The organism is Paenibacillus sp. P3E, from assembly GCF_001909045.1.
GTDB lineage: Bacteria > Bacillota > Bacilli > Paenibacillales > Paenibacillaceae > Paenibacillus_AQ > Paenibacillus_AQ helianthi.
In genome coordinates this window covers 1-52,990 of record NZ_LVWH01000126.1, presented here as the reverse complement: position 1 = coordinate 52,990, position 52,990 = coordinate 1, and the positions used below count along the sequence as shown (strand labels likewise).

Sequence of the window (52,990 nt, the reverse complement as noted above, 5' to 3'; positions counted from 1 at the left end):
TCTTTTGCAAAGCGCTGAGGAGCTGGAAGACATCTAAATATTCCTATAAATGAGGTGATGGGTTCATGAGTTTCCTGCCAACCGCCAAAAGCAACCGCTGGTACATCTGGTTTCCCGTCTATGCCCTTCTTCTGTGGCTGCTGCTGATTCTGCACCGTTTTATCCTGCTGGACAAGGAATTCAGTGCTCTCCTCCTCGGCCGTTATGCCGTGCTTGCGCTCGGCGTGTCCATCATGGTGAACGGCTCCGGCTGGCTCGGCGCAAGGCTGGTGTGGCTGATTACCACGGCAGGGATTCTGATCGGGCTGGGACTCATGATCGTCTACACCTACCGGGAAATGTCCGGATGGGAGGATCTGGCGGGCTTTCTCACGTTTGCCATGTTCACCCTTGGAGGCTTTGCGGCCGGCCTGCTCACGGAGGGGATTTATTGGCTGGCCAGACGCAGGAACGGCGCATAATTCCTTTTGAACAACGAAGCTTTGTCAACCATCAGGACCACATGATAAGGGGGTAGCCCATGTCCAATTCCCTTCTGACCAAAAAAGCCCTCGCCCATTCGCTGAAAGCCCTGATGGAGCATGCCCCGCTGAACAAAATCTCCGTTAAGCATCTAGTGGATGATTGCGGGCTGAACCGTCAGACGTTCTATTATCATTTCCAGGATATTTTTGAGCTGCTGGGCTGGATTTATCAGACAGAAGCTGTGGAGAGCATCGCCCAGTACCGCAGCTACAGCACGTGGACGGACGGGTTTTACCGGATCTTTTGCTATATTGGGGCCAATAAAGCCTTTTGCTGCAATACGCTGGACTCTCTGGGCCGAACACATCTCGATGCGTATCTGTATGAAGTGACGAATGACCTGATTATGGGGGTTATTCAAGAGCTCGCGGGTGAACTGGAGGTTAGCGGTGAGGACAAGCGGTTTATTGCCAATTTCTATACGCTGGCTTTTACGGGACTTGTGATCCAGTGGATGCGCGGCGGCATGAAGGAAGAGCCGAAGGTGATCATCGATAAGCTCAGTGTGCTCATTGAGGGGAACTTTGCCAAAGCGCTGCATCAATATGCGAGTGGAAACGGTCTTACCGATCTCTAAGAGAGGCGATTTCCGTCGGAAAACCTTACACTTTGCCTCAAGTGACCAAATTTCATACACTTGCAGACTTTTGACCATACCCTCAGCGTCAGCCTTGGTTTACATTAGGGACAGCAACAGCAAACAGCAACCCTATGGAGGCGACTCACAGTGAAAAAAGAGTACGGTAACAGCCAGGTTTATTTTGTCGGCGGCGGTATTGCATCCCTTGCAGGTGCGGCCTACCTCGTCAGAGACTGCGACTTCCCCGGACAGAACATTCACATTATTGAAGAGATGAAAATCCTCGGCGGCAGCAATGACGGTTCGGGCAGCGGTGAACAAGGCTATGTCATCCGGGGCGGCCGGATGCTGAACGATGAAACCTACGAGAATCTCTGGGAGCTCCTGAGCACCATTCCTTCGATCGACCATCCGGGGCAATCGCTGCGGGAGGAAATTACAGCATTCGATGATGCCAACCCTACACACTCCAATGCCCGTCTGATTAACCGGGAAGGTGAAGTCGAGGATGTACTATCGATGGGCTTCGACATGGCGGACCGTCTGGCTATGGGCAAGCTGATTATCACTCCCGAAGACAAAATGGGCAAGGCACGGATCAACGACTGGTTCGGTCCTCATTTTTTCCAGACGAATTTCTGGTACATGTGGGCAACGACGTTCGCCTTCCAGCCCTGGCATAGTGCGGTTGAATTCAAAAGATACATGATCCGCTTCATGCATGAATTCCCGCGCATTCAAACGCTTGAAGGAGTCACCCGCACTCCTTATAACCAATATGATTCCATTATTCTGCCGCTGCACAAGTACCTTGAGCCTTTTGGCGTAGATTTCACCCTGAAATGTACAGTCACCGATCTGGATTTCAAGGACGGCGAAGGCATTACAGTTACGAAAATGCATGTGCTTCGCCAAGGTGTTCCGGATGTCATCGAGATTGGCGAAGAAGACCGCGTGATCATTACGAACGGCTCCATGACCGAAGGCTCCAGCCTCGGTTCGATGACAACCGCTCCGGGCCTGAACGGCAAGGGAAGCTCCTGGAAGCTATGGGAGAACATCGCCGCCAAGAAACCGGGTCTCGGCAATCCCTCCCCTTTCGACGATCATGTGGACGGCTCGAAATGGGAATCGTTCACCGTAACATTCCAGGACTCGGCATTCTTTGATCTGATGGAAAAGTTCACACGCAACCGGGCCGGTACAGGCGCTCTTGTCACCTTCAAGGATTCCAGCTGGTTCATGTCTGTGGTGCTGGCGTTCCAGCCACATTTCCGCAATCAACCAGAGCATGTCAAGGTATTCTGGGGCTACGGGCTGTATCCGGACAAGGTCGGCGATTTCGTAAAAAAGAGAATGTGCGACTGTACCGGGGAAGAAATTATGCAGGAGCTGATCGGCCACCTTCATTTCGAAGCGCACAAGGAAGAGATCATGGCTACCGTGAGCTGTATCCCTTGCATGATGCCATACATTACCTCCCAGTTCATGCCGCGGCTGAACAGCGACCGGCCGCAGGTCGTTCCAGCGGGGTCAACCAACCTCGCCTTTGTCGGCCAATACTGCGAGATCCCGGACGACGTGGTATTCACCGAGGAATACTCCGTCCGGGCCGCCAGAATTGCCGTGTACACGCTGATGGGTGTGAACCGCCCTGTGGAACCGATCAAGCAGCATCACTATGATGTGCGGACGTTGTTTACGAGCTTTGTGACTTCGTTCAGATAACTGCTGACCGTAACCGTTGCTTTCCCCTTCATCCAAAAGCCCCCTCACCGTTAGCCATTTCTAACGGGAGGGGGCTTTTGTGCAGCTTCATGTAAGCACTATTCATTCATCCGCTCCAAGACAGGATGCCCTGGTTTCGGTCGGGTATTCAAAATCAGATACTGCAGGAGCCGTCGTCACAGCCCTCGGCATCTGCTGCTTTGGACTGGGGCTTACCGACAACCTGAAGCTCAGGTGTGTTTTTCTCTTCAGCCCAGACTGTATCCAATACTTCGGAGAATACCGGCCCCGGCTGAGCGCCCGAAACGGCATATTTATTATTGAATACAAAGAAAGGCACGCCTGTGATATTCAGCCGTTGTCCTTCCGCAATATCAGTGTTCACCGCATCTGCATAAGCGTCTGTCTCCAGCATAGCCGCTACATCTGCAGCATCCAGTCCAACCTCGGCAGCCAGGGAAGCCAGCTCCTGACGGTCTGCCAAATTATGCCCATTGGTAAAATAAGCCGCCAGCAGCCGCTCGGACATCTCGGGACCTTTGCCTTTGGCGGCAGCATAGTGGCCTAAACGGTGGCTGTCAAACGTGTTTGTATTCTGCACGATATCAAAGTTGAAATCCAGACCAACCCCTTTGGCTTGTTCTGCGAGTTGAACGTTCGTCGCTATCGCTTTCTCACGAGTCATGCCATATTTGGCAGCCAGCATATCATAAATATCCATGGTTGCCTGAACCGGAGCATTCGGATCGAGCTGGAAGCTGCGGAAGACTACCTCTACCTTGTCTTGGCCTTCGAACTGGCTCAATGCGTTCTCCAGTCGTCTTTTGCCGATATAACAGAACGGGCAGGCATTATCGGACCATACATCTATTCTCATAGGGATTCCTCCTAAAGTTAAGTAACTAAATATTTGTCACTTACAATTGTATAGTTAAAAACCGAAAATTACAAGTATATTTCACACCTTCGGCCTTACCTTCTCCAAATATGCACCGAATCCGCAAAAAAGCGCCTCACTCCGCAAAAAGCCTGCCGGCATTCTTTGCGGAGCGCAGAGCGCTGTAGGATCAGTTTATATTAGGTTCTACACACGTTACCACGTTGTATTCGGGCTGTTCAGACGGGGGTGCTCAGCTTCGTTGCAAAGCCGTCCCCGCCAAATTGGGCCGGCAAAGGATCAAGCCCCAGACTCTCCTGCAGCAAATTATACAGCCTGGCACCGATGATCTCCTCAGAATAGTCAGAGCGGACGATCTGCAAGGCGGCTTCCCCCATTTCTGCACGCAGCTCCGGATTGGCTAGCAACGTATCGAGTGAGGCAGCGAGTGCGGACGGGCTCAGCCCTTCAGCAAGCAGGCCGTTCACCCCATGCTGCACCAGCCCGCGTACCCCCATTACATTAAAGGCAACCGTCGGCAGCCCGCAGGCACCAGCTTCCAGAATGACCAGCGGCAGCCCTTCATACCGTGAAGGCAGTACGAAAAGCTCGGAAATGCTGTAGTAGCTGGCCAGGACATCCTTGTTGCGGATCGTACCGAGAAGAATCATACGGTCCTCAAGACCTTTTTCAGCAATCAGTGCCTTCAGGCTCTGCTCATCGGGCCCGCCGCCGGCGATCAGTACCTTTAGGCCCGGAATGGAACGCAACTGTTCCATGGCCTGAACCAGCAGAGAATGTCCTTTTTGATGCTCGAACAATCGCCCTACGGTGATAATATATCTGCTGTCCGGGTCCAGGCCAAGCGCCGTCATTGCCTCTTCCTTGTCCCGCTTGTAAAAGACCGCCGAATTCACAAAGTTCGGCAGCAGCCGTATCCGGTCCGCGATGTGCGGGAAATGGCTTACCATGCTTTTCTGCTCATCCTCATTAAGTGTGGTCAGAAAGGAAGCCTTGTGCAGCGTATGTTTTTTGATTGGCAATATCCATTTATGAATGCTGCCTCCGTGGTATGCGGCTATGATGGGGATGTTCAGCTGCTTGGCCGTTGAAGCCAGCCGTTCAAAACGTCCAGAGGCATATTCCTGGGCATAGATCAGATTGATCCCATCCCCGCACAGAATCCCGGCCAGATCCTTTTGAATGGTGGAGATATATTGGGAGATAAATTTACCAATGGGCGTCCGGTGCGAGTGCGGGATCAGACAGTACGTTTTATAAAGTCTCCCTACAGGGATGAATTTAACCGTGCAATCCACCATGCCATGCTGGTAAGTTCTGACCTCATCACCGACACGGGTGAAGTTATAAATAGTGGTACGGATGCCTTTGGTGTGCAAGAGACGCGCATAATCGAATGAAAAATCGTTATGATACGAACTTACATATTCCTCTTCACTGAGACCCAGGCCCTTCACGAAGAAATCTTCAAAGTAATTAGTATGCATAAAGATCCCGACATGCATAACGTCTCCTCCTTAAAGTTTTTTAGCGATGACTTCCTGTATCAGCTTCGTAAAAAACTGACTTCGGAAGCATAGGCTTAAAGTTTTGATAGGATAAGCCTCCTTGAACGCACTTCGCAAAACTAACTTAGGAAGCATAGGCTTAAAGTTTTGTAAGCATAGTTCATATTACTTAAAATCAAATGCAACTTATTTCCTAATAATTATAATCGCAAACGCTATAAAAAAAAGTAAACGAAAGTGGTATATACGGCCTACCTGAAGGGGGGTAAACTTAGAGCAACAAGAACTTTCGGTGCATTATATTCTCGTTAAGCGGACGCCTAAGGCGTCCCGGAAGGAGTCAGCGGCATGCATGATGTGTCTATAGTCATTCCCACGCGCAACCGGATCAAAGATCTTACGCTGTGCATTGAGTCCATCGGCAGGCAGACCGAACTCGAAGATGTCTCGATAGAGCTGCTGATTGTGGACGATGGTGATATTGAAGAGTCTGTCCTGGAGTATTTCCGCAAAGTACTGAACCGGATGCCTCAGGCAGAGCTGCGTTATTACCGCAAAACCAAACCCGGCGTTTGGCTGTCCCGTTATGAGGCACTTGGACTCATTAACGGAGACATTCTGCTCAGCTTCGACGACGATGCCGAACTGGATGATCCGCTGTACATCCGCCGGATGCTGGATACCTACGCAGCGGACAAGTCGATCGTCGGTGTAGGCGGCATGGCCAAAGGCATGTCCAGCAGCAGATCCGGCAAACTGCTCGGGTTGTTGACCTTCCAAATGTCGGCTTCGCCAGGCAGATTGTCTGCCAGCACCCTTGCCGGCTCCCTCCTGCTCTGGGGAGAAACCCGGGACACCTTTGAGACGGATTTTTTCCATGGCTGCAATATGTCATTCCGCGCTTCGGCTCTTAAAGACATGAAGCCTTATCCTTGGATGACCAGCTATGCAGTGGCTGACGATATTTATATGTGTCATCTGGCCAGCAAGTACGGCAAGCTTGTAATCAACCCGGATATGAAAATCACCCACCATGAGTCTCCAAGCTCCCGCGACAAAGCAGGACGTGTGGCACGGGCGACGGCGGTCAATCATTATTACCTGCTGAATCTGCGCAAAGCTCCGGTGAAAAATTACGCCGCGCTGCTGTGGACACTGACTTATCTTACTGGTAAGTTTACGCTGAAGCGCAACTTCAATGCAGTTTCAGGCTATGTCAGCGGCATTCTCTTTGTACTGAATCCCCGTAAGGATAAGTACCGCGAATATATGCTGGACTAACAGAATAAATCTTAATTTCTAAATAATACAGCAAAAACTCCCGTTCCCCTTCTTCAGGGGCGGGAGTTTTTGCTGTATGCCTGCTTGCATGTCTGCTGTGGTTCTGTGCTCCCCGTTGCTCAAGCCGTCAGCTCTTTCGGAGCAGCTGTGGTGCGCTTGGTCTCGCGGGCAAAATACAGGAATGTAAGCACTAGGGAAATTACAGCATAGGTAAGCAAATATATGATTTGCTGTCCCATCAGCGCGTAGTCACCGGTGCCGACAATTGCCTTGTAACCGACGATGCTATGCGTCATGGGGAGCCAAGGATTGACCTTCTGCATCCAGTTGGGCAGCAGCTCCAGCGGAAAGGTGCCTGCACTTGAGGTTAATTGGAAGATCATCAGGACAATCGCCAGGAAACGCCCCGGATTATCCAGCCAGGTAACCAAGGCCTGCACAATCATGGTGAAGGTGAAGCTGACAATCAGCGAGAACAGGAAGAAGAGGGGAACGCTCTGAACTTCCAGCTTCAGACCATATAGCAAGATTATATCGGCAAGAACCGATTGGAGAATACTTACCATTACGAAGGTGAGCGTCCGGCTGACGAATCTGCCCATCGGCGAAGCCCCCGGCACATTCGAGTCCCGCAGCGAGAACACAGTGGTGAACACGAGCGCCCCCACAAACAGGGCTAGCGATAAGAAATACGGAGCGATTCCCAGTCCGTAGTGATCCAGCTTGTGACCGGTCTTCTCTGTCAGCTTCACCGGTTCAGCAAACATATTCACGGTGTTATCCCCGGATTTCACACTGGAGGTGTCTGCTGCAGCATCATTCAGCTTCTGCGCCAGCTCACCGCTGCCGCTGGCCAGCTTGCCTGCACCGTCCTTCAGTTCGCCCGCCCCATCATTCAGCTTGACGGCGCCTTCCGAGAGACCGTCCACACCTCCAGTCAGCTTGGTTAGTCCTTGCTTCAGCTGCAACGCGCCTTTGTTGAGCGCCGTTGCCCCGGTAGCCAGCTTGCTTCCGCCCCTGCTAGCCTCATCCAGCTTCTTGCCGAGGGCCTGCATTCCTGCGGCCAGCTGAGCACCGCCATCACTGAGCTGTGTGGCGCCTTGGGCCAATTGCTGCTGTCCCTTGTCCAGCTGCGTGCTGCCGGCGAGCAGTTGTGCCTGCCCGGTGTGCAGCTGCTGACTACCCGCGGCAACCTGACGGCTTGCGGCCAGCAGCTGCTGGAACTGTTCACTCTCCTGCAGGCCGGGCGTAGCCGCCATCATCTGCTCCAGTCCCTTGGCGACCTGATCTGCACCGGCAGCAAGCTGGCTGCTGGCCGCTTCGGATGCAGTCAGCCCCTCCTTGAGCTGGCTGCTGCCATTCTGCGAAGCCAGCAGTCCTTCTTTTAACTGCGCCGCGCCGTTCTGTGACTTCACAGCACCATCCTGCAGCTGCTGCTGGGCCTTGGCCAGCTGGCTTAAGCCGCTAGCAAGGTCCGTCGTCCCTTTAGTCAACGTGCCTGAGCCCTGATTCAGACTACCCGCCCCGTTATACAGCAGCTTCAGTCCGCTTTGCAGCTCAGAAGTGCCTGTGGCAAGCTTGTTCAGGTTGGTCTTAAGCGTGGTCAGCCCGTTAGTAAGCTTTCCTGCTCCGTCCTTAAGCTCGGTTGCACCGCCGCCGGCGTTCCCAAGGCCTTCAGAGATCGTGTCTACCTGCTCGAACATGCTTCGGGTATACGCCGCTGTAATCTGGGTAGACAGCTTCGACTTCAGTTTACTCATCGCGCTGATGCCGATTTGCCCGGCTACAAAGTTATAATCACTGTTCGGCTCGAACACAATCTCTGCCTGGACCGGATGATCCTCGGTTAAGGTAGTCGCATTTTCCGAGAAGTTGGCAGGAATAGTAACCGTCATATAATAGCGGTTATGGGCCATGCCATCCTCCGCTTCAGCCGCATCAACGAAATCCCACTTGAAATCACTATTATCCTTCAGCTCATCGACAAAATCCTTGCCCACGTCCATGGTCTTGCCCTCGTAGTCAGCTCCCTTATCCTGGTTGACCACGGCCACAGGCAGCTTGCCCGTATTGCCATAGGGGTCCCATGAAGCATCGACCAAAAAACCGCTGTACAGCATCGGCAATGCCGCAACACCCAGCAAAGTGAGCGCAAGCATCGGCTTCGTCACCAGGATTTTCAAATCCTTCAGAAATACAGTAATAGCTTTCATTGCCGGCACCTTCTATCTCTTTTTTGTAAGTTCATGAAAATTTTCACAATCAATCATTATTATCGGAAAAAAATAGCCTTTTCAGGCCGGGTGGCTTGGATTCTACACGAGAATGCCCTTCGAAATAAACAAAATCATGTGCTCCTTAATCCGGTTTTTGTCCAGGGGCTCATGCCCTTTGTTCCATTCAGTAGTCAAAGCCAGATATAAACGCAGGATCATAAACGCCACCACACTTGGATCACACGGCTTCACTTCTTCCCGCTGGATGGCACGCTCAATCTGTTGCCGCAGAAAATCGAGCGCATATTCCTCCATCCGTTTGACCCCTTCAAGTGCCTGGACGGTACCGATATCGCGCACCTCCTGCGCCAGCTTGACGAACAGCTCATGGTCCGAGCGGAATTCCAGGATGGAGTCAAGCAGATTGAGCAGCTTTTGAGTAAACGTGTGATCTTCCGAAGCCAAACGGTTCATAACCGAGGTCAGCTCCTGGGAGGCCTTGTCCAGAATTTCCTCAAACAGCTCTTCCTTGGTTTTGAAAAAGGTATAAATCGTACCCTTACCTACATTCGCGATCTTGGACACTTGATCCATAGTCGTGGCTTTATAGCCAAACTGCACAAAGGACTTTGTCGCCGCCTGCAGGATTAATGCTTTGCGGTCGATGGACATGGTTCAAGCTCCTTTCCTTCTAAAGAATCAGTCTAATTTTGACTAAATTTTTATTTTGGTCAGTCGGTCATAAAACAATTTAACATGTCTGCGCCCAAATGACAACAATTTTAATTAAATTCCATCTGGTGTATGAATCTCATCTATTTCTTATGCCCAAAATGTTATGAAATAAGTATCCATTGCCTCCATATCTGGGGTATGATAAAAATACCTTGTATTATTTGTAACATCTTTTGGTCTATATCTGTTGCTTAGGAATTCACGCTGTATTTATAGTGTTTTAAGGGTCTTCGTTCAGATTTAAATTGTAATATTTTTTGGTTTATATCGGTCTATATCGGTTAAGTTTGTTACTCTTCCGTTACCCGAGTAACATTATTGTCCACAATGTGGATAACTAATGCGCGTTCCGTAAATATGCTGGCATGGCATCCACGAATGTCCATGCACCCTTGTGGTGGACATATCGGTATGATGTACCACCCTGTTCAATGTATATGACTTGGTTAGCTTCTGGATCGCGTGGTAACGGTGTACCTTTATCGCCGGTAGCCACGCCCACCCACCTGTGCAACTCTTCATAGGTTGAAGCTCGATGTAGTATAGCCTCTGGCGTGCATTCGGGCCATCCTCCACGCTTCAGGACATACTCACACACTTGTTGTGCCATGTCTATGTTAACCAGATCTGGTTTGATGGGCATTTGATCACCTCAAATGCAGTATAACGCAAAAAAGCCCCTGCACTATACAGAGGCTCGTCCATCACAACGTTACTTGGTCGTACATTAATTTTAACATTAACTACTTGGAATTAGTAGTGCCTGGATTATTTTTAAATAGCTCAAAAAGACCGGTTGCCGACAGACCAGCGAATGCCCCAGCCCATAGGCGAGGCACTAATTCTAGATCCGTAAAGATAAAAGCAGCATATCCAGCGCCTAATCCAAGCAAGAGTCCGATGATTGGGATTAAATTCTTCGGAAGGGTAACCGTAGCCTTCACCAGATTGAGCAGCGCCACGACGATTACAGACAATGCAGACGCAAAGGCCATTACTTGAGCAAGCAAATCATTCATTTTAAGCCCTCCTTATAATGTGTAAATGAGTACACGTTTGGTGTTAATTGCATCCGGGTCCAGGAACACGCTGCGGACAACGCCTAGGTCCCGCAGATCCGTACTTTTAATGTAGCTGGTACCGTCATAATTCTTCGTATCAACTTTTGTGTCACCGACATAAATACTACGCAAAGCATATGACCACTTTGCACCAAGTGCATTGAGAACAAGTTTAGCCGGTACCCAACTTTTACCCTCGATCAGCAGACCATCATAGTTGACCTCGTTCATAATCACATCTACTGGATATGTTCCGGTAGGTGTTTTTCTAACTCCATACTTCACGCCCAGGTATTCGCAGATCCCTTGAGCCATTGCCACGGCGAGTTTATTTTGAAAATCTTCATTAAAGAGCAAAGCTTCTTCTTCAGGATTAGTTAAGAATCCAGGTTCAATCAGCGCGGCTGGCATGGTCGTGTTACGGCACACAGACAGGTTCTGGTACCTGCACTTGCGGTCAGTCAGTCCCGTTGCTGCCATTAGGTATTTGTGAATGATCGTTGCAAATGGTTTATCAATATCCTTTGTATATAGCGTCTCAGATCCTTTTGATTCCGCATCTCCAGCGTTTGCGTGGATAGATAGGAATACATCTGCACCAGCCTTATTAGCGATCTTGGCGCGATCCACAAGCTCTACAAACACGTCTGTTGAGCGCGTTAGTATTACATTTATCTCAGGATTATTCTTCAATAACTCTTTTACTTTAAGGACCATTGCAAGGTTAAAGTCCTTCTCAAGCTTACCGGATTCACCTATACCTCCAGAGTCTTTCTTTCCATGACCACCGTCAATTATGGCTGTCTTCATCGGGTACCGCCTTTCCGGGCCTATGCCCTCCTGTGATAATGTCGATGATGTAGTTAAGTTCATCGGATCCACTTTTGCGGATCGTTTCATACGCCCATACTGCTTCGTCGGCTGCCATTTTCGACCACCTAACAATTCGATTTGGTTTGTCGCCCATCTGCGCCAGTCCTCGTTTTCGTCTGCGAGATAAGGGAAATGTCCGGTCATAAACTTGCGGAACATCTTCATGCCACTACGTTTGCCGAATAAATAAAGGGAGTACCCTATAAGGGCCTCCCACCTGAAATCTTTGAGGTTACGAAGAATGAAATAAATCAGATCGTACAGCGTGTCTATTGTTCCCCACATCGTCTTCACCGCCGTACAGTAATCGGTCCCTGACCTCGGGCCCACAAAAAAGCAGCACCAGATAGAGAGTCTCGTCTGATACTGCTGAGTTTAAAAATTCTGTTTCATCGAATTCGATCATGGCTTAGCCTGCAGTCTAGGATACTCTTTTAGTAATTCCTTCTTAGCTTTGCTGCCTGAATCAGTGAGTTTTTTATTAATGCTTTTGATCTTTGATTTATCAGACAATGATTCTTTAACTTTACCAAGACTTTTATTAGTGAATTCACCTTGGAGTTGAGATAGCCGGGAAAATTCTTCTCCAGTTAGTGGTAAACCGTTTACCTTCTTATTAGGTACACGAGGAGCAACACTTTCGTCACCTGTTTCCGCGATTAGATCAACGATCATTCTAGCCTCATCAGATAGTTTGTATCTTGTTGCAAATCCAGGATTCAGAAATATATCTCCTACATCACTGTTTTGATAGTGTTTCTGTTCATTTCCTAAGGTGTCATATTTTTTAGGTAGTTTACCAGCAAAAAACGGAATCTTTGCCTGAGCCTTGTTAAGTGATTTTTCAAGAAGTGTAGGGTCCGTTGTCTCCCGTTTGGTGTTGTCTGATAACTGCTTTACTTGGTTGAAAATTGTTGGAATAAACGATGCAGGAATATCTGAAAGGATATCTGCAATCTTGTCCATTGCCGTTTGTCCAGGATAGCCCTCTGCCGCCCGTTGCAATCCTTGCAGTACAGATTGCTCAGTAAGTGTATTTACCGAACCAGAAACCGCGTCATACACGCCTCCAGCGATTCCTGTAGCCACGTTGTTTTTAGGACCTTCACCGCTTAGTGCTTTGTTGGTGTTTGCTCCTAGAGAAATCGCAATGGATACAGGCTGCATCCAGTCGTATGTGTAGAGCAAGTCTCCCTCCTTAATCTTCCCGGCTTTTTTATCAAATCCGCTGGTCACGAATCGTTCTAGTGCTGACAGATTTACTTGATATGCGCCTTTCCCTGCTGCTGTCTGAAGCGCTCTAACATCCGGGTCTTTGCTGGCTTGTCCAGTTATAATGTCATTGTCTATCAAGTAGTAACCCAATGCGCTAAGACCGAATGTACCCACGATGGCGCGGGATAGTCCCTGCACGACAGCTGCTGGGTCCTTCTTTATTCCGTTTTTAAATATGGGTCTAGCAATCTGCATCCCACTCCGTATAAACCCAGCAGGGCTATACTCCAGCGCTCTCATAAGCAATGCTCCGGGAGTCTTCGGGTATTTCAGTACAAGATCACCCAGACCGAAATCTTTTCCCAGATTAAGTCCGCGCTTAAACTTTGTCAAACCTTGAGAAATGATGTTGTTATCCTGGAACGTCACATATCGTCCGTAATCATCTGCAATTTGTCTAACGTTTTCATCCGTTTTTGCAACAAAGTTTTGCACGTACTCTTTAGAAGGTTTAACGCCTTTGTTGATAGCGTCCAGTGTAGCCATTTCACCCAAAGACTTATTAACCGCACGGCTGTATGCGGCATTGTCAAAGCTTCTGAGAGACGCGCCAAGGGCTTTTTCAGTGTACTTGAGTGGATTATACTTCCCACGGAATGCAGGGCTTGCAAGGTCAAATTGCGTTTCCAGTCCGTTGATGTTAACTCCACGCGCTCCAGCGCTACCGCCTTTGATCCAGTTGTCCCAATACTTACCTTGGTTGAAAGTTCGAAAGGTGACTGTGCGATCTGATCCGGTTAGTTTGGAACGCGCAATGTCAATGGGAGTGGACACGTATTTGTTGATGCGTTCCAGGCGGTAGAACAGCTCATTCCCCAGCACGTTACGAACCTGAGTTTTAGGATTCAGCAGTTGTGCTTGCGTCTGAGCGCTTGCTACTTTACGGAGGAACGAAGGCTTATCCATAGATTGCAGAATCGTCTGCAAGTCTTGGGATGCCACTCTCTTAGCTTCACCAGATAGTGCAGAAACCCGCTGGGCCATATTCAAAAGAGATTCTGCTTCTACTCCAGTAAGTTCCTTGTCCTTAATTACTTTTTGAGTTAGTTTTTCAGCTTCACTAATCGTCTGCCTTGTTATTTTCTTTGAGGTAATGTTAAAAGCTTCCTTTGATCTCTCATACAGTTGTTCTAGCTGCGGCTTAATATCGGATCCAAAGTCTTTCACCATTTGTTCTGACCAGTCCGCGAACCTTATCGTTCCTTTTGCTATCTTTGCCGCGCCAATTACAGCATAATCCGCCCATACGTCCAATGGCGTAGCGCTCAGGCGATTACCACGCGCTTTCAGGCGTTCTCTAGCTGCAGCTTCTTGCTCGTCAAAAAATGATTTTAAGTTATCTCTAACTCGCTTATCACTATTTTGACGAGGTGTTGCGGTTCTTTTCTTCACCTTTTCAGTCGATTCTTTAATAAATTGCTTGGATTCGTTCACAAAACGTTCTAATGTGTTTGCTTCATCCGCCGAAAGCTTGGCTCCTCCTTTGGCCCGTTCAAGGATATCGATGACGTTTGAGGAAAGGTCTTTCACTCCGGTCATTTTCTGTGTTACTCCAGCAAGGGAAACAATATCTTCAGCCATTTTAGGCGTTACTTCTGCCGGCTTTGATAGTTTGGAAGATGTTTCGTTAATGCGTTTAGCTATACGCTTAGCGTGAATCAATACACCTTCTGGTGTCAGACGGTTATAAATGGACAAAGATTGAATAAACTGACCTGCTTTGGTGGCTTGTGTCGCAATCTTATCAGCAATATCAACCGACGCTTTGTAATTTCCTTGTTTGTTGTAGTGGTCAATTAGACGTTGAGCAACTACGGAATCCTCCGCATCATATTTATCCGTATTCATTATCCGTCTGGTTTCGTCCTCAACATCACGCGCAATACGTTCGTTTGCTTTTGCAACAGTATCTGCGTTTGTGATTGGCTCATATTCGCTGTTCAGTTTGGCTTTCAGCGGCTCCGGTGTCTTTGGTGATTCCTTTAGTGTTTCCGTGAACCCTCTTTGGGCCTTTGGAGCTGGAACAGGTTCTTTTACTGTTGGCGCAACTTCATCAGCTTTAACAGTGAATCTTGGAGTTTCAACGATGTTTGCATTGTTGAATTCTGGACTCATGGAAAAAGCAATATCCTCAGGTGTCCAATCCTTAATATCTTTGTCGTATAGCGCTTGTTCGCGGGTAACAGGGACATTAGGATCACGTGCAGGAATCGGCGCTTCTGCTGCTTTGTTTACAGGCTGTGCGGGTACTTCTGCAAACGTAGGCTCAGCAATCTGAGAAGCAGGCTCTTTCACAGGATTAGGTGTGATTCTCGCTTGTACAGGATCAGTCATTGGAATTGACTCAGGCGCTGTGTTAACCGGAACTTCATTCGCCGGTGCTTCCGTAGGTGTTTTCTTGAATCGACTAGCAATAGCCGGGAATGCTTCGCCTAGTGCAGCGCCACCAGATCCAAGTACGAACCCTCCAGCGGCTCCAAATGTGGCGTTACGGGCAATCTCTTTCCCTGTATCCTGACCTTGCTGTACGCCGAATCCTGCGCCTTGTGCGGCTCCTGCAAGTCCTTCTGTCAGTCCTACGCGCGCAATGTTCTGGGCAGCATCTTTACCCGCAAACGGAACAGCTTTGGCTAGTGTGTTTACCGCTGATTGACCTACGCCTTTACTCAGCGCTTTACCTGCTGATTCATATGTGCTGCCGACAATCCCTTGTCCATATGGAGCGCCCGTTGGAATCATGGCTGGAGTCAAGTATGCGGCTGCGAAGTTGTCGATCTTATCAAGCGTTTTGTTTCCGGTAGAATCGCGCTGTACAGCTTGTGTGTCCGTCGGGAATAGGTTTGTGAGGAACTTACCTACTGTGGTATCTCTACCTAGTTTATTCAGCACCGTGGCGCCGGATTTGACTATCTCCGGCGCTTTAGATGCATCAATACGCTGCTGTTCGACTTCATATTCGTTGTGTGCTATTCCTGGAATCTTTGAAGCATTATCCGGCCCGCCTGTGCTTGCCATTATCATATTCGCAGCAGGAACTTTACCGGAAAAGTTAGTAATCGCATCATTCCCGAATGCATTTGGAGTGGTCACAAGTTGAGCCGCAGGGATTTTTCCTTTCAACGTGTCAGATACTTTTGTGCTTACATTGGCTTCGGCTTGAGTTTTAGGGATTTCTTTTGTTTTGTCCTCTGGTTTTGGTCGTGTATCCTTAATCAGACCCAGGTCCATGCGATCACCGTCGAACGCGCTGCCAGATGTTTGCTTGTCGGTGGATGTTGGCAATCCTAACTTTTTACGCTCTTCGTCAAATACGCTCACAATCTCACCCCTTCAACATTTTAAGCGCGTCGATTAGCTCTGACTTAAACCGATTCACTACGCCTTTTCTTACACTATCGGAAGATGAGGAGAAATACTTGGTTCCGTTATTTGCTCCCCGTTCTGCGTACACCCGCTGAATGATCTGCGCGTCTGACATGTTTGCAGTAATCCCAGCGTTTTTAAATACGGTTGCCGCGCCACCTGGGCCATGCTGTACTGATGTTGACCAAAGCACATCTTGTACCGCTTTTGATCGGTCAGCAATGTTCAGCCCCGTTGCTTTCTCCACCTTACCGACAGCCGGGGCATAGTGTGTAGCTAAGATGTAATTATGCTGTAGCCGCTCGAATTGTTCGGGTTCTTTCGCAGCATAATCTTTCCATGCTTGGTCAAATGTTGTACCGCCTATCGTTTTACCCGAAAAGTTAGCGAATGCGGTACTGTCTGTATCTTTGAGGTAATTCAAAAAGTTCGGCATATTCGACTTTATGATCTGGTACGATCCGTAGGACTTACCGCCAATGTCCCCTGGATTATTTGCTATTGTTGCGGGATTTCCACTGGACTCATATTTGCGCGACAATACTCCTATAGAGGCTCCTCCACCAGCAGCAGAGGAGCCACTCAGTTTCCCGAGTAGCCCTGTGGAAGTGGAATCCCATATCTGGAGTAAAGCTTTGCAATTTCGCTGTCAGGAAGACCGGACTGTAGTACTTGTGCCTTAATTGAGTCCAAATTAGTTATTTTTCCTTCATCATCACGATTTACACTCTTATCGATATAAGAAGTAGCATAAGACTCTGCAGTTACTGCAGTGGCTGCTTTTGTTGCTGCAATACTTGTATATTTCGTACCAGGATTAACACCATACGACTCAAGTCCTGCTGGTGCTGTACCTGTGGCTTTCCACACATCCATCAATTGTCCAAACTGTGAATTTGCTATGCTTGCACTGTTACCGGAGCTTGAAGAATTCGCATTTTGTTGGCTGATGGCAATTTGTTGCTGCTGTAGAGCATAATCCAGTCCATACCGGCGCGTATCTTCGTCAAATTTAGCTTTGTCAAACTGATTAGACCATCCTTGCTGACCTTCGTTGAAGTTTTGCTGGCGGTTGAAGTTTCCTTGTGATGCATTAAGTGGTGTATTCGGATCGGTAGCCTGTCTAACAAGACCCTGCCAGTCAGTCTGCGGCGTAATCACTTTACCGGTCATGTTGGACACTGCTGACGCTGCGTCCATATTTGCCTGTTTTCCTTGCAGATCCAGTTGTTGGCCTTGGAGTGTACGAATTCCCGGATTATTCACGCTTGCTTGAGCTGCCGTCTTATTGGCACCATAAAAGCTTGGATCAATGCCCAGCGACTTAAGCTGCGACCGGATTGCATCTGCCTCAGTGCTTAATTGTGTGCGTGCGTCCTTGGTGATTCCTTTTGTCTCAGCCTGTGTCTTGAGTCCTAACAGGTTCTGTATCGCTTGTTTGGCCTCTGTTGGAAGATAGTTTCCTGTTACCTGAGACTCTGTGATTGGGTTCTGGAAGTCTTGCTGGTTGTAGTCCTGGTAAAGGTTACGGTTATTTGCAATGCTGTCTTGGTACTGTTTATATGCCTGTTGTGCATACTGTGGCAAGATGTTGTTGGCTACGTTTTCTTCGCTCTGATGGGCCAGTTGGTTGGCTACTGTCTCCGAATATGAGGATTTACCCTGTCCCGTAGCTCTGAGCTGGGCATTGGTGTTCTTTTGATTGACGCTTAAGTTCTGTTGTGCCGCCCGGAGTGCTGCTTGATACGCTGGATCTGCATCGGCATTGTAGCTAAATGGTGTATTGACGAGATTGGCCTGATTGTTGAGTGCTTGATTGGCACGACTCATATTAGGATCTGGTGTCGTACTAGTGGTACCTACCATCCTCTGTGCTGCTACCCTCGCCGCGTCCGGTACTACCGGTGCTGCTGTCTTCGCCATACCCGCCGCTGTGATTGCCGCCTGTGGCAGTACTGTTGGCAGTGGAGATTGCTTTACGCCGTTCAGCGCACCTACGGCCCCTGTAGGCATCGTCAATGTCGGCTGTTTTGGTTGTGTTGCAGCCCCACCGCCGACTGTTCCGGTTGTTTTGGATGTCTGTACCGCCTTGCGTAAATTGTCCAGGTTGAATATGCTTTGTGTCGCCATGCTAACCCTCCTTTGGAATACAAAAAGGACCCCGATAGGAGTCCTTAGTCCGTTCTATGTGTTATTAAAAGTGTATCACCCGTACGCAATACTTTTTGATTATTTTTGTATCACGTTAATTAAAGCATGGCAATTATGTTGCCGCATAAAATTGGTTATGCTAAGATAAACTAAAGAAGGAGCCGTGCGCTAACACGACTCCCACGTACAATCCGCATTAAGAGCGGGCGGCTTGGCAGGCTGATCCAGAATAGACCGATCCTTACCGGGGGCGGTCTATTTCTTTTTGTTGAAGGAGAGAATAAGTATCACCAGCGTTGAGAATTGAATCATCAACATTAGTGTATCTTTCACTTCCACAGGCATCACCTCCCTTCCGGGAGATTAGCCGACCGCCCTTATGCCATTGTACTGGATTATTATAACAGACTATACTCTATTGGAGTGTGGTCTTTTTACTATCTTGAATTTCACGATGGTTAACTGGTCATCAATTTGATGCATTGTTGTTAAGGTCTTCTACACTAACTCCTTTTGTTGTATCCACCCAACCATGCGCTCTCATATATTGTTCTGTTTTACCAGTGATAATATTAACTCTTACAGCAGAGTACCCATCACCAGTTGAAGAAAATGGGAAGTATTTATATGGAGTTGGATAGATCAATAAAGCAAATGCCACAATAAGTATCAGCCCACTGACAACGATGATACCAGCCTTTTTCATTGTGCTTGCAGCGCTGCGAGTTGGGCCTGTAGATCCGCATACTGCGCTTTCAGATCAGATACCTTCTGTTGAAACTCGACATTGTCTGGTTTGTCTTTCAACTGAGCCTCTGCCATGGCAATACTACCGGCTAAAGTAGCTAATTTACCTTCTAACGATCTGATCTTATTTTCTTTTGCTTGTTCTGCAGAAACCGTAGGTCTATTAGTGACTGCTGTTGCAGACGGCGTTGGCGTTGGCGCAGGTGTGGTAGTGTTCTCTGCTGATTCGCTCATAATAATTTTCTTCCCTTCTACCTTCAAATCTACCCCAGCCGCTTCGGAAACTGCTCTTACTGGAGCATATGCAGTGCCGTTTATGATAACGGCATCCGCTACCTTAGTTCCTGCCTTTTCTACACTAAATAGCCCTTGGACTTTCTGACCTATCAAACTAGAAGAATCTGCAAATACCGATGCTCCAGCAAATAAGAGTACTCCGACTATTAATCCAGAAACAAACTTTTTCATTGATATAACCTCCGTAATGGTATTTTCCTAATAGTACCATTATCCGGGAGAAGTAGTAAATGTCCCACCTCCGCTAGTTACCGTAACTGCATGAGTATGACCAGAGTTAGATTTTGCACCAATTGCTGCCCATATAGCATCTAATTCCGACTGAAGAGAAGTACCTGTATCAACGTTAATTAATTTAGACCAAGAAGGAACAGAAACTGTTCCAGAAGCACCGCATACTATGGTTGTATTTCCACTTTGTGTTCCTAGTACTATAGGTGTGTTTGCTAAAAGACCAGTGAATCCAAATGCAGGACCAAGAATCAACGATACTGCACCAGCTTTTCGAATTACGATTGTGGGTTCACCAGTAATCCCCGGCTCAATTGTCAAATAGTTATTCGCATCAGTATACACCGCCAGCAGGTCACCATCATCATTAATCTCTGCTCTAGGGAATGCAGCTTCTCTCGTTGCAATGTAGGCTCCGTATATCTCCCCGGACGTCAGTTTACCCATGTTGGCGGTGATGGCTGATAGCTCTGTTACGTTCATACGATCTGCCGTGAGTGACTTGGCTTTCACGTTTTGAAACGAAATATCACCATTCAGCGTGAAATCCAAATCCTTGAACATAATCGCAATCTGATTGGACAGATAGTTTACATATTCGCGTAGCTCCGCAGCATCATCAGTCATCGGCGGGGATTTTAACTGTGACATCTTCCATATACCCATGATAACCCTCCTAAAATAGTGGCAGCTGCCGAACTTCACGGACCAATTCATGAATGGTAGCCGGGCCGGTACCGGATATTTTGACTCTGACGGTGTTTTGTAGCACCACACTGCGTACCGGGATGATAATACGGTCGGTGACGGACAATGGACCGGACACGGTATGAACCAGATTGAAGTCATTACCGTTTTTTGTGGTGGATAGATACACGTTGACGGTCGTACCCGTGGGAATCTCTGCGTACAGCCACAGTTTAAGCCATCGTTGGCGCTGTGACATCGTAGGATTGGTAAATGGCTTGGTGGTAAACGACCAACTTATAGGCGTTCCTGCATCGGCTGTGGACGCGCCTAGCTTTAGCACACGACCCAGGCTATCACCGATGTACATCACATCATCCAGCAGCAGATAAAATGTAGGATCAATTCCCGTCCACCTGCTCCAGCAGCCCACACCTGTGCGTGAGTCGTAGACCATAATCTCATTGGAGTGAGTGCGGAAGTACAATAGGTCCGGGTCTGATCCAGCTGCGGCATTGGTGTCCATACCCGAGAGATAACCGCCGACAATCTGCGAAAACTCCTGGTTTGGTAGGTTACCACCGGCATAATCGTAGATAGCGCTCTGATCAATGATGCGCATGATTCCACTTTGTGTTGAAGCCGATTTATTATTCACCACGCCGATATCATCAGTAATGAGCTTCGTCACAAAGCTTGACGGAACACCGCCGTACAGTTCATGCAAGCTATTGGGCATCCCTATGGTAAGTTTCGTCAGGCTACCGGACAGCATGTTCACATTTTCACCACGGGTGCTCTCAATCGTCTTGCCGTAAGATGATCCATCTAGATCAGCAAAATCATTCCATATCTCTGGTTGATCTACGGCACATGCTCGAATTTCATTGCCAAATGCTACCCATAAGCGATTTTCATAAGTCGTAATGTACTTGGCCCCGGCCGGCACACCGGATAAGTCAGCAACCGTAGATCCATCGTAGCGTTTTGCCACTATGCCATTCACACCGATCAGATTAATGTCTGCCCAATCAGAACCTTGAAACACGGTAAATGCCCACTCAGCAGACGTATTCATGCCCGTAAGGAGAGTTGTCCAGGAGCTACCGTTCCATTTCCGCCATGATCCATCGTTGAATACAGCATGTAGTTCGCTTTTCCAAGCACCTAGGCCCAGCACCCGAGTGCCAAACGTTCCTAAAACAGAATACCCAGCCCTCACAGAGAGAGCCGGGTAATCGGATGTGGACATATTAGACATGTCAGTTAGTTGTGATTCGGATATAGAGTAAGCGTCATACGTGTTAAGCCCGGCCCACTGCCTAATGCTGATAGGCTCCTGTACTCCAGTTAGCGGTTGATATTGTGTTTGCTTTCGCGGTACATAGTTAACCATTGGCGTTCACCCCGGAATATTGTGCAGCTGCTTGAGCCCACGCATTGAGGTATTGACTCTCGTATGTCGCAGCCTTACCAGTATCATCCATAGCATTAGCAAGGAATGCAGCCAGCCCCACATAATATGTCCAATGAAATTCCTCTGGAGCGTCTGGAACCGCCGTCAGCACACTTGATGTAAATGTTGTTGTTGCTATCCTGCTGTAACGTAAAACGCCCTGCAAACCGCTGGCATACGGTGCAGGACGCAAGGTTAAGACATGTGATGTGTCGTCAAAGGTGTATGTGTTCTGAAGTGGGTTCGTGGTGCCAGGGATTAGCTCCTTGTACTTGATGATGCCCACCATCACAAGATCAATGTTCTTCAGCCGCACCTCTGTTGATATGGTGTATGCTGCTTGATCCTTTACCGGCGTGAGTGACAACACCCGGGGTATCTTCACGGCGTTGAAAAAGTCCTGATTGATAGAGTTGAGCGCGATAATCTTGTCTGCTAGTGGGACTTCGTTCGGGACCAGTAGGTCGGACTCTGATATGATATCGGTAAGGTTCATAGTTCACCTCTTTCTATTGCGCAGCATAGACTATGCAAATGTTGTCTTACTAGGCATCGTAACAGTAGCCGATCCACTAACTGACCTTGTTGCTAGATAAAGATTATCTACGTCAATAAACACATTCCCGCTAGCAGCGAAACCAAATTGGTTTAGAGTTCCAGTGTCTGATGAATTTCTAACAATCTTACGCAGATGTACATTAGAAGAACCACTAGATATGAACAATTGTCTATTTACACTTTCATCAGACTTACCGATATACCTTGAAAGTGAAATATTCTCTAATGTTACACACCCAGTCATTGCCGCAAAGAAGATAACTCCGCTAATATCTGTTAGAGATGCACCATTAACAATTAGGTTTGAGTATGTTCCCGTGCCCAACATGTTAAATACCCCAGCTGATACATCGTTTGTTTGTCCGGAAATCTTGCAAGAATTAACATAGAAAGCATGATCCGTTCGGCCTAAAGAGCAGTTATCGTGAAGCTTAAATGTGTTTTGGGGAAAGTTTTTGATAGAACAGGAATTCATGCTCCCGAATATACTTGTACCTGGACTCATATCACAAAAGGTTGTACCTGTGACAGTAGAAAATTCAGAGTTATACCCGTCAAAGAAACTGTTTGTTATGTTTTTCTCTCCTGTTTCTCCTTTTTCCAGTACTTTGATTCCGACTTTACAAGCTTGTGCCTGTAAATTTGTGATATTTATTACGGATGATGTAGTTTGCTCATTGGGATAGTCTTCATCGAAGACACCATATCCAATGGCATACTCCCTGGCGCTATACAATTCAATATTGGTTCCTGAAACTATACTAGAACCAAACGCCACCTCGGTTGTGCAATTTTCAACAAACAAATCAGTAAAATACGTGTCTACACATGATGAAAATTGTATTCCTACGCCGTTTCTTTTTACTCCGTTAGAATCAGTGACACTTGTCTGCGCCCCTGAAACCCAAACGTTAGAAAGATGTAGAGAGTCGCCTTGTAGAAATAACAACGAACGAGAAGCAGATGAGTATTTTTCTGCATCATTGGAACCATCGGGATTATAACAAGTGTATTTAAAGCCTTTAATTATTGTTAACTCACCTGTGTATAAAGCGTACAAACCATAATCTTTAGAGCTATTATCTGTACGTATAAGATAGGTATTACCTTCACCATATCCTGAAATCGTAAATCCGTTTAATCTGTAATAAATCCCGCTAACGATTTTAGATAACGTTAACGCTTTATCTGTTCGATAGTATCCAATACCAAATTGCAAAACTCCCGATACGATTGAATTACGGTAGTTTGAACCGGAAGAAACGAAATTACCTGACGCTGCGCGGAAAGATTTGAGGATGTTATTTGTTTGGTCTGGTATTGTTTTTATTAGATCCAAATCATTTACTTTTGCACAAAACCAATCTGCTTTAACTGGAACTCCTCTGATAATAATTGAACTATTTGAGGTAAAATTGTTAATAAAATCATCTGTGGTATCAAAAATAGTGTGCCATTCAGCCTCAATCCCTTGATTGAAAACAACTTTGGCGTTATTGCGTATCTTCAATACAGCCCCAGCCGTAAATTTAACTAATTTGCTAAATGATATATCTGAGTTGATTAGGTAAGTTCCTCTTGGAAAATAGACCATATTACCTGCTATTTGAGTAATAATGATACTTGCGGTATCATCAATTGTTCCATTGCCTATAGCTCCGAAATTTTTAACACTATTCACAATATCCGCAAACTGTTCATCAACCACTTCAAATTTAGCATTAATCGCAATATCGGCATATTGAGTAAGCAATGATGGGTCTAATTGATTCGCCCCTACCGCGCCCAGTGCAATCTTAGGACGAGTAACCTTTAAATCGCCAATGTTATATGTCTGTGATACGTATGATTCTACCTTATTCTGCGCCCCACCTGGTGTCTCATACCGCGAATCATCCTGGTCTGCTGTATTTGGCGTGGTATTGGATGCCCAGGGGTAGCGATTTTGAATTGTCATTTTGTCACCATCTTTCCTTAACGGCGTATCGTTCATAACCACTTGTAGCAGATGTGTATTCCCGGTATATCTGCTGATACCGCATTTCAAAGTCGTTATCTCCCGGAATAATGTCACGCAGCACACCATAAACCAGCAGCATGTCAAAACTCGGTTCAAAACCAGTACCACTGTTCAGATCATCTAATGTGAGCTCACCAATTACCGGCGTGTAAAATATCTTTATCCCGTAAAACGTGTCAAACAGTGGTGGAGGGTACACACCAATCTGGCCAGCCACAAAGTAGTAATACGGACGCTTTTCCCGTTCATCAAATTGCCGGAGTGGTATTCTGCGCCAGTCCAAGGATTCGTCTTCGAATGTCTGATTGGTATATATGGCATTACGGATAGCTACCTCTGTAACACTGTCAGGAGGGCATATAAGGTTAAGTAGTCCATTGCCTACAGTTACATCAAAAGATTGATTCAGCACCTCTGATTGGGCCTGTGCGGGGCTGTAGTTACGCATGAGTCGATCACGAACTTGTGTTATCTTCCGTAAGATAGACACCACCGTAGTTGTATTCTCTGGTAGTTTCTCTACAATTTCCTCGACGACTTCTTGTACAAGCATTTCATCACCCCTTAGCTGTACGGATCGGCGTAAATACTGAGCCTGAACACGGTCGCCGCTATCGCTCCATTGACGTATTGCACCCGGAAGTATGCCGCGCAGCAAGGTTCATTGAACTTAACAGGCGTACTGGCGCTGATTGATACAGTGGTCAGCGTGTCCCAGGTTGTTCCATCGTCAGACTGTTGAAGGTTCAGCGTTCCGGTTTGATTGCTTACTACTTTTCCGCGCATGTTGTTCCACGCCGCTGTTTCGATTGACGGCATGTTTACTGTCTCGTTTGACCCGGGGTTTGTGGACGTTTTGTACTTGAGTGTCCGGTATTGGTTCAATTGCGCACCCTCTTTCTAGTATTTGCTGAAGCAACTCATTGGTTTTACACTGCTGATCATATATCGCATTCAATGCGTCGATTTCCATTCTGAATTTGTTCATGTCCGTATAAAGAAAAAAGGGAGCCGAGGCCCCCCTATTCTTTTTCCTCCATCCCACCATGATCACGAATCCAATTTACCATCGTGTTCCAAATCTTTACGCCAGCCTTTTCAGACGCGCTCATTTTATCGTTGATTCTCTGGAGAGATACATATTCAATTTTGTCTTCCTTCGCTGATCCGCCTGTTTCCCACCCAACTTTTTGCGGTTCGTTCACTCAGATCACTTCCTAATCACATGAATAGTCCATGTACCTGATGCCAGATCCACGGTGGACCCTGTTGGATTGAAGAATGATACCTTTACAGCGTTGGCAGCAGATACAAATCCGAACGCCATCACTCCCTGCATATCAGCCGGAGGGAATACTTCGACACGATCACCTAGGGCTGCACCTGTTACTGTGATGGCTGATGTAACGGCACCTGTGACCGTCGCCAAACTGGCAGGGTCAATAGTAGCCGTGGTGGAGATAAGGTTTGTCATGAAGCTTGCAGGAGAGCTGCCGACCTTTTTAATTCCAATCGATGAAACGTTCATGATAACCCTCCTTATGCTGGGAAGTTCCCATAACCCCATGCCCAGTCTACTGTACCGAACGAGCAACGCTTAACAACTTTATATTTTGCCATTTCAGTATCAAAGTCCGTAATCGAACCTGTTTCAGGCAACCGGCGGTTATACCACTTCATGGCATTCATCATGCGCGTGGAATCTGCGAGTACCCAAGCTTTGGAGTTAGTAAAGAACGGATTAACAACTACTTTAATGCTGCCATCCGCATACACGTTTGCGTTGTGGTCTGCACTTCCTGGTTCATACTTCACTTCGCTGTTTGGCAGTCCGGCAATTTGAAGCGCTATGCGGCGCAGGGCAGGTGGCACAAACAATGTATCCCCCATCGCTGCCATTAGGTTGCCTTTATCATCTTTCCATTGCTGCATAGCCACGAACGCAGCGTCGAACGTATCAATGGACAATTCAGCAACGCCTTTGTTCGACTGAGTATCAGTGCTGTTTGTAGGGCTGTATGGATGGTCAGTGGCAAACAGTGATTTACCATCTGGCAATGCAGCGTTATACGTACGACCTCTGTAATCCACTGCTGTAGTGGTCAGGATACCGTTATTTAGCCACTGTGTTCCTTGCATTTGCTGCGTCTTGTACACAGCGTCAGCCAATGAACGTATGCGGTCACGAATGGCAGTGAGCTTCAAGTCATCTACAAAGTCACGGTCAATCTCACGGCCTAAGGAATACTTCGAGTGAGTAAAGTATTTCTGCCAGAGTTGGTCCACATCTTCATATTTGACTTGGTTGTTGGAGAACTTCCAGTCCTCCATCAGACCTTCACCGCCGATCATTTCAACGGATTCAGTGGCTTTATCGGACTTCTGCACATCATACATGGATGGTACATAGTCCTTTTTGTTTGTCATTTCACGTGTATATAGTTCGCGGAACACCGGTTCCAGTACGTTTTTATCCCATTGCAATGCTGAAGATGCCATTTCTATTCCCCCTTATATTAGCTAAATGTCCGCAGTTTGACTTTTACGCGGCATGTTGTTTTATTAGTGTTGACTTCTAGTACGGAAAACGGACCGCCAGTTACATCAGATGACAACACGGACAGCCCATCCGTAGAAACGTCAGCCGTTGTCAAACCAGGGAGGAACGTTGCATCTGCAGTTCCAGTATATGGGGCATCAAACCAGTCACCTTCCCGGGCAATTACTACATCAAGGTATTGATCTGTGCCTGCTGCAAGCGTTTGGTTAGCAAATCCAGCCACTGACGCACCGTTGGTTGCCTTTGTCCATCGTCCAGATGCCAGCTTAACTGCCTCGCCAAGCACGAATGCCTCAGAGTTTGTTGCCAGGATAGAACTGATATGGTGCGTAGGAGCGCCATAATCGTTGAATGCAAATTTAAATGCCATGGTTGACTACCTCACTTTTTGATATATTTTTTTGCTGCTTTAGGATCAAGTCCAAACAATGCAAATGCACTGCTCAATTCATTGGGTACTGCGGTTTCATCATCAGCAGGAGCATCAGTTTCCACCTTCGCCCGTTTATTCAGGCGTTGTTGTTTAATAACATCCTGTTCCGTGCGTTTGCGCTCGTCTGCAATGATCTTGTCACTGTGTACCAAGCGATAAGCGTCAATCGGGTCGTAGTGGCGGTCATTTACCAACCGCTGCATCTCAGGTGTAAACCAGGGTGCCGCCGATCCGTCTGCGGGAAGCTCTTCCGTCAGTTGAGGGTACTTTGCGAACAGGTCTTGCCAGCCTTGAAGCTTTGCCTGTTCGGTTTGCTGCTGCTTCTGTGCTTCTTGTGTCGCCTTTTCGCGCTCCATCACCTCTTTTGCCTGCGCAAGCAATGGGTGATTATCCAAGAAGCTCTCAAGTTGGGTCGGATCCCAACCGGCTGCGGTGTATTCGTCGATCATTTCTTGACGAAGGGTATTGAAACTATCTTCCTTTTGTTTCACAGCTTGTTGCTCAATCGTGTCCAGATCCGTCAGGTAGTCATCTACTTTGTCATACCCCGCGAGTTTGGCGGCTCGTGTCAGGGCTGATTCGTATTTCTCCCTACGTGCGCGTTCCTTGTCCAGGCCAAATCCCTTTTGCACAAGCTCCGGGATTTCATCGTCTGAAACTTCACGATCTTGCTTGTCCACTTTCACAATGAGCTTTTTCGATTCCTCTATGGCAGGAGGATCTATTTCAGGCTCGTCTTCTTGTTCTACTTCCCCTGCTGGGTCCTCAACAACGGACGGTGTGTCTAGTCCGAATAAAGCTAAGGCATCAGATACAACAGACTCTTGTGGTTCTTGTTGAACGTCCTCGCTATGGCTGGCGACTTGTTCGTCTTCCATGGTATTTCCTCCTTATCAAATAGGCTGCTATGGCTGGCAGCAGGAATAAGCACATACAAAAGGCCCCACGCTGCTCTGCGAAGGGCCTAACTTATGAAGCTTGCTGTTTTTGGAGCATACCGGCTGCTTTCGCGGCCTCAATGTCCATCTTTTGTTGTTGCATATTGCGGTCAAACATCTTGTCTTCCTGTTGTTGCTGGTTTTGCTGCTCGCTTGCCTGTCCTAGTTTCTCTTGTAATGTCTGATTCTCTGCTTGTAGCTGTGCAAATTGATCTTGCATCTGCTGCTGTTGTTGCTGAACGCCTGCGGCCTCTTGGATACGCGCCTCGATGACGCTCATTGGCTCCATGCGTCCATGCTGCACGGTGTATCTGACCGCCTCAGCGTCGATCATAGGTAGTTGCGTGATGGGATCTACCATCCCGATCATGTTAAAAGCCATCTGAATCCAATATTCTCGGTCAACCGGCTTGTCAGCGGCGATGTTTACCTTAATGTCGAAGCAAGGAACATACTCCTCGGTAAGATTCAGCGTCTCTTGTTCGCCTGTTTCAAGTTTATTCGTAATCTGTGTCGGTACTCCGTTAACCAATCGTTCACGGCTCATACCTACCTTACGGCCTGTTACACGCGCCACACGTTCAGTGGTATAGAATTGTGCTATCAGTTCGATGTACTGGCTAAAAACCTCTTCTAGAGCCTCCTGTATGGCATCTGTTACGATGTTCAAACGCGTGCTGGCTGCGGATATGAGCGCCTTGGCCTGTTCACCGCTGGTTACATTGCTGCTGGCCTGACCATTGGCGCTATCAAACTGTCCGGGAATCTTTTGCAGCATTTCTTTGTAGTAATTCAGCATGTTGAAAACAGTGGTCGGTACGTCAACGCCAGTGATTTCCTTGAGTTTTGAACCGGATATAGCACCATCTGCCACTGGAAGCATACCGCCTGGGGTAGATCGTTGTTCCTTCCAGGTGCGCACCTGATTACGATTGATTGCACCTTCTTCGTACATCATGGCACTGTTACCCTGTTTTGCCATTCCCTCGACGGCCAACTCCGCGAACTTGTTAAGCATCATCTGCGGTTTTATCATGTCACGCATAAATCCCTTGCCCCAAATATTGCCCTCAATAGGGAACAATGTACGGGCGCTGAACGGGTATTTACCGTGATCATACACATATGCCTTATGTTCAAGGAACACGCCACCTGTGGAAACGTAGATGCAGTGTATTCCCTCCATTGTGCCATCAGCCTTAGCGATTGATTCGGATGGATCTTTTCCTTGCTCCACCTGACTCAGCGCCAAATCCTCAAATAGCTTTTTATCCTCTGGTGTGATGACCTTTGGCAATCCTCGATACCAGTATTCAATTAGCCCAGCAGTCTGCTGCTGTGTACTTTCATTGCCTAGGTATGCATCTGTATAGTTAAATGAGTCCTGGCTACCACTATTGAGGTTAAATATCTCGACCTCGTTCGCATCCTGGTCAGCGGTTACTTTCTTCCCTTGCTCTGGCCATCGCTCTTTAAAGTGTTCCATAGTCTGCCGGGTGTTGATGATGATAGCACCCATCTTTTGAAGGTTTATGAAGTCCTTCACACGTGGGTCCGGGAAGAAACTGCCCAAGTCCACCGGAATGATATCGTTTTGTCCATCGTATTTGTATTGTCCGCGTCCACCCTCAACTGTAGGATCAAATATGGTCTTAAGCGCCAATGGACCGTGTACGACTGCTGTACGTACCGCCCGGATGTATTTGGAACGGAATCCAATCTGCCGTAGCTCATAAGGCATGAAGTCGTTCAAGTCCTGCGCTTTGGATTCGTCACTCTCTTCCTGAGCCTCAAAGTCTGGATAAGGGTCCCAGCCGGTGATTTTACCCAGGATAGCTTCCGTTTGCGCCCATGCTATATTGTCCACGTTGGACGGCCTAAGATTCGTGATGTGGTCAGGCCTGAGTCCATACCAGTGATCACCGCGGTAAAAGCGCTGTTCCAGTCGCCATTGATCTTCAATGATCTGCCGATTCTCTTTGAATGTTTGGTAATCGTTATGCACAACCTCAAATAACTTCTGCTGCTGAGGCGTGTTGATCGGCTCTTTATCCGGCTTCTCTGTGCCTTCCATGCCAAATATACTCTTGATCTTGTCGGCTACAGTCATGGTATCACCTCCCTATTGTAGATTGTCATCATCGTAGTCAACATCATCAGCCCAACTCATGGGCTTACGCTTAGGCGTTTCAACTGTATCTACAGGCTTATCAAGCGTTTTATACTCCCGGTAGTCCTTTGCCATCACTTTATCAGTCAGACGACCATTGACACGCAGCAAATAGCCCACAGCGCAGAGCAGCAGGAATATTACAACTAGTAATGCGATTGTTTGCATGACTTACCTTCTTTCAGGTGGTTTGTGTGTCTTTCCAACAGTTAATCTGAGTAATACGAAGGTTGACACTATGCCTAAAATAAACCCTATCAATATATTGAGCATGGGTTCACCACCTTAGTAAAATCCGTTATAGTTCGTTGTTACTTCGTCATCGTCTTCATCGAAACTCTGCTGTCTATTGGGATCCGGCATAGCCGTCCATGGTTCTTCGTTGTACACGATTGTATGAACCAGTTCTCCGGCTATGGACAATGTATCCACTTGGTCATCATGCTTGCCGCGGGGGAAACTCAACATTTCATCTTCCAAGTCTGTGAGCCATGGAGCTCCTTCACGGTGGTATACCTTGCCAGCCTCATATCTCGCAGATATCGGCAAGCTGCGGGTAACTTTGTCCTTATCTACCTTGATTGGCTTAACCGTCATACCCTCCCGTGTCATTTCTTGTATCAAGTTAGTGCCATAGGTCTTATCCTCTATTGCCTGAAATGACGGCCTGTAACGGTAGTTCAACTCTTTCATGAGTGGCTTTTGGTCAGGACCAATGATATGAGTACGGAACACGTCATACACCAGGATGTCATTGTCTGGCGTGACATAGAATGTTGTAACCACAAAGTAGTCATTGATCGTCTTTTCGCTATTAGCCGTGTCTACTGTTTGAAATATCTTGCACCTTGCTTTCTCATATCGCTTCTCACCAACCAGAAAATACTGCATGGAAATAAATTTCGTCTCTTCTTGAAAGTATCTGAAGTTCTTACGTTGGAATATCGTACCTCCAGCAGCAGATGGCCTTTGCTGATAAAGCGCATTAGCTACATAAGATCCAACATCCGCAAATATCTGTAGCATTCTCTCTCGGGTGAATCCAAACTCAGGCCATAACGCTTCTCCTTCAGCTCTACCTAAATAGTCGTTGCCTTCAGCTAATGCCGGGAAGTTAATCACCGTCCAGCGCTCGCCTTTGTGTACCCCTTGTTCAATCTCTTCCTTTTCCTTCTTCAGCAGCCTGCCTACCAGATCATCTTCATGCCACCGTGTCATAACCACGATGATACGTCCATCAGGCGTTAACCGTGTGTACAAGGTAGACTGATACCAATCCCATACCTTTTCCCGCATAACTTCAGAGTTGGCTTCCTCAGCGTTCTTTACAGGGTCATCTATGATCGCTATCTTAGCGCCCTTACCTGTAATTGGTCCGCCTACCCCAGCAGCAGTTACGCCGCCTCTGTGACCTTCTACGCCCCAAGATTCAGCAGACTGGTTGTTCTTGTCTACACTCACCTCAAATACACCATTGTTGGCGGTCAGCGTGTCTCTGGCGATACGAGAAAAGCCCCGACTCAGGTCAACAGAGTACGAGGCTAGTATGATTTCATCGCCGGGATTCTTTCCCACGTGCCATGCTGGGAACTTTTTTGAAACACGCTCACTCTTACCATGGCGGGGAGGCATCGTAACAATGACGCGTTTCAATTCACCAGTAGATACTTTCATCAAGGTGTTATCCAGTACATCCAGGTGTTTTCCTTCTTTATCCCGGTACTCGCTGTCATAGTCTACAAAATAAGAAAAGTCAGCATAGGCACGGGCCTGTCTGACTTCATCCAGTGTTGGCAACTTTGCTAAGGATGTTCTCAAGGTTCTTCAACTCCTCCGGTGAGAGCTTCCGTAAATCGCTTTTAACATTCATCGTGCCATTAATATTGGTATTTGCTGTGGGATCGCCTTTCATTAGCGCCCGTTTATCATATAAAGTACCGAAGTACGTGGATATCTGTCCTAATGGAATCGCCATAACCGATGAAACTTCTCTCACCATATCCATGATATCCTTGGGATTTGCGTTGGCATCTGTGAGAGCATCTGTGAGTTTTTCAATAATTCCGTCAAAGTTCTCAGCTGCGGCCTGAGCAAGCTTGATCTTTTGTCTTCCCAATGCCAGCGCCTGCTTCATATCGTCGTAGATAACGTCGATCAGTTCTTCCCTTTTCTCTTCTCGCAAACTCTCAAGCTCGTCCGGTTCTTCCTTGCTAATCTTATCCACGGTTGCCCATGATACGCCAACTTCTTTAGCAATAAGGTTCTTTGACTTGCCCATGGTTAGCAGGGCTTTGATGCGTTCTCGCTTTTCATCGTCTAATGCTACTCCTGCTCCCATTGTGTTCACCTCCCCTAATCTTCCTCAGTTCCTTCAACCCTGTATCCACCGCATGTATTGCAACGGTTATCTATCAATACCAAGTTTGTTCCATCGTAAAATTTAATGTTTATGTTCCCGCCTACGTTCTCGACAATCTCTATGCTCTTCCCTTCATGCTGCTTGATAATCTGATGTGCGTCCATGTTTACACCTCATTCCTACGCTTTTACGATATAACACCCGTAATTTCGGAGACTCACTATTCCTGTAACAACGCAATTAAGTCATTTAACAGCGCTTGCTATTGAATCACAATAAGCTATCTGCGGTCCAGTTCCCGTTATTGTCGTGTTTGGTGCGATATAAGGAGTCTGTTGTATTCCACTTGCGCCCAAAGGCTTTACTCCCATTGGTTTGAGCTGCTGATACTTCATGATTTCCTCTGGTGTGCCTTCAACGGTTCCGTCTACGTGTAGTTTCATTCCCTTTCCTTCCTTTCTTCTGTGATAATGACGATCAAATTATCTTCAATGTACATGTCTGTTACCGTTTCTCCAGGTCCTTTATCCCTCAACAGTGATTCAGATACATCTTGGAACGTAAATTGATGTTTCATCTATCTCACCACCTCGATAAAGATTAATATCATACCTATTAATACTAGTGTTAAATATCTTTCTGAATGCCTCATTACGGCCTCCACTTCGTTAAGCCTATTCAGTCGATTGATGGCGGCTTTGCCGCAAAACGCAAAAAGAGCAACGGCGACATACCGTTACTCTCTCTGCTACTCAGACTGGGTATACCCGAGCCAGTGGGGGCGGTCCTCGCTTTGCCTGCCTCATTTCCCCGGTCCGCTGGGGCTGCTGTGTTTGATGTGGCAGTGCAGGAGTTGCACCTGCCTCTCCCTCATACGGAATGCATGGCATCAAGGTGCGACCCTGACCGCTTAGACTCATCGGGCGTTCTACTGCTAAACTACCTGCCACATCTTGATTATAACACATCATATATGCATATCCACACCACCATTAAGGAGCGAGTCGTTCACCAGAATGATGTGTGGTTGTTGCTAAAAGGTAGCGCCGATCTCTCAGCGCTGAGTAGGAAGAGTGTCCATTAAAGGAGCGATGGGAATCGGCGATAGGGGCAGTCCCCGGGTCACTGATCGCCAATTCCTCATACTACTATAATATCACGAAGCCTTTGCACTTGTTGTCACTACTTTGTCATGTTGAGCCATTTTATTTCTGATATATCCGTATGAATGTCCAGTATGTGCAGCTATTTCCTTCAGGCTGTACCCTTGAGCACGTTTAGACAATATTACATTATCCAGTCCTGTGAATTGATCCATGTATGATTCATATTGACGCTTTATACTTTCCAGACGCATCACTTCATCCACGCACTCGTTTAGCTTTTCAGCAGCCTTATCATATAGCTCTAGTCCCTTTACCAGATCTATATGGCAGTAGATGCTTGACGGTAGTTTTCCTTCCTTCATCGCTTTCTGGGCAACTTCCCATTGTTTCCGAAGTTCGAATTCCCGCAGTTTCATCATCTGCAGCTCCGCACACGTATCAGCGTATGACTCCTTCCAGTTCATGGTTAATCCCCCCTATAGATTAAATTATTCCTTAATCACTTCCCATTGGCCTGCCGGTTCCCACTTGGTGTGCATTCCTTGCGTGATCTTGATCCGTCTGCCAAATCCAAAACCCGGAACATACTTGTTCTCTACTTCATGCACGATTGCTGTCACATTGGGATTTTTACGGTTTCTTACTTTATCGCCTTTTTTCATAAGGGGAAAACGGCTTATGCCGCCTCCACCTCTGCTTTGCCGAATACTGCTAACTCAAGCGCTTGGAGTCTTTCTTCAACCGTTTTTCCTGCCATCTCCACACCAGTGTTGACTTGATCCAGTCCACTGATTGCGCTGTCTTCTTCTCGAAAAGAGGGCACCGTCGGTGTTACAAGCTGTTCCGCCACTTCCAGAACCCCAGTGCTATCTGTATCCACTTGCTCTGCGTTTTGCTTGGCAAGGTATTCGGCTCGAAACGATGGCGCTTGCTCGCTGGTCACCACCCGGTACTTCCCTTTCATGGCTGTCGGATTCTTAAGGTCACCATTCATGGCGTAGTAAGGAATTTCTATTGTTTCGTCCGTTTTAGCGAGTTCCGCCAAGTAAGTATCTCTACGTAAGTCATCCTTCCACCGAATGTTGTAGATAACTTCCTTTGCATTCTCTTCCTTTTGCCGTTCTTCTTCCCAAATCTCCCGGGCGCTGCGTACATCAACCTCTACAACCTTTGCTGCTGCCGCGGCACCGACTGCAATCTCCTTGCGAAGGTCATCCACCTGACTGGTCAACCGTTCTACTTCGGCCTTTTCTTCATCCAGCATCCGTGTTGCATTTGCTAAACGGGCGTTAAGGTCGCTAACTTCCAGATTTTGCACGCTCAAGTCATGGGATAATTCTTCTTTTTCCTGTTGCAGTTTGTCGCATTTCGCTTGCAGTGCTTCATTTTCTGCTATAAGCGCATTCGTTTTTGATAAATCTGCTTGTTTCATTTTTGAAACAGCGTTTTGGATCACGGCATTCACGTAGTTGTAAGATGATTCCGCCCCGTCAGCACTGAAATTAAGGAATAAATCTTGCGGATTCACGCCTTCAAAGTCCAGCGTATCCATAAACTTTGAAACCTCTGTGGTTACTGTCGCTTCAATGGCCGCCCGGTTATGATCCTCGATCTGCTTGTTTAAATCCGCGATCTGCAATTCCAGGTTTTCTACCTTCGCCGCATCTCTTAATCCGCCGCGCTGATTTTCCGTGTTCAATTCGTACTGCAGCTGCTCAATCTTTCCCTGAATTTCCGTTACATTCATTTGTCAAATCTCCTTTTCACCCGTATATGTTCTATTACTCTCATTATACACTATTTCCCGGCACTTTTGGAAGTTATATCATAGATTTACGCATTATTTTATGCACTTTTATTGCTATCTGGTAGTTTACCCATGCGTGCGTACGGTCTTCTGTAAGCCCCTTGGTGCCATCTTTGTATTTCTCCGGTAACTTGGTTGCGTACTGGCTTAATAATGGCTGTAATCGCACCGTGGGAGTCTGTACATACGTAATCTTGTCCAAGGTCTAATAGGCGTTCATATCTCATGCGCTGACCTCCTTGATATAAAGATCCGGGTACATATTCATAAATAGCTTCTTCTTGATTCGGTACACATCTGTCTTCATTCCCTTAACGTCCTCTATTTCCTGGTGTCCGTCTTTGTAGGTGACAAGGAAGTCTGCCTTGTACGTGATAGGCTGTACGCGCTTGCCTGTGGCCTTGTGACGGAATCCGGGCATTAATACGTATGATGGCTGTAAAATGACCTCTGTGACCTCACCAGCGCGTTGTAAGAGCATTAGCTCACGGTATCTCTTGGCTTCGGCGCGGGAATCGAAGATAATCTCGTCAACTTGCGTCTTTTTCGCTCCGTACTTGCTTCGCATTCTTCTTACCGCCTTTCTTGCCTGACATGTAGTGGCTTCTCGGTGCATCCCGCAGTTTCATTTTTGGCGGGTGATACATTCACTGTGGCATGTCTCCCGGTTCGGTGGGCTGAAACTGGATACTACCGGCATAGGGGTGATGCGTTTATGCTTTTTCTGTTGGCTGATCATTGGCGATTACCTCCAGTTCGTCAAGCGGATATATTGCCATTGATCCATTGTCGTACATTAAATCCGCCCAATGACCTTCTGCATCCCAAAATATACAACGAACTCTTCCGATACCCGCACCATGATATAAGGCCTTCTTTTTACCGCGTACCATATCACCCGGATGGATGTCTGGCTGTACTGGTGTGGGGTCAAAGGTGCCGGCATCCGTTAAATTACGAATCTGCTTAAGTATGCGATATTTGGCAATATCATCTGGTGTCTCACAAAAATACGGAAGCTCGTTCATTGCGTCTTTTATCCACCACAATAGTTTTTCTGCGTCGATTAGTTTAGGCATTGTCTGTTTCCTCCCCTACTACTTTTTGATTGACAATCCACATTGAATTAGGCGGAAAGTAAGGGTTGTAGTTGAATCCGATGAAACCGTGCTTCGTTTTAATGTGGTGACAATCTTTGATTTCGGATAACGAATGGACAATGACTGCATCTCCAAAGTTTCCTCCGTTTGAAACGAACTTATCAATATCCTCATGGTCAAACGGTACATAGGTTGGTTCTAAGCAGGTTGAAAGCTTTTCTCTGATTTCATCAACTAGGCTCATGTCTATTCTCCTTATCTGTAGGAGCCGGACCTGTCCCGGCCCCCGTTTCACTGGGTTATTCGGTCGCGTTTCGATGGCCTGCGGCCTGACCAACAACTTCTCGCGCAATAAATTCCTTCACGTTTACCAGTTCGATATTTTCAATAACAACTTGTTCAAACATATCTGCTGCGTGGAAGCTTATGATTTCACTCACGAACTCATTGACCATCTGTTCAAACTCGTCAGCGCATTCGGATGAGCATTGCCAGATTTCTTGTTCGGCCCAATCCGTCACATCTTCTGGTCTAATCGTGAATTGTTTGACTTTGCTAGTTTTAATCTGTAGCAGCCTCTATTCGCAGCATGAGCAATGCGACTGTTTTGTTACGTAATTAACTATGATCTTGCTCATATCCTCTTCTCCCCCTCTACTTCCCGGTGTGGTTAACATAAATAGTGATTCGATGCCCAGTCTTTTTGTCTCCGGCCCAATGCCAAATGTCTGTCACCTTAAAACGATGCATGCTGCCTTTTACAATAGTGCCAATGTGCTCTCCAATTCTTGGCAGTATTTTAAGATTGATCATGGCAACAAAGGTTTCGTCCTTGTCATTAAGTTTTAACTCGCATTCAAAATATTCGCCCATTCTCTTCTCCCTCTTATACCTAAATGTGTGGGGTCTATGCCCCCTTATAAGTTAAGTACCGCCAACCATGCGGCCTCCGCTGTCGCTGAGTATTGCGGTCGAATCGGAGGCCTGACGGCCGTTATAAGCCCAGTACAGCTAGCAATGCACATTTACAAATTGCTTCAGGACCAGTCTTTCCAGTCGCTCTATGAGTGCCAATGTTGCAGGTGAACCATTCGTTATCATCTTCGTCTACATACATTCCGACTGATGGTAAATCGAATTTCACGAATACTTCCCATGCTGCAACGATGTGAGTGGAGTATTTCCGCAACTCTGTATGGTACGGTCCGTAGTGCCAGCCAAATACCTCTTTGGCAATTAATGCATCCAGTTCCCGGCCCGGCTTGATGCCTTGTATCTCTTCCCTTGTGAGTGTCATTGGTTATCTCCTTCCTCTTTTTTTATGGGTTTTGTTGGGACATTTCAGACTTGTACTCACGCCAGGCGTTCAGTGAATCAATTTCTTCTAACGCATCTTCCAGAGCATCCAGTAAAAGTCCATACCATTCCATAGGGATTGTTGTATATTCTCCGGTGGTGGATTTACATTTTTGATAATCGCGTTTTATTTGCTCAAACTGATCTGGTGTCATCTCTGGCTATCTCCTTCCTCAACCTGCTTCAAAATTTCACGTTTCAACATTATCAATTGCCGCCGTAAGAGATCTTTTACATCAACCGATTTCCCACAATCCCGTTTCTCTGTATCGCAAAAGGGGATTTTCACTTCAAGTCCAGATTGCTCATAGGTTCTGTAATTTGCAGTCTGCCTGTTGCAGACGATACATGGTTTAGATTCGGTGGAACTAAGCGTCCCTTGTTTCACGTCTATACGCCCTCCTTGGGTGCTGGGGTATGCCATGTCCAGCCTGTGGGATCAATGCCGTTGCGTCTAAGCACCTCATTAGGGTCCTCCGCTGCTGCTGGTGCTGGGGTATCTGGGTAAAGGGAGGCAAGGTTGTGCGAAACATCCATAATCGCTTTCCACGCAAGCCATGTCTCATACCCTTCATAAGCAGATTTCCGGTCGTTGTAATACGTGTCGTAAAAATATGCATTTGCGGTTTGATATGACCAATCTTCATGTCCTTCAGGGAGTTCATAACCCATGATGATGCTTGCTAGTGAATTACCAGCCACCAAACATTTTCCTATTTCCGGTTTCAGCCGTTGTTCCCGGGCCTCTGCTGCGTCTGCACGGGCTCTGTGCTTCTCCAGGGCGGTGCATGCTGCTTCGTATGCTTCTGGTGTCGGGTATTTCCGCAGGGCTTCCTCTCGCCATTTTTTGGATTCTTGGATCCAGTAAGGCAATGCTGTACGAGCCTCTGCTGCAAATGAGGTGTCGTCCGTATACTCAACCATTGCTGCGATTACGTTATACTCAGCGTCCAGTACAAAAGCGCCATCAGCTACATCTATTGCTTGCCATGGTCCTGGTGTAGCAGCATCGCACATCTCCATATCATTTTGCCAGTCCCGGGGTGTTTGGGTCATTGGGGGTGTACCTCCTCGCGGTATCTTTCTTCGATTCTTCTAGCCTTAGCCGCAAGTTGAAACGCCTTATTTCTTAATTTTCCTGCCCGATCATAATCTCCCTTGAGAGATGCTCGTTTTGATCTTGTTTCCCAAAGCCCGGCCCTGTTAAGTAATTTCCCTACCTCTCGCAATGGGTCCATACGGTTATATCCTCCTTGTTATAGGGGAGAGCCGATATACGGCCCCCGCCTCCGGCTAGGTATTGCTGTCGAGCGATGGCCTATCGGCCTTAGAATAACTCTATCTGTCCGATGTGATAATTCATGAGTAAGAGTTCCTGTGCTGTATTATTACTGCCGTTCACTACCTGCCGCGCCGCCTGGAATCCTTCGCGTTACCATTTGCCCCCCCGTTTCACATCCGGGTATAGTTCATCCAGCAGAAAATCGTCGTAATATGACAGCAGCACCTTGCCTTTAACTTGGTTGAGCATATCCGCAAGATCACGATGGTCTTTCTCCGTAAATCCCCCAGCGTAGTACTTTTCCCGGCCAATATACGGCGGATCAACGTAGAACAGTGTGTCGGGTCCATCATAAACTCGGATGATTTCCCGGAAGTCTCGATTGTCTATCATGACGCTCTGCATGCGCTTGGAAAACTCTGTAATGACTTGGCAGGCTGATCGGTACGTCCGGGCTGTGTTATGCTCCCGGCTGTGTCGCCATCCGGTATCCGTTGAAAATGCGCTATCTGAGTTCCCTTTGGCAATGCCAGACCGATTGATATAAAAGAACCGGACAGCTCGAGTGAATTCATCATTTGGCTGTTCCTCGCGCTTCCACTTTTCATAGATCGCTCTGCTGTACGGAAGCTCGTCACAAGCCTGCTGTAATCGTTTCGGCTCAGTTATGGCCATCATCAGGAAGTTCACCACTTCGCCGTCAATGTCGTTGTACACTTCGCTGTATACCGGGTATTTCTGGGCGATTACGTGAGCTGCGCCGCCGAATGGTTCAACATAACATGTATGCTCTGGCATTTTGCTGATAATATGCTGTGCTACCCTACCTTTGCCGCCAAACCAGATTAATGGGCTGCGGGTGCTCATATTGCTTGACCTCCTTTGTTTTGCGCGTAGCGCCACCGTATCGACCGAACCCACTCAGGCGTAGCCGGGGGCCGTATCGGGTTTATGTTGGCTTAGTACCATATAAGCAGCCTCTGACCTCTCTCTGGGAGTGGCGCAAGCAATGTCTGCAGCTCTTGAATTACTCACTGCGCTAAAAAGAATTGGCGATTGACCCCACTTTATGAGGACTATGTTCCAGATGTATTCCTCTTTATCCATGGCACACGCTGCTGTCTGTACCTCTAGAGAGGCGGCAGGGTCTGAACACGGGTCCCACGTTCCGTACTTACCATTAGCACGGACTATATAATGATTCCCGTATAGGACGACAACGCCGGATCCCACATAATCATTACGCTGTCGTTGCTGCTCCACATCTTCACGTTCCGATATTTCTCTATGGCCGCATAACAGAGCAAGTGCTAAGTTAAGCTCGGGGTTGGTCATTTCCTTTACTTGTGTCATGTCTGCCCAATTCCTTTCTGCTGCTTGAGTTTACGCTTTATTTCCTCATTTTGAGTACGCAAGGTGAGCAAATGGACCCTCGCAGACCGGGAAACCTTGCGAATCCATTCGTGATTCAGTTCCATATCTGCATCTGACATTTCAGCTATTTCTTCCAGTTCACGAATAGTTTCACTGCGGTCAAATGTTGAATGTTCTGGTGTATGTTTCATGTCTGGTCCTCCCAACCTTCGCTGCACTTAGCGCACTGAAACCTATGATGTGTCACCTCATCAGGTACTTGATGCACAGCCGGTTGCCCACAGCCGCACCAGAGGCGGGATAAATTGTCCCGTAGTTGTCCATCCACCAGCTTAATAGGTCCGTGTCCGAGTTCGTTCATGATTCCTTAGCTCCTTCCCCAAGGGCTGCAAGCAGCACTTTAACGCTGACCTTGGCCTCTTCTGCTGTTGTGTGATCGTCATTCGCGGTATCATAAACATCCTGAAACATCCTGTACGTTAAGTCGCAGAGCAATTCATAACTTACAAGTCCCGGCCTTTTGAACACCTTGATACGATTCTTGTATTTATAAATCTCCTCTATTCCTGCCGCATCCCACATTTCCAAAAGTAGCCGTTCCAAGGAGTGCTCCCGTTGCCGGGCTATGGTCTGCTGTGCCTTAACTAACTCTTCCGATAAATTCGCGCTAAGTTTTATCGCAGAGAGTTCATTGTCAAAATGTCGATTAATAGATACTCTTGCATTGCGATCAGCAAATTCTAAATCCTCTCGCGCCTTCTTTAAATCCCGTCGCAGCCGATCTCGTTCGGGCTTCGTCTCTTGGCACACTGTGGCCATTCTACTTACTTCATCATTAGCATCATGAATTGTTTGCAGGAGTGTGGCATTCTGCTGTTCTGCCTCTTCTAGAGCAGCCAGCAGATCCATTGCTATAGATTGCAGAGTTTCGGTTGATGCTACAGTAAGCAGTTCTTTCGTTGCTTTAATCTCTTCTGGTGTCATACATTGCATCTCCTTTGTTGTTAGAGGAATTGAAAACTCTTTATCTGCCCCCGCGTTGCTGGGATTATTCTGTCGATAGATGTCCTCCGGCCAATGATTAAATCTCTTCCCATCCCCACTCTGTTGTCTGAAGCATCCACTCTTTTACTTCTTTGTTGAGGTACTCGTATTTCTCATCCTCAGTCATGTTCTCAAATACTTCATCCGGGTATTCCACTTCATCCTCAACATTTGCGTTAACATAAGGTGAATAAACTACAAATTTGAATTTTGCCATTATCCGTTCTCTCCTTTTATGCGTTTAAGGGTGGTACGGGCCAACTCGCCTGTTTCCACTTCTAAAATTTTTGATTGTAATTGATTTGTCTTAAAGTGATTCCCGCCACCGTACCATTCCAGCGCCTTTACTGCTTCTTCCCTTTGTCTCTCTGCGGTTTCTAGGTGTTTCTTTAATGCTGCTATAATGTGTACGGATTCGTCATATACTTTCTGTTTCTCGCTGTGCTCCAGGTACCTTTGTGCTGCTTGTAGTGCTTCCTTTACCTCTTGGATTAGATCAGTCATGATTAACTTCCTTTCCGGCTTGGGCCTGTTCGGTCGATTCGATGTATTCCGGTTCGTTATCACCAAATCCGTATTCGCGCATTTGTTTAATCGTTGATATATCTCCCCATTCAATCAGAGCGATTAAGCATTCAAACTGTTCATGATCGAGGAATGGTGATTCTTTATGCTCTCGGTATGCTATTTCCAATAAACGTTCTTTCATTCCATTCATCCTCTCTTTCGTCCTCTGACTCCCTGCCGTTCCTCTTCTTCCCTCAAAGCTGCTACCTCGTCAATCATCGCTGTTACCTTTTCGCGTATATAGCTCTGGATGTACCACGTCTCTACGCCAAGCGTACGGTCCTCCTGGTGCAGTTTGTAGAGTAACCAGTCCAATTGCTCCACCTTGTCCCTTATAAGCCACTCAGCGGCGTTGTATGAGCGCTGCATCTCATTCAGGTTCTTACTGCGCTGCCGTTGTTCTGTTTTTATACTTGCCATGAGAGTCATCCTCTCTATCAATCGTTTATTCCTTTTACTTTCATGCCGATGATGTTTAACACTTCTGCAATTACTTCCCCCGCCATTTGACCAGTAATATAGTCTCTTGCTGTGACTGTCTTTGTGAAAGATCCGTGAAAGTCGATTAGGCGTTCCTCTACAGTTTGTGTTACTTCATATCCGATGTAGAGTGCCTGGATCAGTACGTCTAAAGTTAACCCTTCTTTGCTACGATTTTCTGTTGTCACAAAGTCGGATATGATTCTTTCTTTGGGATGAAACTCCAGCAGCTTACTTATTTTACCCGCTTGCTCTTTCGTCAGCACCACTTTTTCACTCACTGTTCATCTTCCTCTCTATTGGTTAAGCTCCCTTACGTACACCCGGAATTTCATGGTGTGTGATATCCAGATCCAGAAATTTGCCGTACTGCTTCAGGTTAATCATTTCCGCTGTGCCTACGCCGCCATTCCGGTTCTTTGCAACAATGCATTCGATAATGTTCTGTTTCTCAGTGTTCTTGTCGTAATAATCATCCCGGTATAGGAAGGTTATGGTATCCGCATCTTGTTCAATGTTCCCAGACTCGCGGAGGTCTGATAGCATCGGCCTCTTGTCCTGTCTCTGCTCTACTCCTCGGCTAAGCTGTGCCAAGGCCACCACCGGGCAATCATTCTCCCGGGCCATCTGTTTTAAGCTGGTGCTGACATATCCCACTTCCAATGTGCGGCTATCAAACTTTTTACCGCCGCTGATCAACTGCAAGTAGTCGATATATACGATTAGTTCAGGGTTGTTTTTCTTCAGTTTTCTTACTGCTGAACGTATTTCTTGAATACTCAGCCCCGGCCTATCGTCAATGTACAGGTTCAACCCAACCATTTCCGCATAAGCGATCACGTATTTTTCCCACTCGTCGTCTCTTAACTGTCCTGTCTTGATTCGTTCGCCTTCGATATTGCACTCTGCTGCAATCATCCGGTCATACAATTGATTCTGCGGCTGCTCAAGGCTGAATATCGCTACTGTAGCTTTTTCCCCGGCGTTCCTCCTGGCATTGTTCAACATCATTGCCGTTTTACCTACGGATGGACGGGCTGCGATAATGTTCAGCGTCTGCTTCTGCCATTTACCGGTTATCTTGTCCAGCGCTTTTCCAGCCGTGCTAAGTCCAAGCGACTTTTTAGAGTATTTCTTTTCCTGAAGTTGTTCGTAATGGCTTTCCAATCCTTTGCTTATGTGTACAAACCCTTCTTTTGTTCGCGCTTGGTCGCTGATGGTTTCTGCTATAATCATGAGCTCTGCTGAAAACTCTGATGGATTTCCATATCCCGCGCCGTAAATCTCATGAATCGCACGCATCCCGGCACGCATTAGGCTTTTCTCTCGGACAATTCGTTCGTGATCTGTGAAGTTTGCTACGGTATCAACGGACCGACTCATTTCCAGCAGATACGCCGTACCACCAAACTCTTGAAGTTGTCCGCCAAGTCCTGCGGTGATTAAGACCAAATCGACTTTTCTCTCACTGTCCCGCAGCTCAACCATCTGTTCAAATATGGCCTTGTGTCCTCCGTGATAGAACTGTTCTGGTTGAAGTGTGGTTTCGTATATCAGTTCAGGAGATTTCAGCACCGAACCGATTACGGCTTGCTCGGCCTCTAAGCTGAAGTATTCCATTCTGAACCTCTTTTCTCGGCGATCTTCTTTTGAGCCCATGCTTCCCGGGTCATCCCATCGCGTACCCAAGGAAGTTCACTTGGTATGCTCTTTCGAAGTTCTTCTTGCTCCTGGAGCATTTGTCGCGTTCGCTCGATTTCTCTCTTCCCTTCGATACGCGAGTTTGGCTTGATGATGGCTGCAATTGGGGGAGGATATTCGTTACTCGATATATATTCCTTCATGTTTTGCAGAGCATTTTCGTAATCTTCACCAACAAGTGTGTCTACCCATATCTCAACTATGCTTTTATCCACTTTCCAGTTTGGGTAATAAGCTGCTAGTCTTTTCACAATTGATACCGCTTGACCTTTTTCCATTATCAAGCTCCTTCCTCATAGTGATCAAACAACGCCATCCGTGATGTATTATGATTGCTTTTACCTATTGCCCTCTCTTTTATGGCTTCAGTGTAAAATGAAAATGAGTTGATTTTTCCACCGTCCCCACTTTTCTTTGCGTTCTTTTCTTCCATAACTGCGATAATCAAATCTGGTGGTATGTTTTGGTTTAAAAGGGAATTGACTTCCGGCCAATCCTTCGGTTTTAATCCCATACATTTGTGTATCCTTGCATAAGCCTTGTCAATTTTTGATAAATTATCGTCTCCCGTAGTAGTAATATTATTGTTAAGGTACGGTACTGTACTGTTACCACCGCCGTCCCGTGTGTCATCCGCGTCTTGTCCCGTGGGACATTCCTGGGATTTCCTTCGGTATTCCCGTTTCCGTTCCGTCTCCTTTCTTCGTCTCTCTAACAACCGACCAATATAATCATGCCAGTCATGAATAAACAGTTCTCCATTCACTTCATCGACGAATCCAGTTTCATGTAGAGCCTGTAATAACTCGGCAGCATCACCACTCCACATCATTTCATCAGCAATATCTTCCGGTTCTAAAACGCTAAGGTTTCCGTCTGGTAGATTGTCCATTGCCCACCACCATAAGAGGTGCAGGTGACCTATAGTTGCTGGTATGTCTATTTTCAACTTTCTAGCAAGTCGCTTCGTCTTTATGTGCCGCCCTAATCCTTGGTGACTTTCAATCCAGGCCATTCCTTACACCGCCGTTCGTTCCGGCGTGAAAATCTTCTTATCAGCTTTTTCCTCGATAGCATCCAGAATGAACTCTTGCATGGAAATTCCTTTTTCCACACAGTAGAGTTTCAATTCCTTATGGAGTTCTTCGGAAAGTCGCAGAGGGTAAGATTTCAATTTCATTACTTCAACCTCCCTTTATTCTTTGAGTTAAATATATCACTATATCGTTAATTAATCAACGCTATCGTTAAACTTTACCTTATACCGTTTACTTATAAGTGGTTATGATTATGATAGGTATAGGTGATAAGTGATGATTAAAAGCAATCTAGCAATGCTTATGGCGGAAAAAAAGATCCGCAGTTTGAACAAATTGACGAAAGAAACAGGCGTGAGCGGTCCAACACTGGCACGTCTTTATGATGGAACAAATATACGTATTGATTACTCCACCATTGAATCGCTCTGCCGTTTCTTTGAATGTGGAATTGGTGATCTACTGGAATACGTTCCAGATCCACCTAAGCACTCTTAAGCTGCTGCAACGCTGCCTCGGCTTCATCCTTCTTACTTCGCATGAAATCGATCATGTGACCGTAAAATTCGATGTCGCCGGGGTTATTGTTCTTTGTGGCGTAATCCAGTACCTCTTCATATATACCGATGGCCTTGTCATAATCAGATATGTCACTAGTAAGGCGCTCTTTTCTGTCCATGATGTCATTCCTCCCCGCATCTTTAGTAATGAATTGGTAGAAAAAGTTCATTAGGCTTCCTCCTTATACTGAATCCGGTCTAGTTCGTCATACCAGAAGTTGTCCCCGTACTTTTCGCGTTGCAGATCAATGTACTTATTCAAAATAGAGTTTTTTTCATGAATCATATTGTGGCAGTAGTTGCAGACGCGCAGCCCGTTTTCCTTAACGCCCCGGCCGGATCTGCTCCGGGGCATGATGTGGTGCGTTTGTGTTCCACGGCTGACATGGCATACTTGGCAGAGCCCGCCAGACTCCTTGATGAGCTCAGCGACTACGGATAAAGGGAACTCGGCGCGCTGTGAACGCGTCTTGTTCTTTTTGTGGTGCTTCAGGAATCCCTTTTTCAGCTCCGATACTTCCTTTTTCTTCTTCTTTTGCATGGGTACACCTCCGATTAAATTTCGAGTGCAGCCTGATTAGGATCAGTATCAACCTCTGTTGCCTCTCCTGGAGCTTCCGTCCAATCCGTAACGTCCACGATATCGCTCATATCATCTGCATCAGATTCAAACCGTTTAGTAGTTTCGTCCTGGTCAACCGCGCGCTGGAACTCTACGCTAATCGGCATATACTTCATGAGCGACTTCAGAACGGTCTTCTTCGCCATCTCGTCAAAGTGGTCTACCCATGGTCCATACGTCTTAGCCTTACTAAATTTATCGCGGTGAATCATGATATCCTGGCGACTCATGACCATGAAGGAATATCCGCCGTCCTTGAATTTTGCATATGAGTAATATTTAACTACTGGACCCCGGTCACCATCAGCCGGAACATGCTTGAGCTTTTCATTGATCCCGTATTCGTACTCAAATTCATCCTTTTCATGGACAGCCTGGGCCATAATGCTGCTGATCTGTCCAGTGCGCCGGGCAAGCTCAATCAGGCCTTTGTAACCAATCTGGAATTGGCATTCGTCCACGCCTTTGTTCTTATACGGGATAAGGTAGGCATGACCAAGTATGGAAGGCTCAAGGCCTAATTGAGCACACTGCATCACAGCCCCTAAGAGGCTCTCAGGCGTGCATACCTTAAGTTTTGGATTCGTGCGGATACTGGTTGTAGCAATCCGTAGCAGGCGGTCAGGAGTGAGGTGTTTTGGGATGGCCTGGGCAATGGCTGGCTTCATTTGTTCAAATAGGTCGTTAATGGTTTTACCTTTGGTTGGTGCTGCTGTAGCTATGCTTGATAACGTTCCTGATAATGCGCTTTGGCTTGTAGTTGCTTTCATATTCATGATTAATATCCCCTTGGCTCGTATTTGTTTTCGGTAGGAAAGATTACTGCATAATCCGGTGTCCATTTTGGCGCTCCGTACTTGGCGAGATATCCAAGTTTGTTCATCCAACTATCTACTTTGCTTTCTTCGTGAAGTTTGTTTAGTAGATTCCAGCAGCCATAAACATCATTTATCGCTCTATGAGCACCTTCTAATTCGATATCATATCTGGCACACATATCAGTTAGTTTGTGGGGGTAAAAGTGTCTGTCTCTACTAATTGTGAGAGTGTCATAGAATTGATTTTGAAAGGACTTCCCCGCAATCCGCATCAACGAGAAATGAAGGAATGATAAGTCAAATGCAGCGTTATGAGCTACGAGAACGTTATCTCCAATGAAACGGTTTAGGATCTGGAATGCTGTTTTTTCGTCAAGTCCCTTTTCTAATTCCTCGTTTGTAATTCCGGTGATTTCAGTAATCTTAGGAGAAACAGGACCATTATTAATCAATGTGCTGTACTCGCCAACTACTTGCCCGTCACAAACGCGAATCGCCGCCATTTCAATCACTTTGTCTTTTTGAGGATCAAGACCTGTTGTTTCAAAATCAAATACCGTAAAATTTAATCCCTGCATTGTTATAGACCTCCAATTATTTTGAATACGCGGCTTCCGCGTGCGTTCGTTTTCCAGGAGCAGAATTTTTCACCCTGCCACAAAGCGAGTTCGTTTTCGCCCATCAGCTGCTTGACTTTGTTTTTCACGTCCTCATGGGCTTCCTCTGCCTGTTTTAAGACCTGTTTCGTGTCTAGTAGTCTCTTAATAAGGTCATAGTATGCTTCGCTGATATTGATGCTTGTAGGAGCGCTGGAATGGTACATGTAATTCATCAGGTCCGTATCCTGGGCTTTGACTTCTGGCAGCACGCCGGCCACGACATGCTGTGTCCAAAAGTTTTCTTCAATGGTGATCAGGTTCCTTATTAAGTTGTCATCACGCTCGATCACACGCCATTGAAAATCCCACCCTCCGATAAGCACAGCGACATACCATTTATCCGCGCCGGTCACAGCCATATAGTGGTTAGCCTGGAGTTGATACTCTGTGGGAATGATCTCTGTTTGCCCATCAAACCAGTTGTTACGCGAATATTCGGCGGTATTTTTTATCTCAAGACCCGCATTTTCACCCGGAACCCATCGGTCAATGTTTGCCAGCATAAACGGGTAGTCTTTATGTTGGAAGATATAATTTTGCTTCTGGACCCGTATCCCGGTTTCTTCAGCAAACCAATCCGCGACAACCGGTTCCAGGATACGCCCGGCTTTCATCTTGGGGTTATCTGGTATAGGCGGAATCTCGCCAAGCTTGTCCAGGTAAACCTCAAGGGCTGATTTATACCGGCTCAGTCCGCAGATAGCTGCAACATCCGAACCACCTATACCGCGTTTACGCCATTCCAGCCAGTCATCATGTTCCATATCCTTTGTGCCAACTAAACGGAGTGCTTGCATGTTCCATTCCTCCTAAAGTTTTGCTATAATAGTCGTAAGTTAATTTTCAAATTGTCTTTCTAGAGCAGCCTGTGCAAGGGCTGCTTCTTTGCGTCTTTTAGCCTTAATGAAATTAAGCGCGTATACTACGTAAAGTGGTCCCGTCAGATTCCCTCTCTCCTTCGCCATCTTCGCCATCTCTAGGAATACTCTCGGATCCGTTGGTTCTACCATCCTCCTTCCCTCCCTTCTCATAATGTTTGATTATGTCCAGTACCGTCTTAAGCAGATTCTTTCAGCTCTCTTTCTACCTCTTCCCGGAATGCGGTTAGTTCGTTGTATTCAGCAAGTGGCATGATAAACTTGGCTTTGTATCCTCGAAATAGTAACGACTGCAGCAAGCTTTCATAGTCCGGGGCCGACCATTGGAAGTGCCGGCCGCAAGTGGTGTCTACAATGAATTCATTCACGGCCATCCCTCCACTCGGAAACTTTTCGTATGAAGATACCCTCGTCTTCAAATCCTTCAAAAAACTCATTGATGTACACTTCAGCTAATTTTCCATTTGCACCGGCAGATACTTCCCATACTGATACATTTTCGCCATTCGTATGGACTCCGTAGTTTAGAAACAATGCTGATTTCGCAGACAAATAATGAAAAACTTCATCTACGTTCATTACAAAAAGTTCATCATCATCTTTGATGAATACACCAAACATTTGTTTAGCTTGCATCGTCAAATCCTCCCAATGGCCGTACAAACGGCTTGATCTTACTTGTCATGGCTTCCTGCATGCAGCTATCGCAATGGGGCTGGAGCGTTTCGTATACTTCCCACTCTGCTTCATGTTCACCACAGCCACACATCGGCGTGAACGTCCGGTACTGGTTATGCTTGGGCTTGTCCGGTTTTCGAAATGGAATTACCAGCGTCAGTTTCGCTAGGTCCTCGCGTCTTTTAGCCATTGCTTGTCCCTCCTTAAGATATGGAGCGTACTCCCTGAATTTTTTTCATACGCTGGGTTGATACTTCATCTCTATAGCTGCGCTGCCGATTAAGATATAAGATGAAATCCGACTTTAAGGTCTTACGAGATCTCTTACCAACTTGAAAGTTTGGGATGCCGCCCATTTCTATGGGTAGTTTAAAGTGCTCGTAGATTGTATATCTTGATAACCCCAGGTAATCCGCAATGTGCTGCGCCGTAAGTACTTCTGGCATTTCTTCGAGTGTCATTGTGTGCGCCTCCTGTAAATATATTCCTTTCACTATCAATATATCTTTGGTAGATTAATGAGAGTGTTTATCACGAAGCTTTGTTGAGAAACTTATTTAAAAAGTAGATCTGTCCGCGACCTGTCACTTTAGGAGTTGATTTTATTCTGCTACCGGTATTACCGTTTACCGTGAATTCTTTGACCTCAAATAATTTAAGTTCCATTCCTTTTTGTGTTGGAAGGTTTCGGCGCTCACCAGACTTGCAAAGGTAACCTTCTTCTCTGAGGTATTGAAACAACCGTGTTTGTCCGATATCAACGCCGTTTTGCTTCAGATAAGTTGCCAGTTGACCAACTAAGATCGAATCATTAGAGGCTGACACTGCATCAGCGAATATTGTTTTCGGCTTGTCTGCTTCAATTTTTTCTTCAGCAGCAATTCTCAGAACTTTTTCCTCTTTCCAGTTCTGAGCTATCTTGATGATCGTGTCTGGATTGTAAAGGAATCTTTCAATGTCGCTAGGCTCAGACAACTTTCTTTCCATCTCTTCAAATTTGCTTACATAAGTAGCTGTAAATAAAACGCCTTTAGTACCTGTCATTTTGTTGGCCACCATGTCACAACCGATTTTAGTTAAGAGATACATTTTGTATGATTTACCTGTGCCGGATTGGTATGTGCTTTCAACAAAGAATGAGTCAGAACGCAAATTTGCGTTTTGATCAATGATGCTTTTGTAGACTTCAATATCTCGAATTAAGTCAGCGTGTCTTTTTTCTGTCATGTCTGCAATTTGGCGGCTATCAGCTACGAGCTTTCCGTCTTGATTGAAAATTTCTAATTGGTCCATACATAATCACTCCTTATGCTGTTTTATTTCGGTCACTTTTGTAACCACTATCGATAAAAAAAATATCATCAAATTTCAAATCTAAAGTGTCACAAATTTTCTTTGCCATATTAGGACTTGGATTTCTTTTACCTTTGATAATTTGGCTCATATACGGGCCAGATATATCAGCAGCACTTGCAAACTTTCTTTGGTTATAACCATTAATCATTAGAATCTTGCTGAATTTTTTAGGGTCTTTAAAAGATATATTCATTTTCGTTCTCCCTTCGTGGTTACTTTTGTGTGTTTCCTTTTGTAACCACAATATACAACATAATAAACACATTTGCAACCACTTTTTTATATTTTATTTTAAATATGTTTGCAACTGTGTCTATAATAACAATAGAGGTGGTTACTTTTGAATAATACAGAATTTGGATTGTACTTGAGGAAAAAAAGGGAAGAAAGAAAGCTATCCATACGACAACTAAACACATACTCTGGCGTTTCTCATTCCTACATATCGCAATTAGAAAGGGGGAACCGAGGAATACCTTCTCCGGACGTTTTGAAAAAGTTGTCTAAGCCATTAGCAGTGGATTATAAGGAACTTATGATTCAGGCGGGACATATGGAGAATACAGGAATTATAAATGAGGAAAAGACAAAAGAAGATTTAATATATGAGTCAAAAATGAAAATAGCAGATGAAATAATTAAGTTGCCGGAGGAAAAAAGAAAGATAATAGAGGAACTGCTACGAACTTTCAAAAATAATTAGCCGGTCCTGAGTGACCAGTCTATTTAGGTAATTCCAAATGAGTGTTTATAGCCTCTTCTAATTCATTTGCATCTAATAATATTACTTGTTTCATAAGTTTGATTAATTCTTCATCGCCAGTCTTTAGTATTTTTTCTCTTATTTCATCGTTAGACATAGCATCATGCTCCGTTCTATGCTGATTAAAACAATAATAAGCGAACAAAGGTTCTTATGCAATGAAAAATATGTAATGTTTGTGAGGCTCGACTATGGGTTATAAACCTGGTCGTTGCCTACTTAAACAAAGACTCCGAGAGATTGGAAAAACGCAACAATGGCTGTCTGAAGTAACTGGGTTATCTAAAGCCCAGATTTCCGATTACGCCAATAATCGGAAAGTCATGAAATTGTCCACCGCAAAGACAATAGCAACAGCTATAGGTTGCAACATTGATGATCTCTATGAGTTTATTAAAGTAGGCTGAGCGGCATTAGCTGCTCCGACCCGGTACAAAGTACTCCTTATGGAGTACTCCCATCTAGAACGTTTACATAATGTGAATAATATTTCCTTCATCATTTAGTACAAGTTCTTCATGTGGTTAATATATCAGACAAGTAATGAAAACGCTGTCGAACGGTGACGAAAAAAAATAGGGTACAGCCCCACTACACCCATTGACTTTTAACTTTAAATTTGCTTGCGTACTTTAACACGAGATCCGTCTACAAATTTTATGACAGATCCATTATGATTTAATGTTTTTATACACGCTACTCTATTGTTATTAACAACAGTTGAATTTCCTATTAAATCAAATCCGTATTTTTTCCAGACCTCAGCAATATCATGCAGCGTAGTAATAGCCAAGTATGAACCTGCTGAAGTGTGAAAAGCTAAAACCTTTGTGGAATTTTTGGTTCGGTCCCATAGATCAATATAATTTACATCAGACAAATGGATCTCAACAAAGTCACTTTCATCGCCTACTCTACCGTGCATTTTAACCGTTAGTAATATCATGGTGTTATCCTCCTACCCGTTACACAGGTAGTTTAATCATACTTTAGTTTGATAAAGTAATCATTGCGCAAAATATGACATGTGAATTATAGTAATTGTTGGGAAATGAAGAAAAATCGTAAACACAAAAGGATGTGTTACTATGCGTTTATTTAAAAAGATTTTATCTGATCATGCTTATATACCAATAAAAATGTCTTTACTTC

76 protein-coding genes (1 of these 76 cut by a window edge) are annotated in these 52,990 nt (G+C 46.2%); 8 read left to right on the top strand and 68 right to left on the bottom strand.

Annotated elements, in window-relative coordinates; all coding sequences use genetic code 11:
- From A3842_RS11780 to A3842_RS11765, 4 genes are all read left to right on the top strand, one after another.
- Positions 1 to 37, top strand: partial view of a hypothetical protein gene (locus A3842_RS11780; protein WP_074101552.1) — the end only. Its footprint begins 479 nt before the window's first position; 37 of the gene's 516 nt are visible here — the last part of the coding sequence; its start codon lies beyond the left edge, outside the window; it ends in the stop codon at positions 35 to 37.
- Between the two features lie 28 nt (positions 38 to 65).
- On the top strand, positions 66 to 461 hold the full coding sequence (locus tag A3842_RS11775; protein ID WP_074101551.1) for a hypothetical protein: 396 nt from the start codon (positions 66 to 68) through the stop codon (positions 459 to 461).
- Positions 462 to 520: 59 nt separating this feature from the next.
- The gene (dhaS, locus tag A3842_RS11770; RefSeq protein ID WP_074085872.1) at positions 521 to 1,102 is read left to right on the top strand and encodes a dihydroxyacetone kinase transcriptional activator DhaS; all 582 of its coding nucleotides are present in this window, start codon (positions 521 to 523) and stop codon (positions 1,100 to 1,102) included.
- Between the two features lie 150 nt (positions 1,103 to 1,252).
- On the top strand, positions 1,253 to 2,833 hold the full coding sequence (locus A3842_RS11765; protein ID WP_074085873.1) for an oleate hydratase: 1,581 nt from the start codon (positions 1,253 to 1,255) through the stop codon (positions 2,831 to 2,833).
- Positions 2,834 to 2,987: 154 nt separating this feature from the next.
- On the opposite strand, the gene A3842_RS11760 is transcribed toward A3842_RS11765, so the two are convergent.
- Positions 2,988 to 3,710, bottom strand: a complete 723-nt coding sequence (locus A3842_RS11760) for a DsbA family oxidoreductase (protein WP_074085874.1) — start codon at positions 3,708 to 3,710, stop codon at positions 2,988 to 2,990.
- Positions 3,711 to 3,949: 239 nt separating this feature from the next.
- Positions 3,950 to 5,236, bottom strand: a complete 1,287-nt coding sequence (locus A3842_RS11755; RefSeq protein WP_074101550.1) for a glycosyltransferase family 4 protein — start codon at positions 5,234 to 5,236, stop codon at positions 3,950 to 3,952.
- A gap of 351 nt (positions 5,237 to 5,587) precedes the next feature.
- Between A3842_RS11755 and A3842_RS11750 the strand changes: the two genes are divergently transcribed.
- Positions 5,588 to 6,520 carry a glycosyltransferase family 2 protein gene (locus A3842_RS11750; protein ID WP_074101549.1) on the top strand — a complete coding sequence of 311 codons (933 nt, stop codon included), beginning with the start codon at positions 5,588 to 5,590 and terminating at the stop codon, positions 6,518 to 6,520.
- Positions 6,521 to 6,639: 119 nt separating this feature from the next.
- Here A3842_RS11750 and A3842_RS11745 read toward each other — a convergent pair whose 3' ends face one another.
- The 52 genes from A3842_RS11745 to A3842_RS31995 all read right to left on the bottom strand — a co-directional run bounded on the left by A3842_RS11745 (position 6,640) and on the right by A3842_RS31995 (position 45,647).
- A complete protein-coding gene (locus tag A3842_RS11745) occupies positions 6,640 to 8,733 on the bottom strand; it encodes a YhgE/Pip domain-containing protein (RefSeq protein WP_074101548.1) in 2,094 nt (697 codons plus the stop codon).
- A gap of 102 nt (positions 8,734 to 8,835) precedes the next feature.
- The gene (locus A3842_RS11740) at positions 8,836 to 9,408 is read right to left on the bottom strand and encodes a TetR/AcrR family transcriptional regulator (RefSeq protein ID WP_074085878.1); all 573 of its coding nucleotides are present in this window, start codon (positions 9,406 to 9,408) and stop codon (positions 8,836 to 8,838) included.
- An 806-nt stretch (positions 9,409 to 10,214) separates the two neighbouring features.
- Positions 10,215 to 10,490, bottom strand: a complete 276-nt coding sequence (locus A3842_RS11730) for a holin (protein WP_074084875.1) — start codon at positions 10,488 to 10,490, stop codon at positions 10,215 to 10,217.
- Between the two features lie 12 nt (positions 10,491 to 10,502).
- On the bottom strand, positions 10,503 to 11,690 hold the full coding sequence (locus tag A3842_RS11725; protein ID WP_074101546.1) for an N-acetylmuramoyl-L-alanine amidase family protein: 1,188 nt from the start codon (positions 11,688 to 11,690) through the stop codon (positions 10,503 to 10,505).
- A gap of 117 nt (positions 11,691 to 11,807) precedes the next feature.
- Positions 11,808 to 15,998: a hypothetical protein gene (locus A3842_RS11720; protein ID WP_074101545.1), complete on the bottom strand. Its 4,191-nt coding sequence runs from the start codon at positions 15,996 to 15,998 to the stop codon at positions 11,808 to 11,810.
- Between the two features lie 4 nt (positions 15,999 to 16,002).
- Positions 16,003 to 16,584: a VgrG-related protein gene (locus A3842_RS11715; RefSeq protein ID WP_074101544.1), complete on the bottom strand. Its 582-nt coding sequence runs from the start codon at positions 16,582 to 16,584 to the stop codon at positions 16,003 to 16,005.
- Between the two features lie 41 nt (positions 16,585 to 16,625).
- Positions 16,626 to 18,173, bottom strand: coding sequence for a hypothetical protein (locus A3842_RS11710; protein WP_074101543.1), 1,548 nt, complete (start codon positions 18,171 to 18,173; stop codon positions 16,626 to 16,628).
- Positions 18,174 to 18,449: 276 nt separating this feature from the next.
- Positions 18,450 to 18,539 carry a putative holin-like toxin gene (locus A3842_RS33770; RefSeq protein ID WP_221621534.1) on the bottom strand — a complete coding sequence of 30 codons (90 nt, stop codon included), beginning with the start codon at positions 18,537 to 18,539 and terminating at the stop codon, positions 18,450 to 18,452.
- 124 nt (positions 18,540 to 18,663) lie between these two features.
- Positions 18,664 to 18,900: a hypothetical protein gene (locus A3842_RS32000; protein ID WP_143186256.1), complete on the bottom strand. Its 237-nt coding sequence runs from the start codon at positions 18,898 to 18,900 to the stop codon at positions 18,664 to 18,666.
- Complete coding sequence (locus A3842_RS11705; RefSeq protein WP_074101542.1) at positions 18,897 to 19,409, bottom strand: hypothetical protein; 513 nt, start codon at positions 19,407 to 19,409, stop codon at positions 18,897 to 18,899. Before A3842_RS11705 ends, A3842_RS32000 begins: the two co-directional genes overlap by 4 nt.
- Before the next feature lie 39 nt (positions 19,410 to 19,448).
- Positions 19,449 to 20,135, bottom strand: a complete 687-nt coding sequence (locus A3842_RS11700) for a hypothetical protein (RefSeq protein WP_074101541.1) — start codon at positions 20,133 to 20,135, stop codon at positions 19,449 to 19,451.
- Positions 20,136 to 20,145: 10 nt separating this feature from the next.
- The gene (locus A3842_RS11695; RefSeq protein WP_256701670.1) at positions 20,146 to 21,234 is read right to left on the bottom strand and encodes a hypothetical protein; all 1,089 of its coding nucleotides are present in this window, start codon (positions 21,232 to 21,234) and stop codon (positions 20,146 to 20,148) included.
- 310 nt (positions 21,235 to 21,544) lie between these two features.
- Positions 21,545 to 22,108: a phage adaptor protein gene (locus A3842_RS11690; protein WP_074101539.1), complete on the bottom strand. Its 564-nt coding sequence runs from the start codon at positions 22,106 to 22,108 to the stop codon at positions 21,545 to 21,547.
- 30 nt (positions 22,109 to 22,138) lie between these two features.
- Positions 22,139 to 24,163: a glycosyl hydrolase family 28-related protein gene (locus tag A3842_RS11685; protein ID WP_083609565.1), complete on the bottom strand. Its 2,025-nt coding sequence runs from the start codon at positions 24,161 to 24,163 to the stop codon at positions 22,139 to 22,141.
- A complete protein-coding gene (locus A3842_RS11680) occupies positions 24,132 to 24,743 on the bottom strand; it encodes a phage adaptor protein (protein ID WP_074101537.1) in 612 nt (203 codons plus the stop codon). The genes A3842_RS11685 and A3842_RS11680 overlap by 32 nt, the downstream gene beginning before the upstream one ends.
- 11 nt (positions 24,744 to 24,754) lie before the next feature.
- On the bottom strand, positions 24,755 to 25,009 hold the full coding sequence (locus A3842_RS11675) for a hypothetical protein (RefSeq protein ID WP_143186255.1): 255 nt from the start codon (positions 25,007 to 25,009) through the stop codon (positions 24,755 to 24,757).
- Between the two features lie 203 nt (positions 25,010 to 25,212).
- On the bottom strand, positions 25,213 to 25,395 hold the full coding sequence (locus A3842_RS11670) for a hypothetical protein (RefSeq protein ID WP_074101535.1): 183 nt from the start codon (positions 25,393 to 25,395) through the stop codon (positions 25,213 to 25,215).
- 5 nt (positions 25,396 to 25,400) lie between these two features.
- Positions 25,401 to 25,718: a hypothetical protein gene (locus tag A3842_RS11665; RefSeq protein ID WP_074101534.1), complete on the bottom strand. Its 318-nt coding sequence runs from the start codon at positions 25,716 to 25,718 to the stop codon at positions 25,401 to 25,403.
- An 11-nt stretch (positions 25,719 to 25,729) separates the two neighbouring features.
- Entirely contained in the window at positions 25,730 to 26,689 is a 960-nt protein-coding gene (locus tag A3842_RS11660; protein ID WP_074101533.1) for a Mu-like prophage major head subunit gpT family protein, read from the bottom strand.
- A gap of 17 nt (positions 26,690 to 26,706) precedes the next feature.
- Complete coding sequence (locus A3842_RS11655; RefSeq protein WP_074101532.1) at positions 26,707 to 27,120, bottom strand: hypothetical protein; 414 nt, start codon at positions 27,118 to 27,120, stop codon at positions 26,707 to 26,709.
- An 11-nt stretch (positions 27,121 to 27,131) separates the two neighbouring features.
- The gene (locus tag A3842_RS11650) at positions 27,132 to 28,061 is read right to left on the bottom strand and encodes a hypothetical protein (protein ID WP_074101531.1); all 930 of its coding nucleotides are present in this window, start codon (positions 28,059 to 28,061) and stop codon (positions 27,132 to 27,134) included.
- Positions 28,062 to 28,152: 91 nt separating this feature from the next.
- A complete protein-coding gene (locus tag A3842_RS11645) occupies positions 28,153 to 30,231 on the bottom strand; it encodes a portal protein (protein WP_074101530.1) in 2,079 nt (692 codons plus the stop codon).
- Between the two features lie 12 nt (positions 30,232 to 30,243).
- The gene (locus A3842_RS11640) at positions 30,244 to 30,459 is read right to left on the bottom strand and encodes a hypothetical protein (protein WP_074101529.1); all 216 of its coding nucleotides are present in this window, start codon (positions 30,457 to 30,459) and stop codon (positions 30,244 to 30,246) included.
- A gap of 117 nt (positions 30,460 to 30,576) precedes the next feature.
- Positions 30,577 to 32,088, bottom strand: coding sequence for a phage terminase large subunit (gene terL, locus A3842_RS11635; protein WP_256701669.1), 1,512 nt, complete (start codon positions 32,086 to 32,088; stop codon positions 30,577 to 30,579).
- On the bottom strand, positions 32,072 to 32,629 hold the full coding sequence (locus A3842_RS11630; RefSeq protein WP_074101528.1) for a hypothetical protein: 558 nt from the start codon (positions 32,627 to 32,629) through the stop codon (positions 32,072 to 32,074). Before A3842_RS11630 ends, terL begins: the two co-directional genes overlap by 17 nt.
- 14 nt (positions 32,630 to 32,643) lie before the next feature.
- Entirely contained in the window at positions 32,644 to 32,814 is a 171-nt protein-coding gene (locus A3842_RS32935) for a hypothetical protein (protein ID WP_218618677.1), read from the bottom strand.
- Positions 32,815 to 32,895: 81 nt separating this feature from the next.
- Positions 32,896 to 33,093: a fibroblast growth factor gene (locus tag A3842_RS11625; RefSeq protein WP_074101527.1), complete on the bottom strand. Its 198-nt coding sequence runs from the start codon at positions 33,091 to 33,093 to the stop codon at positions 32,896 to 32,898.
- A complete protein-coding gene (locus A3842_RS32485; protein WP_178382339.1) occupies positions 33,090 to 33,227 on the bottom strand; it encodes a hypothetical protein in 138 nt (45 codons plus the stop codon). Before A3842_RS32485 ends, A3842_RS11625 begins: the two co-directional genes overlap by 4 nt.
- Positions 33,228 to 33,806: 579 nt before the next feature.
- Positions 33,807 to 34,220, bottom strand: a complete 414-nt coding sequence (locus A3842_RS11615; protein WP_083609564.1) for a hypothetical protein — start codon at positions 34,218 to 34,220, stop codon at positions 33,807 to 33,809.
- Positions 34,221 to 34,244: 24 nt separating this feature from the next.
- On the bottom strand, positions 34,245 to 34,418 hold the full coding sequence (locus tag A3842_RS32480; RefSeq protein WP_178382338.1) for a hypothetical protein: 174 nt from the start codon (positions 34,416 to 34,418) through the stop codon (positions 34,245 to 34,247).
- A gap of 14 nt (positions 34,419 to 34,432) precedes the next feature.
- Positions 34,433 to 35,503 (bottom strand): coiled-coil domain-containing protein, encoded by a 1,071-nt coding sequence (locus A3842_RS11610; protein WP_074101525.1) that lies wholly within the window; start codon positions 35,501 to 35,503, stop codon positions 34,433 to 34,435.
- Positions 35,504 to 35,786: 283 nt separating this feature from the next.
- Positions 35,787 to 36,131 carry a DUF1064 domain-containing protein gene (locus tag A3842_RS11600; protein ID WP_074101523.1) on the bottom strand — a complete coding sequence of 115 codons (345 nt, stop codon included), beginning with the start codon at positions 36,129 to 36,131 and terminating at the stop codon, positions 35,787 to 35,789.
- Between the two features lie 145 nt (positions 36,132 to 36,276).
- Positions 36,277 to 36,642: a hypothetical protein gene (locus A3842_RS11595; protein WP_074101522.1), complete on the bottom strand. Its 366-nt coding sequence runs from the start codon at positions 36,640 to 36,642 to the stop codon at positions 36,277 to 36,279.
- Positions 36,635 to 36,907 carry a hypothetical protein gene (locus A3842_RS11590; RefSeq protein WP_074101521.1) on the bottom strand — a complete coding sequence of 91 codons (273 nt, stop codon included), beginning with the start codon at positions 36,905 to 36,907 and terminating at the stop codon, positions 36,635 to 36,637. The genes A3842_RS11595 and A3842_RS11590 overlap by 8 nt, the downstream gene beginning before the upstream one ends.
- 55 nt (positions 36,908 to 36,962) lie before the next feature.
- Complete coding sequence (locus tag A3842_RS11585; RefSeq protein WP_074101520.1) at positions 36,963 to 37,184, bottom strand: hypothetical protein; 222 nt, start codon at positions 37,182 to 37,184, stop codon at positions 36,963 to 36,965.
- A 133-nt stretch (positions 37,185 to 37,317) separates the two neighbouring features.
- Complete coding sequence (locus A3842_RS11580; RefSeq protein ID WP_074084849.1) at positions 37,318 to 37,536, bottom strand: hypothetical protein; 219 nt, start codon at positions 37,534 to 37,536, stop codon at positions 37,318 to 37,320.
- Positions 37,537 to 37,657: 121 nt separating this feature from the next.
- Positions 37,658 to 37,960, bottom strand: coding sequence for a BC1872 family protein (locus tag A3842_RS11575; RefSeq protein ID WP_074101519.1), 303 nt, complete (start codon positions 37,958 to 37,960; stop codon positions 37,658 to 37,660).
- 22 nt (positions 37,961 to 37,982) lie between these two features.
- Positions 37,983 to 38,174 (bottom strand): hypothetical protein, encoded by a 192-nt coding sequence (locus A3842_RS11570; RefSeq protein WP_074101518.1) that lies wholly within the window; start codon positions 38,172 to 38,174, stop codon positions 37,983 to 37,985.
- Positions 38,171 to 38,407, bottom strand: a complete 237-nt coding sequence (locus A3842_RS11565) for a hypothetical protein (protein ID WP_074101517.1) — start codon at positions 38,405 to 38,407, stop codon at positions 38,171 to 38,173. Before A3842_RS11565 ends, A3842_RS11570 begins: the two co-directional genes overlap by 4 nt.
- A gap of 2 nt (positions 38,408 to 38,409) precedes the next feature.
- The gene (locus A3842_RS11560) at positions 38,410 to 39,075 is read right to left on the bottom strand and encodes a hypothetical protein (RefSeq protein WP_074101516.1); all 666 of its coding nucleotides are present in this window, start codon (positions 39,073 to 39,075) and stop codon (positions 38,410 to 38,412) included.
- Positions 39,076 to 39,451: 376 nt separating this feature from the next.
- Positions 39,452 to 40,168 (bottom strand): DNA adenine methylase, encoded by a 717-nt coding sequence (locus tag A3842_RS11550; RefSeq protein ID WP_256701668.1) that lies wholly within the window; start codon positions 40,166 to 40,168, stop codon positions 39,452 to 39,454.
- A 482-nt stretch (positions 40,169 to 40,650) separates the two neighbouring features.
- The gene (locus A3842_RS11540; RefSeq protein ID WP_074101513.1) at positions 40,651 to 40,866 is read right to left on the bottom strand and encodes a hypothetical protein; all 216 of its coding nucleotides are present in this window, start codon (positions 40,864 to 40,866) and stop codon (positions 40,651 to 40,653) included.
- Between the two features lie 166 nt (positions 40,867 to 41,032).
- Entirely contained in the window at positions 41,033 to 41,659 is a 627-nt protein-coding gene (locus A3842_RS33320; protein ID WP_256701667.1) for a hypothetical protein, read from the bottom strand.
- Between the two features lie 97 nt (positions 41,660 to 41,756).
- A complete protein-coding gene (locus A3842_RS11530) occupies positions 41,757 to 41,936 on the bottom strand; it encodes a DUF7167 family protein (protein ID WP_074101512.1) in 180 nt (59 codons plus the stop codon).
- Positions 41,936 to 42,223, bottom strand: a complete 288-nt coding sequence (locus A3842_RS11525) for a hypothetical protein (protein WP_074101511.1) — start codon at positions 42,221 to 42,223, stop codon at positions 41,936 to 41,938. The genes A3842_RS11530 and A3842_RS11525 overlap by 1 nt, the downstream gene beginning before the upstream one ends.
- A complete protein-coding gene (locus tag A3842_RS11520; RefSeq protein WP_074101510.1) occupies positions 42,216 to 42,437 on the bottom strand; it encodes a hypothetical protein in 222 nt (73 codons plus the stop codon). Before A3842_RS11520 ends, A3842_RS11525 begins: the two co-directional genes overlap by 8 nt.
- A complete protein-coding gene (locus tag A3842_RS11515; protein WP_143186252.1) occupies positions 42,434 to 42,706 on the bottom strand; it encodes a hypothetical protein in 273 nt (90 codons plus the stop codon). Before A3842_RS11515 ends, A3842_RS11520 begins: the two co-directional genes overlap by 4 nt.
- A gap of 17 nt (positions 42,707 to 42,723) precedes the next feature.
- A complete protein-coding gene (locus tag A3842_RS11510; RefSeq protein WP_074101508.1) occupies positions 42,724 to 43,047 on the bottom strand; it encodes a hypothetical protein in 324 nt (107 codons plus the stop codon).
- Positions 43,048 to 43,069: 22 nt separating this feature from the next.
- The gene (gene dnaB / locus A3842_RS11505) at positions 43,070 to 44,386 is read right to left on the bottom strand and encodes a replicative DNA helicase (RefSeq protein ID WP_143186251.1); all 1,317 of its coding nucleotides are present in this window, start codon (positions 44,384 to 44,386) and stop codon (positions 43,070 to 43,072) included.
- On the bottom strand, positions 44,368 to 44,745 hold the full coding sequence (locus A3842_RS11500) for a replicative helicase loader/inhibitor (protein WP_074101506.1): 378 nt from the start codon (positions 44,743 to 44,745) through the stop codon (positions 44,368 to 44,370). Before A3842_RS11500 ends, dnaB begins: the two co-directional genes overlap by 19 nt.
- Positions 44,746 to 44,747: 2 nt before the next feature.
- Positions 44,748 to 45,416, bottom strand: coding sequence for a hypothetical protein (locus A3842_RS11495; RefSeq protein ID WP_178382337.1), 669 nt, complete (start codon positions 45,414 to 45,416; stop codon positions 44,748 to 44,750).
- 69 nt (positions 45,417 to 45,485) lie between these two features.
- Positions 45,486 to 45,647, bottom strand: a complete 162-nt coding sequence (locus A3842_RS31995) for a toxin-antitoxin system HicB family antitoxin (RefSeq protein ID WP_143186250.1) — start codon at positions 45,645 to 45,647, stop codon at positions 45,486 to 45,488.
- A 133-nt stretch (positions 45,648 to 45,780) separates the two neighbouring features.
- Here A3842_RS31995 and A3842_RS11490 point away from each other — a divergent pair, with 133 nt between their 5' ends.
- Positions 45,781 to 46,002, top strand: a complete 222-nt coding sequence (locus A3842_RS11490; protein WP_074101504.1) for a helix-turn-helix domain-containing protein — start codon at positions 45,781 to 45,783, stop codon at positions 46,000 to 46,002.
- On the opposite strand, the gene A3842_RS11485 is transcribed toward A3842_RS11490, so the two are convergent.
- From A3842_RS11485 to A3842_RS11435, 12 genes are all read right to left on the bottom strand, one after another.
- A complete protein-coding gene (locus tag A3842_RS11485; RefSeq protein ID WP_074101503.1) occupies positions 45,989 to 46,234 on the bottom strand; it encodes a hypothetical protein in 246 nt (81 codons plus the stop codon). The two genes, A3842_RS11490 and A3842_RS11485, sit on opposite strands and share 14 nt — an antisense overlap.
- Positions 46,234 to 46,605: an HNH endonuclease gene (locus A3842_RS11480; RefSeq protein ID WP_074101502.1), complete on the bottom strand. Its 372-nt coding sequence runs from the start codon at positions 46,603 to 46,605 to the stop codon at positions 46,234 to 46,236. Before A3842_RS11480 ends, A3842_RS11485 begins: the two co-directional genes overlap by 1 nt.
- Before the next feature lie 14 nt (positions 46,606 to 46,619).
- Positions 46,620 to 47,462 (bottom strand): recombination protein RecT, encoded by an 843-nt coding sequence (gene recT, locus A3842_RS11475; RefSeq protein WP_256701666.1) that lies wholly within the window; start codon positions 47,460 to 47,462, stop codon positions 46,620 to 46,622.
- 2 nt (positions 47,463 to 47,464) lie between these two features.
- Positions 47,465 to 48,082 carry a 3'-5' exonuclease gene (locus A3842_RS11470; RefSeq protein WP_074101501.1) on the bottom strand — a complete coding sequence of 206 codons (618 nt, stop codon included), beginning with the start codon at positions 48,080 to 48,082 and terminating at the stop codon, positions 47,465 to 47,467.
- A gap of 2 nt (positions 48,083 to 48,084) precedes the next feature.
- Positions 48,085 to 48,960 (bottom strand): YqaJ viral recombinase family nuclease, encoded by an 876-nt coding sequence (locus tag A3842_RS11465; RefSeq protein WP_074101500.1) that lies wholly within the window; start codon positions 48,958 to 48,960, stop codon positions 48,085 to 48,087.
- A gap of 39 nt (positions 48,961 to 48,999) precedes the next feature.
- Complete coding sequence (locus tag A3842_RS32475; RefSeq protein ID WP_178382336.1) at positions 49,000 to 49,173, bottom strand: hypothetical protein; 174 nt, start codon at positions 49,171 to 49,173, stop codon at positions 49,000 to 49,002.
- A 47-nt stretch (positions 49,174 to 49,220) separates the two neighbouring features.
- Positions 49,221 to 49,409 (bottom strand): hypothetical protein, encoded by a 189-nt coding sequence (locus A3842_RS11460; RefSeq protein ID WP_074101499.1) that lies wholly within the window; start codon positions 49,407 to 49,409, stop codon positions 49,221 to 49,223.
- A complete protein-coding gene (locus A3842_RS11455; protein ID WP_074101498.1) occupies positions 49,402 to 49,677 on the bottom strand; it encodes a hypothetical protein in 276 nt (91 codons plus the stop codon). Before A3842_RS11455 ends, A3842_RS11460 begins: the two co-directional genes overlap by 8 nt.
- Positions 49,667 to 49,909 carry a hypothetical protein gene (locus A3842_RS11450; protein WP_074084830.1) on the bottom strand — a complete coding sequence of 81 codons (243 nt, stop codon included), beginning with the start codon at positions 49,907 to 49,909 and terminating at the stop codon, positions 49,667 to 49,669. Before A3842_RS11450 ends, A3842_RS11455 begins: the two co-directional genes overlap by 11 nt.
- A gap of 13 nt (positions 49,910 to 49,922) precedes the next feature.
- A complete protein-coding gene (locus A3842_RS11445; RefSeq protein WP_074101497.1) occupies positions 49,923 to 50,180 on the bottom strand; it encodes a helix-turn-helix domain-containing protein in 258 nt (85 codons plus the stop codon).
- A gap of 70 nt (positions 50,181 to 50,250) precedes the next feature.
- On the bottom strand, positions 50,251 to 51,012 hold the full coding sequence (locus tag A3842_RS11440; protein ID WP_074101496.1) for a phage antirepressor KilAC domain-containing protein: 762 nt from the start codon (positions 51,010 to 51,012) through the stop codon (positions 50,251 to 50,253).
- A gap of 13 nt (positions 51,013 to 51,025) precedes the next feature.
- Positions 51,026 to 51,268 (bottom strand): helix-turn-helix transcriptional regulator, encoded by a 243-nt coding sequence (locus A3842_RS11435; RefSeq protein WP_074101495.1) that lies wholly within the window; start codon positions 51,266 to 51,268, stop codon positions 51,026 to 51,028.
- A gap of 147 nt (positions 51,269 to 51,415) precedes the next feature.
- Between A3842_RS11435 and A3842_RS11430 the strand changes: the two genes are divergently transcribed.
- Positions 51,416 to 51,778, top strand: a complete 363-nt coding sequence (locus A3842_RS11430; protein WP_074101494.1) for a helix-turn-helix domain-containing protein — start codon at positions 51,416 to 51,418, stop codon at positions 51,776 to 51,778.
- A 19-nt stretch (positions 51,779 to 51,797) separates the two neighbouring features.
- On the opposite strand, the gene A3842_RS32470 is transcribed toward A3842_RS11430, so the two are convergent.
- Positions 51,798 to 51,935 carry a hypothetical protein gene (locus A3842_RS32470; protein ID WP_178382335.1) on the bottom strand — a complete coding sequence of 46 codons (138 nt, stop codon included), beginning with the start codon at positions 51,933 to 51,935 and terminating at the stop codon, positions 51,798 to 51,800.
- A 94-nt stretch (positions 51,936 to 52,029) separates the two neighbouring features.
- Here A3842_RS32470 and A3842_RS11425 point away from each other — a divergent pair, with 94 nt between their 5' ends.
- Positions 52,030 to 52,245 carry a helix-turn-helix domain-containing protein gene (locus A3842_RS11425; RefSeq protein WP_074101493.1) on the top strand — a complete coding sequence of 72 codons (216 nt, stop codon included), beginning with the start codon at positions 52,030 to 52,032 and terminating at the stop codon, positions 52,243 to 52,245.
- Between the two features lie 206 nt (positions 52,246 to 52,451).
- On the opposite strand, the gene A3842_RS11420 is transcribed toward A3842_RS11425, so the two are convergent.
- Positions 52,452 to 52,784, bottom strand: coding sequence for a LytTR family DNA-binding domain-containing protein (locus A3842_RS11420; protein WP_074101492.1), 333 nt, complete (start codon positions 52,782 to 52,784; stop codon positions 52,452 to 52,454).
- Positions 52,785 to 52,990: the final 206 nt, after the last annotated feature.

What these genes read in the sequence shown, in the direction of transcription:
- A3842_RS11775 (WP_074101551.1), top strand. Translation starts at nt 66, where the DNA reads ATGAGTTTCCTGCCAACCGCCAAAAGCAACCGCTGGTACATCTGGTTT.
- dhaS (WP_074085872.1), top strand. Translation starts at nt 521, where the DNA reads ATGTCCAATTCCCTTCTGACCAAAAAAGCCCTCGCCCATTCGCTGAAA.
- A3842_RS11760 (WP_074085874.1), bottom strand. Translation starts at nt 3,710, where the DNA reads ATGAGAATAGATGTATGGTCCGATAATGCCTGCCCGTTCTGTTATATC.
- A3842_RS11755 (WP_074101550.1), bottom strand. Translation starts at nt 5,236, where the DNA reads ATGCATGTCGGGATCTTTATGCATACTAATTACTTTGAAGATTTCTTC.
- A3842_RS11750 (WP_074101549.1), top strand. Translation starts at nt 5,588, where the DNA reads ATGCATGATGTGTCTATAGTCATTCCCACGCGCAACCGGATCAAAGAT.
- A3842_RS11745 (WP_074101548.1), bottom strand. Translation starts at nt 8,733, where the DNA reads ATGAAAGCTATTACTGTATTTCTGAAGGATTTGAAAATCCTGGTGACG.
- A3842_RS11740 (WP_074085878.1), bottom strand. Translation starts at nt 9,408, where the DNA reads ATGTCCATCGACCGCAAAGCATTAATCCTGCAGGCGGCGACAAAGTCC.
- A3842_RS11730 (WP_074084875.1), bottom strand. Translation starts at nt 10,490, where the DNA reads ATGAATGATTTGCTTGCTCAAGTAATGGCCTTTGCGTCTGCATTGTCT.
- A3842_RS11725 (WP_074101546.1), bottom strand. Translation starts at nt 11,690, where the DNA reads ATGTGGGGAACAATAGACACGCTGTACGATCTGATTTATTTCATTCTT.
- A3842_RS11710 (WP_074101543.1), bottom strand. Translation starts at nt 18,173, where the DNA reads ATGGCGACACAAAGCATATTCAACCTGGACAATTTACGCAAGGCGGTA.
- A3842_RS33770 (WP_221621534.1), bottom strand. Translation starts at nt 18,539, where the DNA reads ATGCCTGTGGAAGTGAAAGATACACTAATGTTGATGATTCAATTCTCA.
- A3842_RS32000 (WP_143186256.1), bottom strand. Translation starts at nt 18,900, where the DNA reads ATGAAAAAGGCTGGTATCATCGTTGTCAGTGGGCTGATACTTATTGTG.
- A3842_RS11705 (WP_074101542.1), bottom strand. Translation starts at nt 19,409, where the DNA reads ATGAAAAAGTTTGTTTCTGGATTAATAGTCGGAGTACTCTTATTTGCT.
- A3842_RS11700 (WP_074101541.1), bottom strand. Translation starts at nt 20,135, where the DNA reads ATGGGTATATGGAAGATGTCACAGTTAAAATCCCCGCCGATGACTGAT.
- A3842_RS11695 (WP_256701670.1), bottom strand. Translation starts at nt 21,234, where the DNA reads ATGAATACGTCTGCTGAGTGGGCATTTACCGTGTTTCAAGGTTCTGAT.
- A3842_RS11690 (WP_074101539.1), bottom strand. Translation starts at nt 22,108, where the DNA reads ATGAACCTTACCGATATCATATCAGAGTCCGACCTACTGGTCCCGAAC.
- A3842_RS11685 (WP_083609565.1), bottom strand. Translation starts at nt 24,163, where the DNA reads ATGAACGATACGCCGTTAAGGAAAGATGGTGACAAAATGACAATTCAA.
- A3842_RS11680 (WP_074101537.1), bottom strand. Translation starts at nt 24,743, where the DNA reads ATGCTTGTACAAGAAGTCGTCGAGGAAATTGTAGAGAAACTACCAGAG.
- A3842_RS11675 (WP_143186255.1), bottom strand. Translation starts at nt 25,009, where the DNA reads ATGCCGTCAATCGAAACAGCGGCGTGGAACAACATGCGCGGAAAAGTA.
- A3842_RS11665 (WP_074101534.1), bottom strand. Translation starts at nt 25,718, where the DNA reads ATGAACGTTTCATCGATTGGAATTAAAAAGGTCGGCAGCTCTCCTGCA.
- A3842_RS11660 (WP_074101533.1), bottom strand. Translation starts at nt 26,689, where the DNA reads ATGGCATCTTCAGCATTGCAATGGGATAAAAACGTACTGGAACCGGTG.
- A3842_RS11655 (WP_074101532.1), bottom strand. Translation starts at nt 27,120, where the DNA reads ATGGCATTTAAATTTGCATTCAACGATTATGGCGCTCCTACGCACCAT.
- A3842_RS11650 (WP_074101531.1), bottom strand. Translation starts at nt 28,061, where the DNA reads ATGGAAGACGAACAAGTCGCCAGCCATAGCGAGGACGTTCAACAAGAA.
- A3842_RS11645 (WP_074101530.1), bottom strand. Translation starts at nt 30,231, where the DNA reads ATGACTGTAGCCGACAAGATCAAGAGTATATTTGGCATGGAAGGCACA.
- A3842_RS11640 (WP_074101529.1), bottom strand. Translation starts at nt 30,459, where the DNA reads ATGCAAACAATCGCATTACTAGTTGTAATATTCCTGCTGCTCTGCGCT.
- A3842_RS11630 (WP_074101528.1), bottom strand. Translation starts at nt 32,629, where the DNA reads ATGGGAGCAGGAGTAGCATTAGACGATGAAAAGCGAGAACGCATCAAA.
- A3842_RS32935 (WP_218618677.1), bottom strand. Translation starts at nt 32,814, where the DNA reads ATGGACGCACATCAGATTATCAAGCAGCATGAAGGGAAGAGCATAGAG.
- A3842_RS11625 (WP_074101527.1), bottom strand. Translation starts at nt 33,093, where the DNA reads ATGAAACTACACGTAGACGGAACCGTTGAAGGCACACCAGAGGAAATC.
- A3842_RS32485 (WP_178382339.1), bottom strand. Translation starts at nt 33,227, where the DNA reads ATGAAACATCAATTTACGTTCCAAGATGTATCTGAATCACTGTTGAGG.
- A3842_RS11615 (WP_083609564.1), bottom strand. Translation starts at nt 34,220, where the DNA reads ATGAACTGGAAGGAGTCATACGCTGATACGTGTGCGGAGCTGCAGATG.
- A3842_RS32480 (WP_178382338.1), bottom strand. Translation starts at nt 34,418, where the DNA reads ATGAAAAAAGGCGATAAAGTAAGAAACCGTAAAAATCCCAATGTGACA.
- A3842_RS11610 (WP_074101525.1), bottom strand. Translation starts at nt 35,503, where the DNA reads ATGAATGTAACGGAAATTCAGGGAAAGATTGAGCAGCTGCAGTACGAA.
- A3842_RS11600 (WP_074101523.1), bottom strand. Translation starts at nt 36,131, where the DNA reads ATGCGAAGCAAGTACGGAGCGAAAAAGACGCAAGTTGACGAGATTATC.
- A3842_RS11595 (WP_074101522.1), bottom strand. Translation starts at nt 36,642, where the DNA reads ATGCCTAAACTAATCGACGCAGAAAAACTATTGTGGTGGATAAAAGAC.
- A3842_RS11590 (WP_074101521.1), bottom strand. Translation starts at nt 36,907, where the DNA reads ATGAGCCTAGTTGATGAAATCAGAGAAAAGCTTTCAACCTGCTTAGAA.
- A3842_RS11580 (WP_074084849.1), bottom strand. Translation starts at nt 37,536, where the DNA reads ATGGGCGAATATTTTGAATGCGAGTTAAAACTTAATGACAAGGACGAA.
- A3842_RS11575 (WP_074101519.1), bottom strand. Translation starts at nt 37,960, where the DNA reads ATGACACTCACAAGGGAAGAGATACAAGGCATCAAGCCGGGCCGGGAA.
- A3842_RS11570 (WP_074101518.1), bottom strand. Translation starts at nt 38,174, where the DNA reads ATGACACCAGATCAGTTTGAGCAAATAAAACGCGATTATCAAAAATGT.
- A3842_RS11560 (WP_074101516.1), bottom strand. Translation starts at nt 39,075, where the DNA reads ATGACCCAAACACCCCGGGACTGGCAAAATGATATGGAGATGTGCGAT.
- A3842_RS11550 (WP_256701668.1), bottom strand. Translation starts at nt 40,168, where the DNA reads ATGAGCACCCGCAGCCCATTAATCTGGTTTGGCGGCAAAGGTAGGGTA.
- A3842_RS11540 (WP_074101513.1), bottom strand. Translation starts at nt 40,866, where the DNA reads ATGAAACATACACCAGAACATTCAACATTTGACCGCAGTGAAACTATT.
- A3842_RS33320 (WP_256701667.1), bottom strand. Translation starts at nt 41,659, where the DNA reads ATGACACCAGAAGAGATTAAAGCAACGAAAGAACTGCTTACTGTAGCA.
- A3842_RS11530 (WP_074101512.1), bottom strand. Translation starts at nt 41,936, where the DNA reads ATGGCAAAATTCAAATTTGTAGTTTATTCACCTTATGTTAACGCAAAT.
- A3842_RS11525 (WP_074101511.1), bottom strand. Translation starts at nt 42,223, where the DNA reads ATGACTGATCTAATCCAAGAGGTAAAGGAAGCACTACAAGCAGCACAA.
- A3842_RS11520 (WP_074101510.1), bottom strand. Translation starts at nt 42,437, where the DNA reads ATGAATGGAATGAAAGAACGTTTATTGGAAATAGCATACCGAGAGCAT.
- A3842_RS11515 (WP_143186252.1), bottom strand. Translation starts at nt 42,706, where the DNA reads ATGGCAAGTATAAAAACAGAACAACGGCAGCGCAGTAAGAACCTGAAT.
- dnaB (WP_143186251.1), bottom strand. Translation starts at nt 44,386, where the DNA reads ATGGAATACTTCAGCTTAGAGGCCGAGCAAGCCGTAATCGGTTCGGTG.
- A3842_RS11500 (WP_074101506.1), bottom strand. Translation starts at nt 44,745, where the DNA reads ATGGAAAAAGGTCAAGCGGTATCAATTGTGAAAAGACTAGCAGCTTAT.
- A3842_RS31995 (WP_143186250.1), bottom strand. Translation starts at nt 45,647, where the DNA reads ATGAAATTGAAATCTTACCCTCTGCGACTTTCCGAAGAACTCCATAAG.
- A3842_RS11490 (WP_074101504.1), top strand. Translation starts at nt 45,781, where the DNA reads ATGATTAAAAGCAATCTAGCAATGCTTATGGCGGAAAAAAAGATCCGC.
- A3842_RS11485 (WP_074101503.1), bottom strand. Translation starts at nt 46,234, where the DNA reads ATGAACTTTTTCTACCAATTCATTACTAAAGATGCGGGGAGGAATGAC.
- A3842_RS11480 (WP_074101502.1), bottom strand. Translation starts at nt 46,605, where the DNA reads ATGCAAAAGAAGAAGAAAAAGGAAGTATCGGAGCTGAAAAAGGGATTC.
- recT (WP_256701666.1), bottom strand. Translation starts at nt 47,462, where the DNA reads ATGAATATGAAAGCAACTACAAGCCAAAGCGCATTATCAGGAACGTTA.
- A3842_RS11470 (WP_074101501.1), bottom strand. Translation starts at nt 48,082, where the DNA reads ATGCAGGGATTAAATTTTACGGTATTTGATTTTGAAACAACAGGTCTT.
- A3842_RS11465 (WP_074101500.1), bottom strand. Translation starts at nt 48,960, where the DNA reads ATGCAAGCACTCCGTTTAGTTGGCACAAAGGATATGGAACATGATGAC.
- A3842_RS32475 (WP_178382336.1), bottom strand. Translation starts at nt 49,173, where the DNA reads ATGGTAGAACCAACGGATCCGAGAGTATTCCTAGAGATGGCGAAGATG.
- A3842_RS11455 (WP_074101498.1), bottom strand. Translation starts at nt 49,677, where the DNA reads ATGCAAGCTAAACAAATGTTTGGTGTATTCATCAAAGATGATGATGAA.
- A3842_RS11450 (WP_074084830.1), bottom strand. Translation starts at nt 49,909, where the DNA reads ATGGCTAAAAGACGCGAGGACCTAGCGAAACTGACGCTGGTAATTCCA.
- A3842_RS11445 (WP_074101497.1), bottom strand. Translation starts at nt 50,180, where the DNA reads ATGACACTCGAAGAAATGCCAGAAGTACTTACGGCGCAGCACATTGCG.
- A3842_RS11440 (WP_074101496.1), bottom strand. Translation starts at nt 51,012, where the DNA reads ATGGACCAATTAGAAATTTTCAATCAAGACGGAAAGCTCGTAGCTGAT.
- A3842_RS11435 (WP_074101495.1), bottom strand. Translation starts at nt 51,268, where the DNA reads ATGAATATATCTTTTAAAGACCCTAAAAAATTCAGCAAGATTCTAATG.
- A3842_RS32470 (WP_178382335.1), bottom strand. Translation starts at nt 51,935, where the DNA reads ATGTCTAACGATGAAATAAGAGAAAAAATACTAAAGACTGGCGATGAA.
- A3842_RS11425 (WP_074101493.1), top strand. Translation starts at nt 52,030, where the DNA reads ATGGGTTATAAACCTGGTCGTTGCCTACTTAAACAAAGACTCCGAGAG.
- A3842_RS11420 (WP_074101492.1), bottom strand. Translation starts at nt 52,784, where the DNA reads ATGATATTACTAACGGTTAAAATGCACGGTAGAGTAGGCGATGAAAGT.